Genomic DNA, 51,671 nt, shown 5'->3' with positions numbered 1-51,671 from the left:
TTTGGACATTCATACCCAACCGGGTTCACTCACCCTAGTGAACCCGGTATAAAAAACTACTTCTTCTAGATTGCGTTGTGCGTTGCTCCACCTGGAGAACGAACAGCGGTTACAAGTTATGCCTGATGACCATAGCGATTTGGTACCACCCCTTCCCATCCCGAACAGGACCGTGAAACGAATTTGCGCCGATGATAGTGCTGCAACCAGTGTGAAAGTAGGTCATCGTCAGGCTTTTATTAAAAAACCCTCTGAGCTTATCCTCAGAGGGTTTTTGCTTTGCGCGAGCGCTTTGTACAACACCTGAAAAGCCGCGAAATACGATGTCGATATACACATCCTCGTCGAGTGAATTCCGCATGGGCATTCGTGCCAACCCTACAAAGCTCTCCAAATAATCTCCATCAATGCGAATGCGGCCTGAGTCCTCCGGGAATATCGCGACTATCCAATCCGCCGGCCTCCAGCCAGCGACGGGTTTCCGCCGCCGCCCGGTCTATCAGCACGCCGCACTGGCTATAGTCGTACGGCGAGACGTCCAGCGGACATAGCGGAGCAACCACAGCTATCGCAGCATGCGATGCCCAACGTTCCAGATCAGATACCAATTGACGTGCCACCAGCAAATTGAGCGCACTCATGGCGTGCTCGAGCGCGCCTTTCGGTTGTCGTCGCTCGGCGCAGGTGAAACCGGTAGCGAGCACGATGACACGTGTTGCCCCAAGCCGTATTGCACTGGAGATAGGCGTATTGTTGGCGACACCACCGTCAATCAGCATATTCCCGTTTAGAGGAACCGGCGGAAAGACACCCGGAATAGCCGTGCTTGCCAGTACCGCATCGACAGCCGACCCGGACGAAATAACAATTTCATTGCCGGTTTTCATCTCGGTGGCAACCACATGAACCGGAAGATCGGCATCTTCCAATGTGCGATTACCGAAATGTTCATAAAGAAGGCTTCGCAACTTAGCCGGATTGACCAGATGCGTGCCACGGGCTGCTCCAAGAACCGAACGAATCGACCATGGCAAGATCTGTTGGCGGCGGACGCCGCGCCATAGGAATTCCAGGCGCATGGCGCCAGCGGTATGCGGTTGATAGGCAAAAAACACACTATTGATAGCACCGGCAGAGGCGCCGACCAGGAAATCGGGGCGCACACCTGACGCGATCAATTCTCGCAACATGCCGGCTTCAATTGCACCGAGACTTCCACCACCAGCGAATACAAACGCGGTCTTTCCCATAGTGGCAACCTGTGAACAGCCATAGGCGGTACATGGCGATGTGTATAGCGTACTCCAGCGAGCATCGGCGCGCCAGCTATCAAAGGAGAGACGATTCAGAGTTCCTGGATTCAGATAAAATTGCCGGATCAATCAAACGCACATTCTGAAGGCACACATGTCCGCATCGAACCAACCGCTCGTCACGCTGGTCCAGGCAGTTGAATCGGATTTCGAAGAGCTGGTTGCCTTGCGCATAGCCGCCATGCGCGAGAGCCTTGAACGCATCGGCCGTTTTGATCCGGTTCGGGCGAGAGAGCGGTTCCGCTCCAGTTTTTCAGCGCCACATACGCGACACGTGATAGTGAATGAGCTGAAAGTCGGCTTTGTCGTAGTCAAACCAGTTCCAGGTCAACTGCTGCTGGATCACCTCTATATGCGTCCCGGTAATCAAGGGCAGGGGATTGGGGCAGCGGTGCTCACGCAAATCTTCAAGGAAGCCGATGGCCAGTCGATGCCACTGCGCGTAGGCGCCCTGAGGGGAAGCGATTCCAATCGTTTCTACCAGCGCAATGGCTTTGAATTTCTCGCAGAAGAGGAATGGGACATTTATTACCTCCGCCCGGCACGCTAGACTTACTTCACTGTGGCGTCAGCGCAATGTCAATTTCAGCGCCGGCTTTTCGCCATAGTCCTCGTAGCGTTCATTGATCGCGGTAACGCAAAATTCCAATTCTTCGATGATTTCAGCGGCTTGCTGGCGCAGTTTTTCGCTGTGCAATACCTCAATTTCCAACACCTCGTTTTCCTTCAACCGGAACTTGCTCATGCCATCTTCATCGCGCAAATAGCTGAGACAATCGATCCAGGCATTCATGTTGCGTCCATAGAACTCGGGAAAACCGAATACCTCCGCGCATTCGGTATGAAAACTATCCCAACCGGTAATGATTTCGCCGTTCAGGCGGGCGCTTGGCATAATGTTTTCTCCTGCTTATAGTTAATATCGTTCAAGATCGTGAGCCGAATTTATCACATCTGCACTTATCGTATAGTTTTACAATATCCACATCTTCAGGATCAAGCCAGTTATCGCACATACCGCAATAACGTGAATCACATTCCTCTTGAAGCGGAACAGGGCGATAGCGGCGGCCAATGCGATCAATGCCGATATCCAGTCAAACGTGCCGCCCAAGCCCTGCGGCCAGAGCACGTGATAACCGAAGAACACTGCCAGATTCAAAATTACGCCCACCACGGCGGCAGTAATCGCAGTGAGCGGAGCGGTGAATTTCAGGTCACGGTGGGTAGCTTCGATCATAGGGCCGCCAGCGAGGATAAACAGGAACGATGGCAAGAAGGTGAACCAGGTCACCAGCGCAGCCGCAGTGGCGCCGGCAAGAAACAGACTGTCCGGCCCGAATATGGCTTTAACATAACCACCCACAAAGCCGACGAAGGCCACCACCATGATCAGCGGTCCGGGGGTGGTCTCACCAAGCGCCAGGCCGTCGATCATTTGCGTCGGCGTCAACCAGCCGTAGTGTTCGATAGCGCCTTGATACACATACGGAAGAACCGCATAAGCGCCGCCGAAAGTCAGCATGGCGGCCTTGGTGAAGAACCAGCCCATCTGCGTCAAGGTAGCATGCCAGCCATAGAACGCCGTCAGCATGCCCATCGGAATCAGCCACAACAGGCCGCCGATGGCGACTATGCGCAGCAGGCTGCGCCAGCGGAATTGCGCATGTTTCGGCGTCGGTGTGTCGTCGTCTATCAGCGCCGGGCCAAACGACTGATCAGCGTTGCCATGCGCGCCTCCCGTCTTGAAACGATCGGGCGCGATGCGGCCGCCGATGTAGCCGATCAGGGCCGCAGTGGCGATGATGGCGGGGAACGGCAGGTTCAAAGCGAAGATGGCGACGAACGATGCGGCGGCAATCGCCCATAGCGTATTGTTCTTGAGCGCACGCGAGCCGATCCGGTGTGCCGCTTGCAGCACGATGGCGGTAACTGCCGGTTTGATGCCATAGAACAGGCCGGCAACCAGCGGTAAATTGCCAAACGCGATATACATCCATGACAAGGCGACCAGAATCAGCAGCGACGGCAATACGAATAAGGCGCCGGCCGCGATGCCGCCCCGTGAACGGTGCATCAGCCAACCTATGTAAGTGGCGAGCTGTTGCGCTTCCGGGCCGGGCAGAACCATGCAGTAGTTGAGCGCATGCAGAAACCGCCGCTCCGAAATCCAGCGCCGATTCTCAACCAACTCCTGGTGCATGATGGAAATCTGTCCGGCAGGTCCGCCGAAACTGATAAAGCCCAGCTTCAGCCAAAACATGAATGCTTCGCGAAAGCTGACCGGAGACGGCGGGGATTCAGCATGTTCCGTCGATGACATCTCAGATTGATTCATTGCCTGGCTTTGTAAGTATCGGTAGAGGGTTGCGGCAGTCGTCGTGACGCCAACCGCACACGAGCTTGATGTGCCTGATATGCAAGCTTATGCCACAAAACCTGCAAAAGAAAAAGGGACTCCGATTGTGGAGTCCCTTTTCAAATCCTGTGCAACCCGGCCCAGCAGTCTTACTCGATAGCGCTATGCAATACGCTGTCGGGCAATGGCGCCTTGAACCAGCGCTGGGCATTGACATTGAGCATGCCGTTTTGCTTGATACGGCTCAGCATGGCGTTGATCTTAGCGAGCAACGCAGGTTCGTTTTTATTCACGCCGATAAAGCAGGGCGAGTCCTTCAGCACGATTTTCAGCTGGCTGGTTTCTACCTGCTCTTTGCTAAAGGCGGAAATCAGGACATTACCTGCGGCCAGCAATGTAGATTCACCCTGTAAGAAGGATTTGACTGCCTCCGGTTCGGTGGCGAAGCGTTTGATATTGGCCGATGCCGGCGCAATCTTGCTCAATTCGCCGTCTTCGATCGAGCCTTTAAGTACGGCGATGCTCTTGCCAGACAATCCCGCAGCATTTTTGACCTCGACATTCGGCGCGCCAAAGATACCCAGATAAAACGGCGCGTAAGCTTGCGAAAAATCGATCTGCTTCTGGCGCTCCGCATTTTTACCCAAGCTGGAAATGACCAAGTCGACATGATGGTTCAATAGTGCGGGGATGCGCTCGCCGCTGTCCAGAGGCACCATATCCAGCTTGACGCCCAGTTCCAGCGATATCATCCTGGCAATCGATACATCAAATCCTTCCAGTGCCTTGTATTGATTTGTGGAGCCGAACGGCGGCGTATCTTTAGGCACGGCGACGCGAATCGCGCGCCGGTTTTGCACATCATCCAGTGCATCGGCACGGCTTTCCCGGGCCGGCAACAGGGTGCCAGCCAAGGCAACGGAATAGACAAGAATGCATGCAAACACACCGGCGTAACGCTTCACAAGAAGACTCCCAGAATTAATTGAACGAACCTATATCTATTTTTAGCGACTGGCGACGCAACGGCAGCGCCCGCCAGGAAAAGGATTCTATGTCCGCGTGGAAAGTTTGTATACGGAATAATCGGAAATTGTGTCGTGCTGCAGTTTTGGTGTTTCTTTCTTGCGAATACCAAGGCGATCTATATACGTTACGATATCCGAATCGATATTGACGCCACCTCCCGTTTCGTTACACTTCATGAAACGGAAGCGATCCTTGCTGCACCTTGCCACGTCATCCATGCCTACCGACATCGCCTCTCTGCTTTTCGCCCTCACCGTCAGCATGCTGACGATGGCGATCGCATTACCTGCCGTGATGGGGAAGGTCAATGTGGCGGCACGCCGGGCGCAGCTCGGCATCTTTCTGCAGGCGACAGGGTGGGTGCTGTTGCTGCTGTCCGGGCTGGTCGAGGCCGGTTCATGGACGGACCGTTCACTGTCCACACTGTCGATGGCAGGCATCGCCGGCGGCCTGGCGCTCAACGCTACCGCATTCGACCTGTGGTGCGGCCGCAAGGGACATGCTCGTGCGCCGACCATCATTGCCATCGTACTGACCCTCGGTTACGGGATTGGATTCTCAAGTTATGCGTTCCGGGTGGGCTGGGCCAACGGCCTGCTCGCGCTCCAGATGGCTTTGGTGGCGGCGACGCTGTGGCGCGCACCGCTGGTGCCTGTGGGCAGATGGCGCTGGTTACTGATCGTCGCCCTGATTGCCCAGCTTGTGGTGACGGCGTGGCGCGGCGTGCTGGGCGCTTTTTATACCGAGCAGTTTCCGGCATTCCTCACTCCGCACCCGGTGAATATTGCGTTCGCTCTGGTCGCCAATGCCACTGCCGTGCTGTCCCTGACAGGGATCCTGCTGGCGCACCGCGACGAGGCGGCGCGTGCGCTTGAGCGTTTGGCGACAGTTGATGGCCTGACGGGCGTGCTCAACCGGCGCGCATGGCTGGTGCAATCCAACGTCGAACTGGAAAACAGCGTGCGATACGACCAGCCGCTTGCCGTGTTGATGCTGGACCTCGACCATTTTAAACAGATCAACGACAGCCGCGGACACGACGCCGGTGATCGCGCACTGCAGTTTTTCGCCCGGGCGCTCCAGGCGGCAGTGCGCATCGGCGATATCGTCGGCCGGTACGGCGGGGAAGAATTCGTCGTGCTGTTGAATTATGCCAATCACTCAGCCGCGAAGACATTCGACCAGCGTATGCGCGCTTACCTGGCTGAAGCGACGGTGCGTGAACTCGGCCATGAGCTGAGCTATAGCGCCGGCATCGCCATACGCAGATCCGACGACGATACGCTCGAAGCTATGCTGCGACGTGCCGACGTGGCGCTATACAGCGCTAAGGTCGAAGGCCGGTCACGGACATTCGATGCGCAGGATTTGCAGCTATTGCATGCCGAAACAGCCGGATAAATTTTTGAATCCCGCTGCAAAAAATTGCGGCAGGAGCATTCCTCTAAAAAAGTTCCCTTAAATCCGCAAATATTTACAACAATTTTCGCAATCTGCGGCATCCTTATGCCGGGATGGGATTTTGATAGATATTGGAAGCAAAATGACAACAACCAATCTGGTATCGGAAACAGCGGTGGAGGCGCGTCGACCTTCAGCGTTAGCGGCGTCGTAGGCCGCGCTTGAGGATTTTAGGATCTCGTATCCTAAGGAAATTGCGAACGTGTTGCGCAGGTTCGTGCGTCAGATGGAGTTCCTGAATGTCACGTTTGGGAGGCATGGCGAACGTATCGTCACACGGATCCCGGCGGTAGACGAACGCGCTGGAACCTTTCTTTACGATTACGGCGCCAGCGAAGCAGAAAACCTGCGGTTGCAGGAATCGGAAGAAAATCTGTTTTCAGGCATGCAATCGGGTGTGCATATCCAGTTCGTTTGCGGTCGGGCGCAGCCGCACATGCATGAAGGTTTGCCAGCGTTCAAATCACAGCTTCCCAAAAATCTGTACCGCATACAGCGACGCGAACATTTTCGTGTCGAAACTCCCATCGCTAATCCCTATATCTGCACCGCCACCTTGCCCGACAAGCGACGGATAAGTTTCGATATTGTCGATCTGTCGCTGACCGGTATCCGGTTACGCTCCACCGATGCCAGCACCGGCGAACTTGCTATCGGGATGACCTTGAGCGATGCGACGTTCGATTATCGTGATCTCGGCGTGATGCAATCAGAGCTGAGAATTACCTTCGTTCACAATAGCCAAACTTTCAACGATCCGATATATCACTTCGGTTGCCGTTTCTTGACGTTGCCGAAAGCGAAGGAAGCAAGCTTGCAGCGTCTGGTTACCTTTTTGGAGCTAAGTCGAAACCGGCGTTAATCCGTCAACATGCGTCCGTAAAACAGCCTGGCTGACGCCTGCCTGCAGTCCGGTCGGAGCCTCGGCCAGAATTTCGGTCGACCTTCCGGCAGATGGCGACAAAATTGGGGGGAGGGGATCATTCCATCTACCAGCTGGTTTCGCGTTCAGCGGTCGAAGATATTTTGTGGATCGAAAGATCGGCGCCTTCGAACTCTTGTTCAGCGTCGAGCCGGATGCCGATGAATTTTTTCAGCAAGCCGTAAACGATCCAGCCGCCGGCGCTGGCGATGGCTATACCCAGTAACGTGCCGCACAGCTGCGACATGAAAGACACCCCGCCCAGGCCGCCCATCGCCTTGAGCCCGAAAATGCCGGCCGCCAGTCCGCCCCAGACCCCGCATAAACCATGGAGCGGCCATACGCCGAGGACGTCATCGATTTTCCATTTGTTTTGTGTCAGCGTGAACATCCAGACAAAGATGGCGCCGGCTGCGCCACCGGTGAATAGCGCCCCCAGCGGGTGCATCAAATCGGACCCGGCGCAGATGGCCACCAGGCCCGCCAGTGGACCGTTGTAGATAAAACCTGGATCATTCTTGCCGAGAAGCAGAGCTACCAAGGTGCCGCCCGCCATGGCCATCAGCGAGTTGAGCGCCACCAGGCCATTCATCTTGTCCAGCGTTTGTGCGCTCATGACGTTGAAGCCGAACCAGCCGACCGTCAAGATCCAGGCGCCTAGCGCCAGGAACGGGATATTTGATGGCGGATGCGCGGCCACCGCACCATCCTTGGTGTAGCGGCCACGCCGCGCGCCTAGCAGCAGCACCGCGGGCAGCGCAATCCAGCCGCCCATGGCGTGCACCACGATCGAACCGGCGAAGTCGTGAAACTCGGCGCCGAAGGTGGATTGCAGCCAAGCCTGGAAGCCGAAATGATGGTTCCAGGCGATACCTTCGAACAGGGGATAAACCAGGCCGACCAACACCGCGGTGGCTAGCAGCTGCGGGTAAAATTTCGCACGTTCGGCAATGCCGCCCGAAATGATGGCTGGAATGGCGGCGGCAAAGGTGAGTAAAAAGAAAAATTTGACCAGTTCGAAACCGCTTCTGGCGGCAAGTTGTTCGGCGCCGCGAAAAAAATCGACGCCATAAGCGACGGTGTAACCGACGAAAAAATAAACGATAGTCGAAACCGCAAAGTCAGCCAGGATTTTCACCAGCGCATTGACCTGATTTTTCCTGCGCACCGTGCCTAATTCCAAAAAGGCAAAACCGGCATGCATTGCCAAAATCATGATAGCGCCTAGCAAGATGAACAAGGCATCGGCACCGTTTTTATGATCGTCCAAGAAAAATCTCCCAATAGTTGTGCAAAAAAATTCGCGTGCGCTGTGCGCAAGCAAAAATCATTCCATTTTGGTGAGATTTTTAAGTGATTGTATTTAAAGGGAAGTATCCGCTGAAAATTTGATTTGTCAGTGTATTGCACACTAATTGTGCGGCGCGCATGCAATTTCATGGTGCATGCGTGACTCTCGCCGCGCTGCTTCAAATCAATACCAATAACAAAGGCCACCCTATGGGCGACCTTTGTTATTGGTGGTGGAGGCGGCGGGAATCTCCCGGGTTTTCGCTTGCAAGCGAAAACCGCTCAGACAGCAGCAAGCATGCTTGCCGAAACCCTGTCTTCGCCCCGCGTCCGTACCGGACGCGGATTCGATCTCCGGAGCGTCAACACCAATAAAAAAGGCCACCCTATGGGTGACCTTTGTTATTGGTGGTGGAGGCGGCGGGAATCGAACCCGCGTCCGCAAGCCCTCTACAGACAGTTCTACATACTTAGTGCTGTCATTTGATTTAACCCAGCCGACGCGGACGCACACGCTTCGTTCAGGCGAGTCACCTAAATTTAACTTTTAACCAAGTAACCCGGCCAAAAGCGATTCCCTGTAAATGACTCTACTGCTGTTTTACCAGCCCACCCCAGGGACGAGATGGTGTAGAGCTAACCGGTTATTAAGCGGCTAGTGCGTACGAGTTATCGTTTGCAGTTAGATCTATTCCGATTGTATTTACGAGGTAGTCGGTCCTCGGTATGCCCTGCGCTGCTTTGTAACCCACGTCGAAACCAGGTCGCCCCCAAGCAGACTACTATTGTAGCGTACTTGGGGTCTTCGTGTCAGAACCTTGCCTGTACTGAAACTAAGGCCTGTTAACCTTATTTCAACGCAAAGTCGACCCGATTCGGCTGTCCCTTGTCTTTGATGTCGTCGGCAGTCAATTTGGGCGCTATCAGGAAGATCCGTTCGAGCGGGATCTGGCCCTTGGTTTCCAGATATTTACGGACTGCTTCGGCACGTCGGGTTGCCAGTGCACTCAAGGCGTCCTGGGTCACCGGAGTATTGGCGACGATCAGTTTTTCCATATCCGCGGTTGGCAGCGATTTTGCCAGGCCGATGACGTTGCGGGGTTTGTCGAATTTTGTGGAGCCATACACTTTGCCCATGTACTTTTCCTTGTCGGCATCGGTCAGGGTCACATCGTCTGAATCGGCATTGTCGCTTTGGTCGACCGAATCCTTGCGCTTCAGTGCATCCAGCTTGCGGTTAAGCATTTGCTGGCGGACGCCGTCGGTATCGGTTTTCGGATCGACCCGGCCGGTCAGGTCCAGCTTCAGCGCCGGACGGTCAATCAGCGCCTTGGCGATGGTGTCGAGCTTGGTTTGCGTGGCTGCGGTGAGAGTGGCTGAACCAGGGGCGAATTCAGCGTAACCGAGTTCGTCGCCGCCGCTGCCGCCGAAGGCTGAACTGATCAATGCGAATGGCGACGTGACGGCTTTGACGATCAGGTTGATGAAAATGCGGACGATGATGCCGCCGATCGAAAACTCCGGATCCGACAAGGTGCCGGAGATCGGCAGGTTGATGTTGATCTGGCCGTTACGGTCTTTCAGCAACGCTACCGCCAGCAATACCGGCAGCTTGGTCGCGGTCGGGCTGTCGATCTTGTTGCCGAAAGTCAGCTGGTCGATACGCACACTGTTTTGGGCGATCAGCTTGTCGTTTTCGATGTGATAGCTGACATCCATCGACAATTTACCCTTTTCGATGGCGTAGCCGGCGTACTTGGCGGCATACGGTGTCAGGCGTGGCAGTTCGACGCCGTTGGCGCTGGCCTTGATGTCGAGGAACATCGGCTTGAACAAGGGATTCAGCGAACCGGAAATGGCGACTGGCGCATCGTTATCGATCTTGCCGTTCAAGTCGATCGGCGCCGGCTGCGGCTTGTCGGAAGCGATCGCGCCGACGGTACCGTTCATGCCAGTCATGTTGGCGGTGTAGTTCGGCTTGACGAAGTTGTCGGTGTAGTTGATGTTACCGCCCTTGATGACGACCTGGCCGACTCTGATCACCGGTGCATTGGCCTTGGGCGCGGCAGGCGCGATCGGCGCCACCGTGGTGCTGCCTTCGGAAGTGGTTTTTGTGACCTTCTGCGGTGCCGGGCTGCCTGCCTCGGCCGATGTCAGCGAAGGCACAGGTGCGCCTTCCGGCGCGTTCTTCGACACCACGATATCTTGCAGGTTGAGTTTGGCTTTGTCGGACAAGATGATACGCGCGTAGAAATCGTTTAGCGCGACTTTTGCCAACGTCACGTGTTGTTGCCGGGCACCGCCGATATTGGCGTCGATGCCGCTGACGTCGAGCAGTTTCCATTTCAGGAAATCCACCGAATTGTCTTTATCCAGCACGCGGAAATTCGCCAGGCGCAGGTTGCCGTTATAACTGGTAACGAGTTCCTGGCGGCCGCTAGGCAGCGTCAGCGCCAACTTGCCCTTGCTGCTGGCCAGGCCCGATGTCAGGACTACATTCAGGTAATCGGTGAAATAGGGTTGCAGTGCAGCGACCGGCAGATTTTGCGCATCGATGTCGAGCGCGACGGATTTCATTTGCGCCGCGACGCTACCGTCAACCGATAATTTTCCGGTTTTATTGAGCTGCGTGCGCAGCGCAACCTTGATCGGTTTATCGAGCTTGCTGGAGATATTTTCGGCGCTCAGGTTGAGACCGTCGGCGCGCAACTTGACCGCTGGTTTTACCGAGTCGTCCTGATAAGCAAGGCTGCTGTCGCTGACGGCAAACTGGCTCAGGGTTGCGACCCAGTCCGACCCGGCTTTTTGGGGCGATGTTTTGGCGGCCGCCTTGTTTGCGCCACCGGTGTTGGCGACAAATTGCTGCAGATTGAGTTTGCCGCGTGCGTCCCTGCGCACGTCACCCTGTATGCCTGTCAGGCGTAATGCTTCGGCATTGAAGGTGTGCGCTTCGGTATCTACGCTGGCGTTTTCCAAACTGATCTTCTTGGCGCCGATGCTGCCGCCTGCGCTGGTTTTCGCCGCCACTTTGAGGTCGTCGACATCGATACCCAGCTGATGCAACCGGATGCGGCTACCATCTACCGAGAGCAGGGTATTGAGTGACAATTGACCGGACAGCACCGCTGCCAGGGAGCGATTGACGTAGGGTTGGTACTGCGCGAGGGACAAGGCATTGATGCTGGCCTTGCCGGCGACGATACCTTTGGCGGGAGTGATCTGGCCGATGAACTGGATGTGCTGTTCATTTTCGGTGCCACTGGACAGCGTCACGGTTGCAGGTTTTGCATCAGCTGCCAGCGATAGCCCGGTCGCATTCAACGCTACATTCTTGACCTGCAGGTTCAGCGCAGGCGAAGCATTGGCGGCATCCAGCCAATTGACCGTGCCATCATGAATAGCGAACTTGCCCAGGGTGATTTGCGGTGGCGGGCCTGCCTTCTTTACCGGCGCATCCTTGACGATTTCCTGTTTCGCCGCCGGCGTGCTCAGGGCGGCCCAGTTCAGGCTGCCATTGGCATTCAGGTTAACCCACACCTCCGGTTGCCGGATCTCGATCTGATCGAGTGCGGCGCTGCCGGTGAGGACATTGAGCTTATTCATCTGAATGTCGATCGCCTGCGCCTTGAGCAGCGGCGCTGCATTCTTGTCGGCCAATGCGACGTCGGCCAGTTTGATCGCTCCCGATAGCAATACTTCAGGCTTGTCTTTGCTGCGTGAGAACGACAGGTCGAGCTTGGTCGACAGCTTGGTGCTCTGGATGGCCAGCGGCAGCGCCACCGGAGAAAACGCTACGAAGCTGGCGACATCCAGCTGGTCGATATCGATCGCCAGCGCGGTTTCCAGGCTGCCGGCGAAGGGTTTGCTGCGTCCTTTCAAATCGAACGGCGTGCCATTGATTTTCGCAGAGACGTGCGGCTGCACGAAAGTGTCGACCTTGCTGGGGAAGTTCGACACATAAGGCAGGCCGATGTTGAGCGCTTCGATATCGACCAGTTTATTGGTCACCTTGTCGTCGAACTTGATGCTGCCATTTTCGAGCTGAATGTTGGATACTGAAAACAGGGTAGGCTTGTCGCTCTTCGGCATCGCCAGAATACGGTCGATGACGTCGGAGAAATTGTAGCGGCCGATGCCGTCGGCGCTGGTGCGCACGATATGCAGGTTGGGATTGACCAGCCTGGCTTCGTTCAGCACCGGCGCCAGTCGAAACAGCGAGGCTGACGAGGCGTTGATCAGCAGTGTTTTTGCGGAGAATGCCGCGGTGGTTTTGTCTGGTTCATAGAGCGTGAAATCGGATGCAGTCAGCGTCAGGGTGAACGGATTGAAGGCGATCTTGCCGACCGTTGCCTTGCGGCCGATCTGGGCTTCAATTTGCTGTTCGACCAGGTGTTTGGCGACAGGCGGCACTGCCAGCCAGCTGATCAGTGCCAATACCAGCAAGACGATAACAGTTATGCCGGTCCAGCGCATGGCGCGCGGCAGCCAGGAAGGACGGGGGAGATTTGCCATTTTTATTCCTTTGGGCAAGGATGTCCACAATATACCGCCAGACAGACTTGCCCGCTAATTTATTCAATTCTTTGAGTCGACTAGTGGCAGGAAGCCGTTCAATCGATCAATCGTCAATGTTCGATCATGCACAAGCGGGTGCGCTGATTCCGTACAGGGGAGTCAGTGCTGCGGTAGCAGGGCCAGTAATTGCAGTGGCGTATCGATCAGGGCGTCGGCTTCCCAGGTGTCCGGCGCGCTCTCTCCGCTATAGCCCCAGGCGACCGCCACGGTAGCCATGCCGGCCGCACGGCCGGCTTGGATATCGCGCAGATCGTCGCCGACATACCAGCATTCCTGCGGCTGTAAATTGAGGCGTCGCGCGGCCTCCAGCAGCGGCTCCGGATGGGGTTTGGAGTGGGCGGTGGTATCGCCGGAAATGACGCAATCGGCATCTGCCAGGCCGATCTGTGCAACCAGGGGATCTGTAAATTTGGCGGCCTTGTTGGTAACCACTCCCCAACCGAGATTGCGCTGGCGCAGATCGTCGAGCAGTGCCGGTATGCCGTCGAACAGGGTACTGTCGACCGCTAGCGCGGCGGCGTAATGATCCAGGAACCCGATCCGTAACTCTTCATAGTCGGGATCGCCCGGTTTCAGGCCAAAGGCGGCGCCTATCATGCCGCGTGCACCGGCGGAGGTGTGTGGCCGCAGTTGTTCGTAGGGCGTGCTGCTCAAACCGCGATCGTTGCGCAGCCGGTTAAGCGCTGCTGCCAGGTCCGGGGCGGTGTCGGCGAGCGTACCGTCAAGATCGAACAGAATGGCGCGCGGCATTGGCAAGGGCATGGTGATTCCTAAAGTACGAAAAATAGACTAACGAGCAGGCTAACAAGCAAGCAGGTGGGCAGGCAGTGCGACGCCTGCCAAGGCAAAACGGCTAGTCGGGCCGGGTGCAAGCCATCAGATAGTTGACGCTGGTATCCTGGTTGAGCGAATAGATCAGGGTGAGCGGGTTATAGCTCATGCCGCGCATCACATCGACCGTCAGCCCGGCGTTTCGAGCGAATTGCGCCAGTTCGGCCGGCGTGATGAACTTGTCGTAGTCATGCGTGCCTTTGGGCAGCATGCGCAACAGGTATTCGGCTGCCAGGACCGCCTGCAGATATGCCTTCAGGTTGCGGTTCAGGGTCGAGAAAAACACGTGGCCGCCAGGTTTCACCAATGTGGCGCAGGCGCGCACGATGGAAGCCGGATCCGGTACGTGCTCCAGCATTTCCATGCATGTCACGACATCGAACTGCCCGGCTTCACGGCTAGCCATTTCTTCGGCGGCGATTTTTTCATAACGGACTTCGATACCCGACTCCAGGCTATGCAGATCGGCAACCTTCAAGGCTTTGTCGGACAAGTCGATGCCGGTAACGACCGCGCCTTTCCTGGCCATCGATTCAGCCAGGATGCCGCCGCCGCAGCCGATATCGAGCACTTTCTTGCCGGCAAGCGGTGTGCGTGAGTTGATCCACTCCAGGCGCAAGGGATTGATTTCATGCAGAGGGCGAAATTCGGATTCAGGGTCCCACCACCGGTGAGCCAGGTCGCTGAATTTCTTGAGTTCTGACGGGTCTGCGTTCATAGGTTGAATCATAGCTGGAAAGTACGGTTTTGCGGTTTGTTGTCTGATTAAAAACCATCGCTAAAAGTTTCCACGTGAACTTTGCCACCTGACCTTCAGCTGATCTTTTATGCGAAAAAAAACCCCGCCAAGGCGGGGTTCTGATCGAGTCTGAATCGATTACTTGGTACTTGTACCAACAACTTCGATTTCAACGCGACGGTTTTTAGCGCGGCCAGCAGCGGTCTTGTTATCAGCGACCGGTTGCGACTTGCCTTTACCTTCAGTGTAGACGCGGTTAGCTTCGACACCCTTGTGTACCAGGTATGCCTTAACAGCTTCAGCGCGGCGAACCGACAATTTTTGGTTGTAAGCAACTGAACCGACGGAGTCAGTGTGACCAACAGCGATGATGACTTCCAGGTTGATTGCGCCCAGTTTCGATGTCAGATCATCCAGTTTTGCTTTGCCTTCTGGCTTCAGGACAGCTTTGTCGAAGTCAAAGAATGCGTCAGCAGCAAAAGTAACCTTTTGCGAAACTGGTGCTGGTGGTGGAACCACGACAGGAGCAGGAGCAGGTGCAGGAGGAGGAGCCGCTTGAGCGATTTCACCGTCGCAACCTGGAACCGAATCAGCTGGTGTCCAGTAGCCAGTGTGCCAGCACAGACCGTACGGGTCACGTGCGATTACACCGCGTGCATCTTGCACGTAAGCACTGTTAGGAGTGTTTGCCTGGATATCTTTGATTTCCTGCGCAGAGGCAGAGAGTGCGACGACTGCGGACGCAGCGAAGACGAGTTTTGCTAATTTATTCATGTTTCTCCTCTCGGTTGAGATATCCGCAGATTAACTGCGCAACTAATATACGACATCAAAAATTGGATAGTACCACGTGGTTCAGGCCGTTACGTGTGGGTTTGACCACACGCAATGAACTTGACCACCATTCTGCCACAGGCTTCAAGCGCTAGCGAAGGATGCCAAATGATCCAGCCTACGTTTCGCCTGCTTCGTTGTTTTCATACAACATAACAATATGAAAACAGTACCACGGGCAACATCTTACATCGGCGCAAGAAAACTATCTATTTTATTTTAATTCGGTTGTACTTTTATTACGACTCTGCGATTTGGGCTCAGGCAATTAATCAGTTTCTGCCCACTCAAATTATTGCTGCATTGCAATATTGGATCGGATGCGCCGGCGCCGACGATCTGCATCTTATTAGTGACACCTTTGCTTTTCAAATAAGTGGCGACATTGGTGGCGCGCTGCGCTGACAGTTTCTGGTTGTATTTGGCGGTGCCAAGGCGATCGGTATGGCCGGTAACTAATATCAGGCTCGCACTGCTGCAACTCGGCAATTTAGTAATCATCTCGTCAATGCGTTGCTTCGCAGCATTGGTCAATGTTGCTTTCCCAAAACGGAAGTTCTGGTCGCTCGCCAGCGTCACGCTGATATCGCATTGCGCGCTCACAGTTGCCGGGGCGACGTCCTTGTTGGCAATCATCGGGTCGGCAACCAGTGCCGGCGCGCTGGGTTTCATTACCGGCGATACCAGGGCGCCATCGCAGCCGGTGACCGCATCGTCCTGCTCCCAGTAACCGGAGCGCCAGCACAAGCCATCCTGGCTGCGAACGATCGGACCGCTTCCATCTTGCAAATAAGCACTTTTTGCAGGGGCGGCCTGAACCACGGTGGTTTGGGCTAAGCCAGGATTGGACACAGAGCCGAGGGCCGAGCCTAACAATAGGCAGAGCGCAATTGAAGAACGCATAAATTGTTTCCTGAGAGAAATAACAATGGCGAGATTGTTTTTAAGATCGCCGGATTGTCGGGCAAGGCGGCATTTAAACATATTTTTTCCGGTCGGCAGGTTTTCGGCCGGTACTGCCTTGCCTGAAAAGCCAGAATAGCCTCTCTCGCGTGCTAAAATCATGCGGTTATACCTTCGTTTCAAGCCGCGTTTCGCCACCAGTTGGCAGATCGGTTGCGAACGCTGGTTCTATCTCTGGTTCTACATTGATCAACCCAAGTAAAGATTGGCCGACTCGCTAAATGGATCAATTCGCTAAAGAAACAATCCCGATTTCCCTCGAAGAAGAAATGCGCAAGAGCTATCTCGATTACGCGATGAGCGTGATCGTTGGCCGTGCATTGCCGGACGTGCGTGACGGCCTCAAGCCGGTGCATCGCCGGGTCTTGTTCGCGATGCATGAAATGAACAACGTCTGGAATCGCCCGTTCGTGAAATGCGCGCGCGTGGTCGGTGAGACCATGGGTAAATATCACCCGCATGGCGACGCTTCGATTTATGACACGCTGGTGCGCATGGCGCAGCCGTTTTCGCTGCGCTACATGCTGGTCGACGGCCAGGGTAACTTCGGTTCGATCGACGGCGACGGCGCCGCGGCGATGCGTTACACCGAGTGCCGCCTGGACAAGATCGCCGGTGAATTGCTGGCCGACCTGGACAAGGAAACCGTCGATTTCGTGCCGAACTACGACGGCAAGGAAAAAGAGCCGTCGGTGCTGCCGACGCGTATTCCTAACCTGCTGATCAATGGTTCGTCCGGGATCGCGGTTGGTATGGCGACCAACATTCCGCCGCACAACCTGACCGAAGTGATCGACGGCGCATTGCACGTTTTGCGCAATGCCGATTGCACGATCGACGAGCTGATCGAAATCATCCCGGCGCCGGATTTCCCGACCGCCGGCATCATCTACGGTGTGTCCGGCGTGCGCGATGGTTATCGCACCGGCCGCGGCCGCGTGGTGATGCGGGCCAAGACCCACTTCGAAGAATTCGGCCGTGAAGGCCGCACCGCGATCATCATCGATGAGTTGCCGTACCAGGTAAACAAGAAGGCGTTGTTGGAGCGTATCGCCGAACTGGTGCGCGACAAGAAGCTGGAAGGCATTTCCGATCTGCGTGACGAGTCGGATAAATCCGGCATGCGCGTAGTAATCGAACTCAAGCGCGGCGAAGTAGCTGAAGTGGTGCTGAATAATCTGTACAAGCAAACGCAGCTGCAAGATACCTTCGGCATGAACATGGTGGCGTTGGTGGACGGTCAGCCGAAACTGCTGAACCTGAAGCAGATGCTGGAATGTTTCCTGTCGCACCGCCGCGAAGTGGTTACACGGCGTACCGTGTTCGAACTGCGCAAGGCGCGCGAACGCGGCCACGTGCTGGAAGGCCTGGCGGTAGCGCTGGCCAATATCGACGATTTCATCGCTCTCATCAAAGCCGCGCCGACCCCGCCGGTAGCGAAATCCGAGCTGATGGCGCGTGCTTGGGATTCTTCCATGGTACGTGAAATGCTGGCCCGTACCGGCGATGAAAACATCGGCGGCATCGAGTCTTTCCGTCCGGAAAATCTACCCAAGCATTACGGCATCCAAACTGACGGCATGTACCGTCTGTCGGACGACCAGGCGCAGGAAATCCTGCAAATGCGCTTGCAACGCCTGACCGGTCTGGAACAAGACAAGATCGTCAACGAATACAAAGACGTGATGGCGCAGATCGCCGACTTGCTGGATATCCTGGCCAAGCCGGAACGCGTCACCATCATCATCACTGATGAAATGACCGCGGCCAAAAACGAATACGGCATCGGCAACAAGGATGAGCGTCGTTCGCAGATCGAATTGAATCCTACCGATCTCGGCACTGAAGATCTGATCACGCCGCAAGACATGGTGGTGACGTTGTCGCATACCGGTTACATGAAATCGCAACCGGTCTCCGAATACCGCGCACAAAAACGCGGCGGCCGCGGCAAGCAAGCCATGGCCACCAAGGATGACGACTGGATCGACCAGCTGTTTGTCGGCAATACCCACGATTACATTTTGTGCTTCAGTAATCGCGGCCGTTTGTACTGGCTGAAAATATGGGAAGTGCCGCAAGGTTCGCGCAACTCGCGCGGCAAGCCAATCGTCAACATGTTCCCGTTGCAGGATGGCGAGAAGATTACCGTGGTGTTGCCATTGTCCGGCGATAACCGCACCTTCCCTGAAGACCGTTATGTCTTCATGTCGACCAGCCTTGGCACCGTCAAGAAGACGCCATTGTCGGACTTCAGCAATCCACGTAAGGCCGGCATTATCGCGGTCGATCTGGATGAAGGCGATTTCCTGATTGGCGCCGCGCTGACCGATGGCCAGCATGACGTGATGCTGTTCTCGGACTCCGGCAAGGCAGTGCGCTTTGACGAAAACGATGTGCGCCCGATGGGCCGTACCGCACGCGGTGTGCGCGGTATGAATCTGGAAGAAGGCCAACAAGTCATCGCTTTGCTGGTCGCGGAAAACGAACAGCAATCGGTATTGACTGCCACCGAAAACGGCTTCGGCAAACGTACCCCGATCACCGAGTACACCCGCCATGGCCGTGGCACCAAGGGCATGATTGCAATCCAGACCAGCGAACGTAACGGCAAGGTAGTTGCCGCTACCTTGGTTGAGCCTAGCGACGAAATCATCCTGATCACTACCGGCGGCATCTTGATTCGCACCCGCGTTGCAGAGATCCGTGAAATGGGTCGTGCGACCCAGGGCGTGACGCTGATCGCGGTGGAAGACGGTAACAAGCTGAGTGGTTTGCAGCGTGTGGTCGAGTCTGATGCCGAGGTTGAGGCTGCTGAGGCTGAAGCCGGTACCGATGCTGGCAGCGATGCCGAAGCAGGCGGCGCGGCGGATCCCGCGGCAGAGTAAAAAGAGTACCGCGACTCAGCCCGCAGGCTGAGTCGCGTAGGTTTTACGCAAGTAAGTTTGCGTCAGTAAGTTGTAGCAACACGGTAACGCCATCTGTTGGTTCGTAATCATTCTCGGTTCTGGTTCTTTATCTGACGACATTCATCATGCCTATCTATAATTTTTCTGCTGGTCCCGCCGTGTTACCGAAAGAGGTGTTGCAGCAAGCTGCCGCCGAAATGCTAGATTGGGAGGGCAGTGGCATGTCCGTGATGGAAATGAGTCATCGCGGCAAAGAATTCATGTCGATCCTGGCGGCAGCGCAGCACGATTTCCGCGAGTTGTTTGCGGTTCCGGCCAATTACAAACTGCTGTTCATGCAAGGCGGCGCGATTGCCGAAAACGCGATTATTCCGCTTAACCTGTTGGGTCGCGACGGGCGATCCCAGCCGGCCACCAGCGACTACATCAATACCGGTTCCTGGTCGACCAAGTCGCTGAAAGAGGCGCGGCGCTATGGCAACGTCAATGTTGCCGCATCTTCCGAGGACAGCCATTTCGCCCAGATTCCTGAGCGCGACAGCTGGCAGCTGTCCAAAGATCCGGCCTACGTCCATATCTGCACCAATGAAACCATTGACGGCGTTGAATATCAATTCACGCCCGACATCGCAGCAGAAACCAACAACGCGCCACTGGTTGCCGACATGTCTTCACATATCCTGTCGCGCGTGGTCGATGTCTCCAAATACGGCGTGATCTACGGTGGCGCGCAAAAGAATATCGGCCCGGCCGGATTGACCTTGGTGCTGGTGCGCGAAGATTTGCTTGGCCATGCGTTGCCGGCCTGTCCTTCCGCATTCAACTGGAAAACCGTGTCCGACAACGATTCCATGTACAACACGCCGCCAACCTATGCGATTTATATTGCCGGCCTGGTGTTCCAGTGGCTCAAGAAGCAGGGCGGCGTCGCCGCGATGGAGCAGCGCAATATCGCCAAGGCGGCGCTGTTGTACGACTATCTGGATTCCACCGATTTCTACCGGACCAAAATCGCCAGCAACAGCCGCTCGCGCATGAACGTACCTTTCTTCCTCGCAGATGAAACGCAGAATGAGGCTTTCCTGAGCGGCGCCAAAGAAAACGGCTTGCTGCAATTGAAGGGGCATAAGTCGGTCGGCGGCATGCGTGCATCGATCTACAACGCGATGCCGTTGGCCGGCGTGCAAGCCTTGGTGGCGTACATGAAAGAATTCGAAAAGCAGCGCGGCTAGCCAGGTCCGGCATTGGTCCGGACTGCTGCGGTTGGCGATGATCTGCTTAGCCAAGTATTAGAACCAGAGATAGAAATACAGTAACCATGAGCGAAGATAAACTCCTCCCCCTGCGTCAACAGATCGACGCGATTGACTCGGAAATCCTGGCCTTGCTGAATCGTCGTGCGCAAATTGCGCAAGAGGTTGGCCACGTCAAGGCTGAGACCAATGCACCGGTGTTCCGTCCTGAGCGCGAAGCGCAAGTTTTGCAAAAGGTGGCCGAGCGCAATCCCGGCCCGCTGCAAGGCAGCGACGTGCAAACTATTTTCCGCGAAGTGATGTCGGCTTGCCGCGCTCTCGAAAAGCGCGTCACGGTCGCTTATCTGGGCCCGGCCGGCACCTTTAGCGAGCAGGCGGTGTACCAGCAGTTCGGTCACGCGGTTGAGGGGTTGGCTTGCGTATCGATTGACGAGGTATTCCGCGCGGCGGAAGCGGGCACTGCGGATTTCGGCGTGGTGCCTATCGAAAATTCGTCCGAAGGCGTGATCAACCGCACCCTCGATTTGCTGCTGCAAACCACGCTCAGCATCAGCGGCGAAGTGTCGATCCCGGTGCATCACAGCTTGATGAGCAAAGATGGCGGCATGGCCGCCGTCAATCGTATTTGCGCGCACTCGCAGGCGCTGGCGCAATGCAATGCCTGGCTCAACCAGCATTACCCGAATATCGAACGGCAGGCGGTTGCTTCCAATGCCGAAGCGGCACGCATGGCTAGCGAAAATGCTACGGTGGCAGGGATTGCCGGTGAGATCGCTGCGCAAAAATACGGCTTGGAAATTGTCAGCGCCCATATCCAGGATGATCCGCACAATCGCACCCGCTTTGCTGTAGTCGGCCGCCTGAAAAACGGCGCCAGCGGCAAGGACCAGACATCGCTGGTGCTGTCGGTGGCGAACAAGGCTGGCGCTGTGTACAAGTTGCTGGCGCCGCTCGCCAAGCATGGTGTTTCCATGACGCGTTTCGAGTCGCGGCCGGCGCGCATGGGCGCATGGGAATACTATTTCTATGTCGACGTCGAAGGTCATGCAGAAGACGACAAGGTAGCCAAGGCGCTGGCGGAACTGCAGCAAAACGCCGCGTTCTACAAACTGCTGGGGTCGTACCCTCGGAGTTTCTGAATTCCTGAACGGCGCAGTTCCAGGTAAACATTTATTTAGCTCAATATTTTGTTTTGAAAGCAGACAATGTCAATTAAATTTGGTCCAGAGTATGTGCGTGCTATCGCCCCGTATCAAGGCGGCAAGCCGATTGCTGAAGTCGCGCGTGAGTTCGGCCTGGACGAAGCAAACATCATCAAGCTGGCGTCCAACGAAAATCCGTTGGGGATGCCGGAATCGGCACGGCTGGCAATGGAAAAGGCAGTCGCCGATATCGGCCGTTATCCGGACGCCAACGGCTTCGATTTGAAAGCTGCGATCACTGCCAAATACGATGTACCGGCAGAATGGATCACGCTGGGCAACGGCAGTAACGATATCCTTGAACTGGCTACCCACGCTTTCGTGCAAGCGGGGCAAGCGGCCATGTATGCGGAATATTCTTTTGTGGTGTATGCGCTGGCGACTCAAGCTGTCGGCGCGCGCGCCATCGTGGTCAAGGCCAAGGATTACGGCCATGACCTGGAAGCGATGGCGGCCGCGATCACCGACGACACCAAGCTGATCTTCATCGCCAATCCGAATAACCCGACCGGCAGCTTCATTCCAGCCGCCGAACTCGAGGCTTTCCTGGCGCGAGTACCAGCGAACATCGTGGTGGTGCTGGACGAGGCTTACAATGAATACCTGCTGCCGGAGCTGCAATACGATTCGATTGCATGGGTGCGTAAATATCCCAATTTGCTGGTTTCGCGCACCATGTCGAAGGCCTATGGCCTGGCCGGCTTGCGCATCGGCTTCGGCATCGCCCAGCCGGTGATCACCGATTTGCTGAACCGGATCCGTCAGCCGTTTAACGTCAACTCGCTGGCGCAGGCCGCAGCGGTGGCTGCCTTGAACGATACCGCTTTCTTGCAGCGTAGCGCCCAACTGAATCGCGATGGATATAAAGAACTGACGCGAACTTTCGATGAACTGGGTTTGGAATATGTCCCTTCGTTCGGTAATTTCGTCATGGTCAAAGTCGGCGAGGACGAGGCTGCCGGCGCGCGCGTAAATCTCGCGTTGCTGAAGCAGGGCATCATTGTGCGGCCGGTGGCCAACTATGGCTTGCCGCAATGGCTACGCGTCACCATCGGTTTGCCAAATGAAAATGCGGCTTTCATCGATGCATTGAAAAAGCTGCTGGGCTAGCATTGGCGCCAACTTTAGCTTCGTTTAGCTTCGATTAATTTTTATTAAAGCATCATTCGTGTTCAAGAAAATCGCAATATTTGGTGTGGGACTGATCGGCGGTTCTTTCGCACTGGCTTTGAAAAAAGCCGGCGCGGTGGAGCAACTGGTCGGCGTAGGTCGTCAGCTCACGACCTTGCAGCGCGCACAGGAATTGGGCGTAATCGACGTCATCGCCGCCTCGGTGGCCGAGGCCGTCACCGGCGCCGACCTGATCCTGATCGCGGCGCCGGTAGCACAGACCGGCGCTATCCTGACCAGCATCGCGCCGCATCTGCATACAGGCACTATCGTGACCGACGCCGGCAGCACCAAATCCGATGTGGTGTCTGCTGCGCGCGCAGCGCTGGGCGACAAGATTGCGCAATTTGTCCCAGGCCATCCGATTGCCGGTCGCGAGCAGAATGGTCCCGAGGCCGCGCTGGCCGAGCTGTATGTCGGCAAGAAAGTAGTGTTGGCGCCATTGCCGGAAAATGCCGAGCAGGATATCACCCGCGTCGCCGCTGCCTGGCAACAGTGCGGAGCGCTGATACATCGCTTATCGGCACAGCAGCATGACGCGATTTTTGCCGCAGTCAGCCATTTACCGCATGTGCTGGCGTATGCGCTGGTGGACGATATCGCCAACAAGCCGCACGCAGCTTCGTTGTTCCAATACGCCGCCAGCGGTTTTCGCGATTTCACGCGTATCGCCGGTTCATCGCCGGAAATGTGGCGTGATATTTCATTGGCAAACCAGAGCGCCTTGCTGAGCGAGCTGGATGCTTACCTGCTGCAGCTGACGCGCTTGCGCGGCTTGCTGGCGGCCGGTGACGGCCCCGCGCTGGAAGCCATCTACAGCAACGCACAACAGGCCCGGCACAGCTGGATCAGCGCCATCGAGGCGGCGGAACAACAGAACAAGGAAGGTGGAGATTAATGACTACGCAACGCAAACAACATTATCCCGAATACATTGATCTGCATCCGGTGGCCCGGGTGCAGGGCACCGTCCGGCTGCCCGGTTCCAAAAGTATTTCGAATCGTACTTTATTGCTGGCGGCGCTTGCCAATGGCACCACCCGGATTCTTGACCTGCTGGCATCCGACGATACGCTCGTCATGCTGATGGCGCTCAAACAATTGGGCGTGGCCTGGGAGCAGGCGGAAGGCACGCAGACTTATACCGTTCACGGTAGCAATGGCAGTTTTTCGGTGCACCAGGCCGACCTGTTCATGGGCAATGCCGGCACCGCGATTCGCCCTCTGACTGCAGCTCTGGCTGCGATGGGCGGCGACTACACCTTGCACGGTGTGGCACGCATGCACGAGCGGCCGATCGGGGATCTGGTCGACGCCTTGAATGCGGTCGGCACCCGCATCGCCTACACCGGCGTTGCCGGCTATCCGCCATTGCATATCCAGCGCGGCCAGTTGCATAGCCAGCGCATGCAGGTACGTGGCAACGTTTCCAGCCAGTTCCTGACTGCCTTGCTGATGGCGGCGCCATTGATGGCGAAGCATGAAGCAGTAACGATAGAAGTGATTGGCGAGCTGATTTCCAAGCCCTACATTGAAATCACGTTGAACCTGATGCAGCGTTTCGGTGTGACCGTAGAGCGCGATGGCTGGCAGTCGTTTACCATTTCGGCCGGCCAGCAATATCAAAGTCCGAAGGTCATCCACGTTGAAGGCGACGCCTCTTCCGCATCTTATTTCCTGGCAGCTGGTGCGATTGCCGGCGGACCGTTGCGGGTTGAAGGCGTCGGCAACAACAGCATCCAGGGCGATGTTCGTTTTGTCGAAGCCTTGCGGCAGATGGGCGCCACCATCACGATGGGCGACAACTGGATTGAAGCATCGTCGAGCGGCGTATTGAAAGCCATCGATGCCGACTTCAACCACATCCCTGACGCCGCGATGACGATTGCAGTGGCTGCGTTATACGCCGATGGCCCCAGCACCTTGCGCAATATCGCCAGCTGGCGCGTCAAGGAAACCGATCGCCTCAGCGCGATGGCGACCGAGTTGCGCAAACTCGGTGCGACGATTGAAGAGGGTAGTGACTACCTGCGGGTGACACCGTCCGCGCAACTGCAAGCGGCGACTATCGATACCTATGACGATCATCGCATGGCGATGTGCTTTTCGCTGGCCTCGCTGGACGGTGCAGCGGTGCGCGGCACCACCGTGCGCATCAACGATCCGCAATGCGTCGCCAAGACTTTCCCCGATTATTTCACCGTGTTCGCGCAAATCGCCGAGCAGATTTTATTGTAAGGTAGTGAGCCGCGCATGAATTTGACACTTGCTGATGTGCGCGACGTGTTGCACCAGAAAACCTACGACCGCGGGGAGGAGTACGTGCGCCAGCGCCGCGTCCTTGCGGTGGAGCAGGACGGCGACGTCCTCAACGCCACGGTGCAGGGCAGCGGCAGCAACGTCTATCAACAGGAAATCACGTTGTCCGTATTTCGCGATTCGCCGGACATCGACAGCGTCTGTTCCTGCCCTGTAGGATCCAATTGCAAGCACGTGGCAGCAGCCTTGATTGAATATCTGCAACGCTCGTCCGCAGATCAGTTGACGCTCCCTGCCGGCCAGCCGTCGCTACATCAACCGCAAACTCAACCGGCGATACCGGCGAGACCTGTCGTTGAGTCTAAAGCCAATGCCAAAGTCAACGCTCATGCACCGCTCGCGCGTCCGATGGAAGCCTGGCTGGCGCGGGTCGAAAATGAAATCGCCGCGGTCGGGGCGGCGCCGGTGCAGCCTTCCGGATTACGCCAGAAGGTCGCCACGCACCAAGTGGTATTTGTCTTGTCCGCCGCTTATAACGGCAAGAAAGCCGCGCTGCATTTATGCAAGGCGCAGCAGCGCCCGAACGGCCAGTTTTCAGCTGTGCAGCCAGTGACCGACGTACCGCGCCTGTTATCCGATCCAGCCGTATTCCTGGGGCCGGAAGATCGTGATTTGATCGGTTTGTTTGTCGCCCAGAATGACGGCAACCATGCGCAGCACGCAGCTTGCGAGCTGAGCGGCAAACTCGGTGCGCAATTGCTGCGTTCGTTGTTGCAGCAGGAGCGTTTGTTATGGGCCAATTCGCTGGCCGACCTGGCCAAAGGCACCGCATATCCTTTGCAGCTTGCCGCCACGCGTTGTGCCAGCCTGGCCTGGTATGAAGCGGTGGACGATAGCCGCGATGCCGCGCGCGACAAGTGGCAGCTTGGCTGGCAATTTGAAGCAGAGGCAGAGTCCGCGCCTGGGTCCGGGACCGCGTCCGGACAGTCACGGAAAAACGTCGATTACCTGCTGCCGACCGAGCCACCCTGGTATATCGATAATCTGTCATGCGGAGAACTGCGGCTCTCGCATCGCAACGCCAGGATCACCAGCAAGGCGCTTAACGATCTGGTGATACAAGCACCTTTGCTCGATCCGAAAGATCGCCTGGCCGTTGCTCAGCAATTGCTGACGCAAGGCTTGAACGACGTGATTCCGTTCCCGCCGCAAGTGCCGCAGACGATTCGCGAGAATATTGCGCCGCAGCCCTTGCTGGTCCTTGGTAGTTTGCCGAGCGTCAGCAATCCGCTGATGCAGGATTTTGCCGAACTGCATTTTCGTTATGACGGCGAAATTGTCTCCACCCGATTCACACCAACGCTGAGCCGTAATGCGCCCGCAGGCATCGAGCAGATCGTGCGCGACCAGGATGCCGAAGCCGGCTTCGGACAGACGTTGATCGCGCTTGGCATGCAGCCTCTCGAAGGCACGCAACATCCGCTGGCCATGATGCCAGGCATGTTCATGCAGCCGGACCAGTCGTCATGGATACGCTTTGCGAAAGAGAGTTTACCTGGCCTTGCAGCGCAGGGCTGGCTGATCGACAAGCGTGCCGAATACCGCTTTGATGTGGCTGCGGTAGAAGACTGGTATGCCGAAGTTGACGAAGCTGCTGACGCGGCCGGTAACCTGGCCGCCAATACCCCGTTCGAGCTTGAACTGGGCATCGTGGTCAACCACCAGCGCGTGCCGCTGCTGCCGTTGCTGGTCAATTTGATTCGCCAGGCGCCGCAGGATTTCGACCCGCGCACGCTGGCCCAGCGTGACGACCAGGATGAATTGCTGGTGCGCTTGCCGGATGGCGTCCATGTGGCAATGCCCTGGGGCCGGATCAAGCCGATCCTGAACACCTTGGGCGAGCTGTATTTCGCGGAAAAGCCGGACGCTCCGATACGTTTATCTGCACTCGATGCGGCGCGCCTGGCTGAACTGGATGCCGGCGCCAAATTGCGCTGGGTAGGCGGCGATCGCCTGCGCAGCATGGGACAGAAACTCAGTACCTTCGGCGGCATCCAGAAGATTACCGCGCCGCCCGGGCTGCAAGCGACATTGCGCGATTATCAGCTGGAAGGATTGGCGTGGATGCAGTTCTTGCGCGAATACGATCTGGCCGGCATCCTGGCCGATGACATGGGTTTGGGCAAAACGGTGCAGACCCTGGCCCATATCCTGATCGAAAAGCAAAGCGGCCGCCTGACCGCGCCGGCTCTCGTGATTGCGCCAACCAGCCTGATGGACAACTGGCAGCAGGAAGCCGCGCGCTTTACGCCGGATTTGCGGGTGCTGGTCCTGCAAGGAAAGCAGCGGCTGGAACAGTTCGACCAGATCGGTGAGTTCGATCTGGTCTTGACCACCTATGCCTTGCTGCCACGGGATGAAGAACGCTGGCGCGAACATGCCTTCCATTTGTTGATCCTGGACGAAGCGCACTACATCAAGAATCCGCGCTCCAAGGTGGCGCAAAGCGTGGCGTTGCTGAATACCCGGCATCGTCTTTGTCTTACCGGAACACCAGTGGAAAATCACCTGGGTGAGCTTTGGGCGCAATTTCATTTCCTGCTGCCGGGTTTGCTGGGCGATGAAAAATCCTTTAACCGGGATTTCCGGCAGCCGATCGAAAAGCAGGGCGATGCTGCCCGGCGCGCGTTGTTAAGTCGTCGTATCAAACCTTTCCTGCTGCGCCGTACCAAAGACAAGGTAGCCAAGGAGTTGCCGCCGAAAACCGAGATGCTGCGTTCAGTGACGCTGAGCGGGGCGCAACGCGATCTGTATGAAAACGTGCGTCTGGTGATGGATAAGAAGGTGCGCGAAGAAGTCGCCAAGAAAGGCGTAGCGCGCAGCCATATCGTTATCCTTGAGGCGTTGCTGAAATTGCGCCAGGCTTGCTGCGATCCGCGTTTGCTCAAAACCGAATCGCCTGAAGCCGAGGCGGCGCAAGCTGAAGTGCCTTCAGCCAAGCTGCTTGAATTGATGGAAATGCTGGATGAGCTGCGCCAGGAAGACCGGCGCATCCTGGTGTTTTCGCAATTTACCAGTATGCTCGCGCTGATAGCCGCCGAACTGCAAGAGCGCGATATCGGCTATACCTTACTGACTGGCGCCACCGTGGATCGGGCTGAAGCGGTGCGCCGCTTTCAAGATGGTGAGGTGCCGGTGTTCCTGATCAGCCTGAAGGCCGGCGGCGTTGGCCTTAACCTGACCGCGGCGGATACCGTGATTCACTACGATCCGTGGTGGAATCCTGCGGCAGAAAGCCAGGCGACCGACCGCGCATGGCGCATCGGCCAGGACAAGCCGGTATTTGTCTACAAGTTGATTGCCAAGGGTACGGTAGAGGAAAGTATCCAGCTGCTGCAGCAGAAAAAAGCCGATCTGGCACAGGCAATGCTTTCTCCGGAAGGTGAAACCCAGAATGTCGGATTGACGCAAGACGATCTACAGGCAATTTTTGCACCTTTGTCCGAGTGATCCCTGTATTTTATGCCGGCAATAATTTCATTAAATTAATAATAACCATCGAGTACCCCTATGCCTAATTCTTACATTCCTGTCATCACGATCGATGGCCCAACGGCATCCGGTAAAGGCACGGTGGCACAAAGGGTTGCGCAGCACCTGGGGTTTCATTACCTCGATTCCGGCGCCTTGTATCGCCTGACTGCCTTGTCCGTGATGCGGCGCGCTACACCGCTGGACGACGAACATGCCTTGGCCAAGGCCGCCGAGCATTTGCATTGCCATTTCAACGGCGCCCACATTTTCCTGGCGAATGAAGATGTGTCGAATGATATCCGTGCGGAAGAAGTCGGAAATCTGGCCTCGAAAATTGCTGCGATACCAACAGTCAGGCAAGCCTTGTTTGGTCTGCAATTAAGTTTTAGGCAACATCCCGGGCTGGTCGCCGATGGCCGCGACATGGGCACCGTGATTTTCCCGCATGCCGGTTTGAAGGTGTTTTTGACCGCCAGCGTTGAAGCCAGGGCCCAGCGACGCTATAAGCAATTGATTGACAAGGGTTTTTCTGCTAATATGGAAGACCTCTCAAAGGATTTGACGGAGCGTGATGCGCGCGATAGCAACCGCAGCTCGGCACCGTTGAAAGCCGCGGAAGGGGCGTATTTGCTGGATACTTCTGCAATGACTGTCGATCAGGCGGTTGAGCAAGTACTCAGCTGGTACGCCGCTGCGAAGGCACTGCATACGCAGTCTGAATGAGCAGTATGAGAGGGTGGTAAATGAGGTGTTTTATCTCAAACCATCAAGAAATACGTTGTTTTTTTGCAGCACCTTGGTGTTCGGCCTGACGCAAAGTTTGGCCGGACGTTGAAAAACCTAACCCAATATTGACCGCATCTTAGGAGTTGGTACGTTACGTACATTAGTACATTACGTAGATAAGACGGCAATACTGTCAAACTAGTCAAAACTATGTCAATCACCGTTCTGTCCCCTGCATCTGCCGGCGCAAATGAATTCGCCGCGCTGTTTGAAGAATCGCTGTCACGTCAAGACATGCGTTCTGGTGAAGTGATTTCTGCTGAAGTCGTTCGCCTTGACCATAACTTCGTTATCGTCAACGCTGGCCTCAAGTCGGAAGCCTTCATTCCAATTGAAGAATTTAAAAATGACAACGGCGAGCTCGAAGTAGCTGTCGGCGATTTCATCTCCGTCGCTATCGAATCGCTGGAAAACGGTTTCGGCGACACAATCCTGTCGCGCGACAAGGCCAAGCGTCTGGCATCGTGGCTCTCGCTGGAAAAAGCGATGGAGTCCGGCGAGATCGTTACCGGTACTGTCAATGGCAAGGTCAAGGGCGGCCTGACCGTTCTGACCAACGGCATCCGTGCCTTCCTGCCGGGTTCGCTGGTCGACACCCGTCCGGTCAAGGACACTACGCCGTTCGAAGGCAAGACCATGGAATTCAAGGTCATCAAGCTCGATCGCAAGCGTAACAACGTTGTGTTGTCGCGTCGTGCGGTTATCGAAGCTTCGATGGGCGAAGAGCGCCAAAAGCTGATGGAAACCCTGAAAGAAGGCACCATCGTTACCGGCGTCGTCAAGAACATCACCGACTATGGCGCATTCGTGGATCTGGGCGGCATCGACGGCCTGTTGCACATCACCGATCTGGCATGGCGTCGTGTGCGTCACCCATCGGAAGTGTTGACAGTCGGTCAAGAGATCACTGCCAAGGTTCTGAAGTACGATCAAGAAAAGAATCGCGTTTCCCTGGGCGTCAAGCAACTGGGCGACGATCCTTGGACCGGTCTGTCACGTCGTTACCCGCAAAGCACCCGTCTGTTCGGTAAAGTCACCAACCTCACCGACTACGGCGCATTTGTTGAAGTCGAACAAGGTATCGAAGGTTTGGTCCACGTTTCCGAAATGGATTGGACCAACAAGAACGTGGCGCCAAACAAAGTCGTTCAATTGGGCGATGAAGTTGAAGTCATGGTTCTGGAAATCGACGAAGACCGTCGCCGTATCAGCCTGGGCATGAAGCAATGCAAGGCTAATCCTTGGGACGATTTCGCTGTTACCCACAAAAAGGGCGACAAAGTTAAGGGCGCGATCAAATCGATCACCGACTTCGGCGTGTTCATCGGCCTGGCCGGTAACATCGACGGTCTGGTGCATCTGTCGGATCTGTCCTGGACTGAAACCGGCGAAGAAGCCGTTCGTCGCTTCAAGAAGGGTGACGAGCTGGAAGCCATCGTTCTGGCAATCGACGTTGAGCGTGAGCGCGTTTCCCTGGGCGTCAAGCAACTGGAAGGCGATCCATTCAACAACTTCGCTGCAATGAACGACAAGGGCGCACTGGTTTCCGGTACGGTCAAGTCGGTTGAGCCTAAGGGCGCAGTGATCCAGTTGTCGGAAGAAGTCGAAGGCTACCTGCGTGCATCCGAAATCTCCCGCGATCGCGTGGAAGATGCCGGTACCCACCTGAAGGTTGGCGACACTGTTGAAACCATGGTCATCAACATCGATCGCAAGGCTCGCAGCATCCAGCTGTCGATCAAGGCGAAAGACAATGTTGAAACCCAGGAAGCAATGCAAAAGCTGTCTTCGGACTCCAATGCTGCTTCCGGCACAACCAGCCTGGGTGCACTGTTGAAGGCAAAGCTCGATAACAGCAAGAACTAAGTAACAATTAACTGAGCGAGTCAAGCTAATGACAAAGTCGGAGCTGATTGCCCGCTTGGCCGAGCGTTATCCGCAACTGGTAGCTAAGGATGCGGATTACGCGGTGAAAACGATACTCGATGCAATGACGGACGCCTTGGCGACCGGCCAGCGTATCGAGATTCGCGGGTTCGGCAGTTTTGCGCTGAATCGGCGGCCACCGCGGATCGGACGTAATCCCAAGTCCGGCGACAAAGTGATGGTGCCCGAAAAACGGGTGCCGCATTTCAAGCCAGGCAAGGAATTGCGCGAACGGGTCGACGCGATGGTCGGGCAACCGATTCAAGAGGACTGAGTTGTGGTTGCTGAGTTAGTGCTTAGTTAGTGTTAACGCGCGAGCAAATCGAAACGGCATCTTCGGATGCCGTTTTTTTTCACGTACAATTTCGCATCATTTAAAGTTATATTGTTTGTGTATTAGTAGTGAATTTGTAAATATGGCAAGATTTTATCCGGCCAATTGCACATTCGAGCAGCGCGCTTACTACCCGCTACTACCGGCTATTACCCAATCAAACGGAAAGGCATCATGAAAATCATTTCCCGAATTCTTTCGATCTTGCTCTTCGTTGTATTTTTTGGATTCGCCTTGCAAAACAAAGGCAACGTCGATCTCCAGTTTTTCCCTGGCACGACGATGCAAGGGCCGCTGGTACTGTTCCTGCTGGGCTTCTTTGTCTTTGGTGCGATCCTTGGCGTACTGGCGATGGCGCCATCGGTATTCCGTCACCGCCGCAATGCCTCAAAAACAAAAAAAGCACTGACCTCCCTGCAAAAAGAACAAGAAGCACAACGGCTGGCAGAGTCGCAAGCACCGCAACCGGACAGCATCAAGAATATATAATGCCGCTAGGTATTTAATTTGCTGCATCGCTGCATTCAGCAGCGGCAGCTTGCCGGCAATCCACACCTGAAATTCAGGTCACGCATAAAGCACAGCCCGTATGGAATTTGAAATTTGGTGGTTACTCGGTATCCCGGTCTTTTTTGGATTAGGCTGGATCGCCGCACGGGTCGATATCAATCAACTGATATCCGAGTCGCGCAGTTTGCCCCGTGGGTATTTCAAGGGTCTGAATTTTCTGCTTAACGAACAGCCGGACAAGGCTATCGATGCATTCATCGAAATCGTCAAGCTCGATCCGGAAACCGCCGAGCTGCATTTCGCACTAGGCAACCTGTTCCGCCGCCGCGGCGAAACCGAGCGCGCAATCCGGGTGCACCAAAACTTGCTGGCACGCCCCGATCTGGCGCAAGAGCATCGCCTGCATGCGCAGTATGAACTGGGCCAGGATTACCTGAAAGCCGGGTTGCTGGATCGCGCTGAAGAGAGCTTTAACCTGCTCGCCGGCAGTCAATATGGAGCGCAAGCGGGCCGTGCTCTGCTCGAAATCTATCAGCGCGAAAAAGAATGGCTGCGCGCGATTGAGGCGGCACAGGCTCTGCAGCAATCCGGTGCTGGCGGACGGCAAAAGGAAATTGCGCAGTTTTATTGTGAACTGGCGCAGGATGAATTGGTGGACGGTCACCCCGAAGCCGCCATGTCTCTGCTGGAAAAAGCGCTGAAAAACGATCGCAACAGCGTGCGCGCCACCATGTTGCTGGGCGACGTCCATTTGGCTCAAGGCGACGTTGAAGCGGCATTGCACGCCTGGCGCCGGGTCGAGCAGCAAAGCGTGCCGCACGTGGCGCTGGTGGCCCAGCGCTTGATGGATGGCTATCGTGCTGTCGGACGGCCGCATGAAGGCGTCAGCTTGCTGCGCTCCTATCTTGCGGAAGCATCTTCCATCGATCTGCTGGAAGTGGTGTTCAAGGCGGTGCTGGAACTGGATGGCGTGGAGGCCACCAATCAGCTGGTGAGCGATGAACTGCGGCGTACGCCGACCTTGCTTGGCCTGGATAAGCTGCTGGAAGCACGCTTGATGAAAATCACGCCGGAAATGCATACCGAGCTGTCGATAGTCAAGAACCTGGTGCATGGCTATACCCAGAAGCTGGCGCGTTACCAATGCAGTCACTGTGGTTTCAAGGCACGTCAGTTCTACTGGCAATGCCCGGGGTGCAGCCGATGGGAAACCTATCCGCCGCGCCGTACTGAAGAATTGAACGTAATGAATTAATCCTGCTGGCCCGACACCTACAGCGGGCAGCGTAGCGCATTCACGGAATAACATGAAAATTACTATTATCGGTACCGGTTATGTCGGTTTGGTCACGGGTGCTTGCCTGGCCGAATTGGGCAACGATGTATTTTGCTTGGATCTGGATCAACGCAAGATTGACTTGCTCAATAGCGGCGGCATTCCGATCCATGAACCGGGCCTGGCTGAAATCGTCGGCCGTAATCGTGCTGCCGGACGTTTGCATTTCTCCACCGACATTGCGGCCAGCGTGGCGCATGGCCAGGTGCAGTTTATTGCGGTGGGCACGCCGCCCGATGAAGACGGTTCCGCCGACCTGCAATACGTGGTGGCCGCAGCCCGCAACATCGGCAAATACATGACCGGCTTCAAGGTTATTGTCGACAAGTCGACGGTGCCGGTAGGGACCGCAGACAAGGTGGGCGCAGCGATCCAGGCCGAACTGGACACACGCAAGCTGAGCGGCGAGGCGCTGCAGTTCTCAGTCGTTTCCAATCCGGAATTCCTGAAAGAAGGCGCCGCTGTCGAAGATTTCATGCGGCCTGACCGCATCGTCATCGGCTGCGACGAAAGCGCCGCAGGCCAGCAGGCGCAAGCGCTGATGAAGCAGCTGTACCTGCCGTTCAATCGCAATCACGAACGTACTTTCTGGATGGATGTACGCTCCGCCGAATTCACCAAATACGCAGCGAATGCGATGCTGGCGACCCGCATCTCATTCATGAATGAACTAGCCAACCTGGCCGATAAGGTCGGCGCCGACATCGAAGCCGTGCGCCATGGCATCGGTTCCGATCCACGCATCGGCTATAGCTTCCTGTATGCCGGTTGCGGCTATGGCGGTTCCTGTTTCCCCAAGGATGTGCAGGCACTGGAACGCACCGCGCGCGCGTATGGCCAGGAATTGCATATCCTGCGCGCGGTAGAACAAGTCAATAACAACCAGAAACACGTGCTGGGACAAAAGATCAGCGAGCGTTTTGGCGCGGACCTGAGCGGCAAGCATTTTGCTTTGTGGGGTTTGGCGTTCAAGCCGAATACCGACGACATGCGCGAAGCTTCATCGCGCGTGCTGTTGGGTGAACTGCTTGCGCGCGGCGCTACCGTGGCGGTACATGATCCGGTAGCTATGGCCGAGGCCAAGCGGGTATTGGCGCTGGATCTTGCCGCGACGCCTGGGGCCTTCGAGCGTATCCGCTTTTGCGACAACCAGACCGATGCTTTGCACAATGCCGACGCCCTGGTCATCGTGACGGAGTGGAAGACCTTCCGCAGCCCTGACTTCGAACAGGTAAAAACGCTGCTCAAGGCGCCGGTCGTGTTCGACGGCCGTAACTTGTATGAACCCGAGGTAATGGGCGAACTGGGCTTCGAGTATTACGGCATCGGCCGTTCGGTGCTGGCGCGAGGGTAAGAACATGAGCACATCTGCCTATAAAGTGCCCGCTTCCTTTGAAAGCGTACATATCCTGGTGGTTGGCGATGTCATGCTGGACCGTTACTGGTTCGGCGAAGTAAGCAGGATTTCGCCAGAGGCGCCGGTGCCGATCGTACGGGTCGAAAAACGTGAGGAACGCCTCGGCGGCGCAGCCAACGTCGCGCGCAATATCGCCACTTTGGGCGGCAGCTCCGGCTTGTTGGGGGTGGTAGGTCAAGACGAAGCTGGCGATACCGTCGACAGCATGCTGGCAGAAATGGGCGTCAGCAGTTTCCTGACTCGCGATCCGGCCATCTCGACCATCATCAAATTGCGCGTGATAGGCCGCCAGCAGCAATTGCTGCGCATCGACTTCGAGGAAGCGCCGACCGATGCCGTATTGCGCGACAAGCTGACCCGTTTCAATACTTTGCTGCCGCAATATCCGGTAGTGGTGCTTTCCGATTACGCCAAAGGCAGCCTGGTCAACGTCGCCGAAATGATCGCTGCCGCCAGGCAAGCCGGCAAGTGCATTCTGGTCGATCCCAAGGGCGACGATTTCTCGCGCTATGTGGGGGCAACTGTCCTGACGCCGAATAAATCGGAGATGAAGCACATTGTCGGCAACTGGAAGAGCGAGGAAGAGTTGACGCTCAAAGCGCAAAACTTGCGTGAATCGCTGCAACTCGAGGCGTTGCTGTTGACGCGCTCGGAAGAAGGAATGAGCTTATATACCGCGAAGGAAATTCGCCATTTTCCTGCCATGGCGCGCGAGGTATATGACGTCTCCGGCGCTGGCGATACCGTGATTGCCACCCTGGCAGTGATGCTGGGAGCAGGATTGCCGATTGCCGACGCCGTTGCGCTGGCGAACCGTGCCGGCGGCATCGTGGTCGGCAAACTCGGTACGGCAACCGTCAGCCGCGAAGAGTTGCTCGGGTAGCATTTCATTATTGGGACGTGCCGCTCTTGGCTAAGTCAAGTCTTGTTTGTGGTGTAAAAGTCAATTTTCCACGTGTCGGTGATTATAATTAATTGGACGTTTTCGCGTCTGATTGATCATTTGAATCACCAATACATTCATGGGAGAAAGACGAAATGCTGAAAAAATTATTGCTGATAGCCGGCCTGTTGATGGCCACCACCAGTTTTGCTCAGGTCGATGTCAACAAGGGCGATCTGAGCGCCCTGGACAGCGTAAAGGGCATCGGTTCCGCTACCGCTAAACGCATTGTCGACGAGCGCGGCAAAGGTGGTAACTTCAAGGACTGGGCCGATTTTGAAAGCCGCGTGCCAGGCATTGGCGACAAGAAGTCGGTCAAGTTATCACAGGCCGGCTTGCTGGTGAACGGTAAGCCGAAGGCGGGTGGAGAGGCCGCAACAGTACCTGCCACCGCATCTGCCACTACCCCCGCCACTGCACCTGCCAAGATTACGGCCAAGCCGGCAGCCAAGTAGGTGTCCCGGAAGCTACCGCTTCAAATCCAGGCAAATAAGCCATGAAGCGCCTGCTTGCCCCGTCCGTATTTCGGGGCCTTTTCTTTTCAAGACTGCTTGTGCGCTTGCCGGGCACTATTTTGCCCGGTTTGTCAGGCTTTCATACGCGTAACAAAGTCTCATATTAAAATGGGTTCTTTGCCCAAGACGCCTGCACACACTATGCCTTATCTGACTATCGAAGACACAATCGGCAACACGCCTCTGGTACAACTCAAACGTATCCCCGGCAGCGATGCCGAACAACGCAATAACGTTATCCTGGCCAAGATGGAAGGCAACAATCCAGCCGGATCGGTGAAAGACCGGCCGGCATTGTCGATGATCAAGCATGCCGAAGCGCGCGGCCAGATCAAACCGGGCGATACCCTGATTGAGGCAACCAGCGGCAACACCGGCATTGCCCTGGCGATGGTAGCTGCCATGCGCGGCTACAAGATGGTGTTGCTGATGCCGGAAAACCTGAGTGAGGAGCGGCGTCAAAGCATGGCTGCATATGGCGCCAAGATCATTCTCACCCCCAAGACCGGAGGCATGGAATATGCGCGCGACCTGGCAGAAAAAATGCAGAAAGACGGCGAAGGGCTGATCCTCGACCAGTTTGCGAATCCGGATAATCCGCTGGCGCATTATGAAACCACCGGTCCCGAGCTCTGGCGCGATACCGAAGGACGCATCACCCATTTTGTGAGCGCGATGGGGACCACCGGGACCATCATGGGTGTTTCCACCTATCTGAAGGAACAGAATCAGGCGATCCGCATTATCGGTGCACAGCCGGAAGAAGGTTCACAAATTCCAGGCATCAGAAAGTGGCCGGAAGCTTATCTGCCAAAGATATACGAGCATTCCAGAGTAGACCAGATTGAGTCGGTCAGTCAGGCCGCATCCGAACATATGGCGCGCAGACTGGCAAGTGAAGAGGGGATTTTCTGTGGGATATCGACAGGCGGTGCCTGCGAAGTGGCACTCAGGATTTCGCAGCAAGTAGAAAACGCGACGATTGTTTTTGTCGTGTGCGATCGCGGCGATCGTTATTTATCTACAGGCGTTTTCCCTGCCTGAAGCGAACTGCTTCAGGCAGGAGTTTCGGACGTTGCCGACATGCTGATTACTTCAGCTTTTCGGCTTCGATCTTGCTCTTTGGCTTGAATTGCTTGTCGCTGATACGGAATTTTTCGCGACGATCGCCCATCAAGGCACGCAACTCACGAATCGTCAGATCGCTGACTTCGTGCATACGGATCAGCAGCGATGCACCAACCGGCAAGCGGCGATGGCGAATTTTACTGATGACCGGTGGTGCTACTTCTAGCGAGCGTGAAAGTGCCGCATCATTTTTCAAATGCAACTTGTCGATCAATGAATCCAGCAGGTGATTTGGGTCATAGGTCACCTGCTCGTCGAGCTTGTTGCTGGTTGGTGCGTCTGGGGTAGTATTCATAGTCATAATCAATTGATTCCGTTATCCTAGTTGATATATGGGAAGTGTTTGTGCAATATGTACCGAACTATTACCAAGTGCACCTCCCAGTTTTATTGGCAGCCTTATAAGATTGCCGTATTTTATACTGATTTTGAGCACATATTTGTCATAAAGAAACTCCCTATCTTTTTCTTCATGGTACAGCTGATACCGCTAAGTACATTGCACAGCATGTTGTATATTATTTTGGTAACAAACAACCTACCTTTGTTTAGTGACCAAATATACAAATAAGTTGCACAAGCTCAATTTAAAATTTTCTTGTTACGATGTCTATTACTATTTAGTAACTTTCCGTAAAAAATGCAAGGAACATCGGTTTTACAACATTTTAACGTTATTAAAATACCAATAAAATTTGTTTTTGTCTATCCCTCCCTCAATACTTTCTGCCAGCCATCTAAACCCAATTGATGCAAGGTTTGCATATTCTTGCTGAATATCTCGGATGCATCCGGGAACGCATTGACTGCACGTTCGACGCTAATTTCGCGTAAAAGATGCAAAGTCGGATAGGGCGCGCGATTCGTATAGTTGCTGATGTCGTCCACGTCGGTGCCCGCGAATTGATAGTCGGGATGAAAACTGGCAACCTGGATTTCTCCATCCAGCTCAAGCTCGTCGACGGCCGCATCGGCGACATCAAGAAAATCGTTGTAGTCCAAAAAGTCGCGAAGTGCATCAGGGTGTATCAGCAAAGTGGTATCGACCACCTCCGGATCCGCCTGGTGCAGAAATTCCAGTTCCTTCATCAGGTCCGCCAACAATTCTTCCGGCGTCTGCGCTGCGCTGACGACGTAGCGAATCTGGTCCTTTATAAACACCGCCTTGGCGAAGGGACAAAGATTGAGTCCGATCACGGCGCGCTCCAGCCACAACTTGGTGTGAGCGATTACTTCGCTGGAGAATGGCGCTAGTGTTGTTGATGCAGCAGTATTCATTGGATGAGTATCAGTATTTACAAGGTGTTAAGACAAATATAGGGGCGAACCTGACGGCAACAAGCCTGCCGGCGCGCATATATGTACTCTATTCGTGCTCCATCCGGCGCAAATCGGGTTATTCTTCCGATCCCGTGATCGCTTCACACCGGGTTTGATTCAACTTATATATAACAATAGGCGTTATGGCCCTTAAAGCAACTATTTTCAAAGCCGATCTGCAAATTGCCGATATGGATCGTCATTATTATCAGGAACACGCGCTGACATTGGCGCGTCATCCTTCGGAAACTGACGAACGCATGATGGTGCGTTTGCTGGCTTTCGCCCGTCACGCATCGGCTGCTCTGGTATTTGGTAAAGGCTTGTCGGATGCCGATGAGCCCGATTTGTGGGCCAAGGATTTGACCGGTGCGATCGATCTCTGGATAGAAGTCGGCCAGCCCGATGAAAAGCGCATTCTCAAGGCTTGTGGACGGGCGGCGCAGGTGGTGGTGTACAGCTACAGCAGTACCAGCCATATCTGGTGGAATCAGATCAGCAGCAAAGTGGCACGCGCCCGCAACCTGACCGTCATCAATATTGCCGCGGCAAGCAGCGAGGCCTTGACCAGCTTCGCCCAACGCAACATGCAGCTGCAATGCACGATCCAGGATGCGCAGATCTGGCTGACCGCCGGCGACCAGACCGTGGAAGTGGAGCTTAGCGTCAGCAATCCCTGATGTTAATTGTTGTCACGCGCCACGCGTACCGCACGACCCAGATCCACCACCGACATCGCATAAAAGAAACTGCGGTTGTATTGTGTGATGGCGTAGAAATTATCGGTGCCTAGCCAGTATTCGGTCGGTCCCTGGCCATTTTGCAAGTCGACCAGGCCGAATCGCATGTCAGCCGGAGGCACTACGCCGGGCACTACGCCAGCGGCAGTTAATTCATCCAGCGAATATTTGGCTTCCAGGCCCTGGCCGATAAATACCTGCCAGCGGTTTTCGGAGCTGGTGTCGGTTGAAAGCGTCGCCGGAAAGACGATCGGCATGCCGGTTTTCCAGCCGTGCTCTGCCAGGTAGTGGGCCACGCTGCCGATCGCATCGATCGGCGAATTGCGCAAATCGATTTTTCCCTTGCCGTCAAAATCCACGCCGTACTGGCGTATGCTGCTCGGCATGAACTGCGGCCAGCCGATGGCGCCGGCGTATGAGCCTAACAAGGTAAATGGATCGATGCCCGTTTCCCTGGCGTACAGCAGGGTATTTTCCAGCTCGCCGCGGAAAAACCGCATCCGCGCCTCGCGCGTAGGCGTATTCGGATAGTCGAATGCCAGCGTGGTGATGGCATCCATCACCCTGAAACTCCCGACATTGCGGCCGTACACGGTTTCCACGCCGATGATGCCGACGATGATTTCCGCCGGAACGCCATATTGCGCTTCCGCGCGACTCAGGGCGTCGGCATAGGTATTCCAGAAATCGACGCCGGCCTGGATCCGCACCGGTTCGACGAAACGGGCGCGGTAGGCTGCCCAGTTTTTCGGTTTGCTCGCCGGCGCCGGTTTCATCAATTGGATAGCGCTGTCGATATAGCGCACCTTGTTAAACATGGTGACCAGTTCGGCGCGGTCGAAGCCATTTTTTTCGACCATCTGATCGATGAAAGCGGAGACCTCTTTCCAGTCGGCGAAATTGGCGAATTCGCCATCGTCGGCATTGCTGCTGGCTTTCCGTACCTGTACCTGTGCCTGTGCCTGGCTTTTTGCCGAAGCTGTCTTGCCGGCGGTGCTTTGCTGCGCCAGAAGATTGGGACTGGTTGAGATCGTCAGTGCGATAGCGCAAAGTTGGGCGACAGTGTGGAGACCTGGAGTTGATTTCATCGACATTGGGAGAGCAGTAATTTTAGTTGTGCCATTAAAGGCGCCGGTGGCTTATTGGCAGGGCCGTAGTCGGCGCCGTATTGCAGGGCCTCGTACAATGCCAGGAAGCGCTGGACCGCTATTTTGACAGGTGGCGTTAGTGGCGAGTTGCTTGCGCACAGCCGGCGACCGTAAGTGCCCGGCCCCTCATGCTTGTTGCGCGCCATGCCACGCCGCGCCATCTGTGCGCACAGCGAAGAGTATACAGTATCGAGCGGGTTGCTCTTGTTTCGCGCTAGCAGCAAAGGCAAGGTGACGCTGCCGACCGCCACCGTGCCGATGGCCAGCATCAGGATGATCAGGCTGCGCCAGTCGAACCCGTCAAATCCAAGCCAGCGCAGCAGGCCCATTTGCCGTGCCGGCGTGTAGTTCAAAACCCATTGGTTCCAGCCGTTGCCCAGCGCTTCCCAATTGGCGCGGAGCAGGGCGGTCGCGTCGTTCAAGCCGGACCACCAGTTGGCCTGGCCGGCAGCGCCACCTAGCAGGTTGCCAAAGAAAGAGCGCGGCAACACGTTGCTGAGCTGGGTTTCAATCCGGCTCGGCGCCACCGCTGCTGTCGGGTCGACCCTTACCCAGCCGCGTGGCGGCAACCAGACTTCAGCCCAGGCATGGGCGTCGGACTGACGCACAGTCATCATGCCATCGACCGGATTGGTTTCACCGCCCTGGTAACCGGTCACCACGCGCGCGGGGATCCCTGCAGCGCGCATCAACACCACAAAGGAGCTGGCATAATGCTCGCAAAAGCCGGCACGGCTGGAAAACAGAAAATCGTCGACGCTATCCCGGCCCAGCAGCGGCGGTTCCAGCGTGTAGCTGAATTTTTCATGTCGAAAGAAACTCAGCACTGCGCTCACAAGCGCAGCGTCGTCGGGCCATTTTTTACGCAAGTCAGCCGCAAATTCCTGAGTGCGCGGATTGAAGTCATTCGGCAATGCCAGCGCCTGTTGCAGGCTGCTGGCCGATATCTGATCTGATGGCGCGGGTTTGAGATTCGAGGTGACATCGTAGCGTACTCGTTCGTTGATCGCGCGTGCTGCGCGAATTTGATGGTCTGCCGTCAGCCTTACCGCAATGCCCTCCAGCGTAGGCGCCAGTTGCGGCGTTTCCAGTGCGAACAGCCAGCGCTGGCCATTCGCTTCCATTGTGATTTGCTGGCGCACTGCAGTTGCCGAGTTGGGATTGAGGTCGGAATCAAGGTTAGACGCGACCTGAATATGAGGCACTGTATCGACTGCAGGACGGCTTGCCTGTCCCTGAGTCCAGGTGCGGCCGTCGAAATTATTCAACACTGCGCCACGCCAGTACAACCTGGCAGGAGCGGGCGCCGCATCGATGAATTTGACGCGGAACGCAATCTCATCGGATAAAGCCAGTTGTGCGATATTCCCGGGCGCCATGCTATCCGACAAGCCTGTGCGGCCACCGTGGGCATCGCCCGGCATGCCCCACAATGGCCCCTGGATTCGCGGAAACAGCAAAAACAGAATCAGCGTCAGCGGCAACGCCATGGCCAATACCAAGGCACCCAGGCGCAGCCGCTGTTTGAGTGGCGGCACCAGGCCGGTATATTGAAACGACAGCTGTACCGTCAAGATCAGTACCAGGGTCGCCATCATCCACAGCAAGGACAGTATGGATTGCGAATAGAAAAAGCCGGTAAGCAGCAAAAAGAAACTCAACAGCAGCACTACGAACAGATCCCGCCGGGCACGCATTTCCAGTAATTTAAATGTCAGCAATAACGCCAGCATGGCTACTCCGGCATCGCGTCCGAGCAACGTGCGGAAGTCGATATAGATCCCGGCCATGGTGAGCGCCGCCAGCGGCAGCAACAGCCATAGCGGCGGCAGGCGCTGGCCGCGCACGGTGATCCAGGCGCGCCACAGCAGCAGTCCGCCGCAGATCAGCGAGGTCCACCAGGACAGATGCAAAAAATGCGGCAGCAGCACCATGGCGCAGGCGCCGAGCAGCAGCAAAGTGTCGCTCTTGTCGCGTGGCAGTGTATGCATATACGTGCTCGAGATGCGGAACAGCGGTTTGCTCTCAATCTCGGCCCTGAGCTGTTGGATCGGATGGTTGCTCATGGCGCACCTTGATACAGCGCCAGCGCGCGCAGGCAGGCGCGCTGATGGGCCGGCCCCAGCGCTGCGGCATGGACGTTGTCACCGAGGCGGAACGCATACGGCAGCTGGCGCGCTTCCGCTTCCAGTATCCACCGTGTCATGCGCGAGAGTTTGTCTTCGAGCGCCATGTCGTAAGGCAGTGCATCAAAATCAATCGATAAATCGCTGACTGCGCCGCCTTCAAACTGCTTGGTGATCAGCTTGGGATCGAGATCGGTATCCAGCCTGGCGATTTGGCGCCAGGCCAGGTGCTTGAGCGAGTCGCCGCTTTGATAGGTCCGGATCCCTGCAAAATCCTGATGCCCTGCGACGCCGTTGCCATCGCTTCTTTCGATTGGCGCCAGCGGCAGCGGCGAGGCGGATGTCGATGCTTCCGGCTGCGGGTAGACCAGGGCCCTGCTGTCCGGTTGCCAGTAACTCCAGGCGCGCAGCAAGCCAAGCGGAAAGCGCGTTTGCAAACGTATCCTGGGCGCCGGCTGCCAGCCGCGACGGGTGGTGGTGGTCGCCAGCGTCAGGTGGCTGGTGCTATGGGCGGGAACATCGGTCGCCCGTTCCATGGCAGGCAAGCCACGTCCGACGAAACCAAGCCAGATGGCATAACGGGTATGTTTGCGCCGGTTCGCCAGATGCAGCTCGAACAGCGCATCTTCGCCGGCAAATACCGCCGCTACCTTGCCGGCAGTCAGATGCAAATAGGCCAGGTTACGGAAAGTCAGGTGCATGTCGATGACAGCACAGGCAGCCAGCAGGAAGGTCAAGCCAAAGCCAAGACTCAGGTTGTAATTGATGGAACACAAGAACAGCAATACCAGCATGACGGCAAAAGCCAGCCCAGGCCGGCTCGGCACGATGAATACCCGTCGCTGGTTGAGAAAGACCTCCCCCGGTTCGGCATCGCGTAGCTGGAACAAGGACCGATCCAGCCAATCCCGGAATCGTTTGCGCAGAGAGGTCAGCATAGTGGTGATCGCAGACTGATAGCGAAGCAAGATGGTTTTAAACCGCAACCGACTTCATCAGCTGCAGCACCATGTCGCGCGCGCCGAGAGTACTGCCGGCGTGCGCTTTCAGCGGGCGCAGGCGATGCGCTGTCACCGGCACCAATACCGCCTGGACATCCTCGGGGACGACATGGTTGCGGCCTTCCATGGCAGCCCAGGCCCGGGCCGCCTGCAGCAGCGCGATTGCAGCGCGTGGGCTCATGCCTTCCGCAAACAGGCCATTTTGGCGCGAAGCGTGGGCCAACGCCTGTATGTAATCGATCAATGAGGTCGAGGTATGGATCTGCTTCAAGGCTTGCCTGGCTTCGATCAGTTCCGCGGCTTGCATCACCGGGGCGATGGATTTCAGCAAGGTGCGGCGATCTTCCCCCATCAATAACGCACGTTCGGCAGCGGCGTCCGGATAGCCCAGCGACAAGCACATCAGGAAACGATCCAGTTGCGACTCAGGCAAGGCGAAGGTGCCAACCTGATGGGCTGGGTTCTGGGTCGCGATAACGAAGAACGGCTCCGGCAGGTCGCGCGTGAAACCTTCCGCGGTGACCTGGCGTTCCTCCATCGCTTCCAGCAACGCCGATTGAGTCTTGGGCGTGGCCCGATTGATTTCATCGGCCAGCAGCACCTGGGTGAACACCGGCCCCGGGTGAAACACAAAACTGCTTTTCTCGCGGTCGAAAACCGAAATGCCCACCACGTCGGCAGGCAGCAGATCGCTGGTAAATTGCAGGCGATTGAAGCGCAGCCCCAAGGAAATGGCCAAGGCATGCGCCAAGGTGGTTTTGCCGACACCCGGCACATCCTCAATCAGGAGATGGCCGCCCGCCAGCAGGCACACCAACGCTTGACGGATCTGATGATCCTTGCCGACGACGATCTGACCGACTTGCTGTGCTACTGCGTGGATTTTTGCGAACATGGGTTTGTCTGGTAAGGGCAGCATGGTGGAGAGAGTCGGGAGAGAGAATCATACAAACTTCCCAGGAGTTAACCTAGTTCCTTTAAAGAATTATGGCGTTTTTCTTAAGGCCACCCTGATTTCCCGCCATGGATCAGGACGAAGTATGTGCATCAACTCATTTTTCTTCCGTTTCTTGGGTACACTAGGCATATTGCGGCATCATTTTCAGCATGACCTTTGGCGAGATCAATTGACTACTGCTTTCTATACTCACCCTGACTGCAAGCTGCACGACATGGGCCCAGGGCATCCGGAATCGCCGGCGCGGCTACAGGCGATCGAAGACCAGCTGATTGCCAGCCGTATCGACCAGTTGCTGGATCACCGCACCGCGCCTCTGGCGCTCGAGGATGACCTGGCGCGGGTACATAGTACCGCCATGATCGCCAGGGTACGGGAGCATAGCCTGGCTCTGGCCGGCACCGCAGGCATCTATCCGCTGGACCCCGACACGTCAGTCAATGCGCATAGCTGGCAAGCTGCATTGCGTGCCGCAGGCGCTGCATTGGCCGCGACTGACGCGGTCATCGCGGGCGACATCGACAACGCGTTTTGTGCGGTACGTCCGCCCGGGCATCACGCCACCGCACATACTCCCATGGGATTTTGCCTGTTCAATAACGTTGCACTGGCGGCTCGTCACGCGCTTGAGGTACACGGCTTGGAGCGGGTAGCGATTGTCGATTTCGATGTCCATCATGGCAATGGCACCGAACAGATTTTTGCGCACGATCCGCGCGTGTTGATGGTGAGTTTTTTCCAGCACCCGTTTTATCCGTTCAGCGGTACCGAGCCGGAGGGGAGTCATGCGCTCAATATCCCCGTGTCAGCGTATAGCGATGGCAGCGTGGTGCGGCAATTGGTGACGGAGCAATGGCTGCCGGCGCTGGAAGCGCACCGCCCGCAAATGATTTTTGTTTCTGCCGGCTTTGATGCGCACAGAGAAGACGATATGGCGCAGATGGGGCTGGTCGAGGCCGACTATACCTGGCTGACCCGGCAAATCATGCAAGTCGCCGCGCAGCATGCTCAGGGCCGTATCGTCAGTTGCCTGGAGGGCGGCTACAACCTGTCGGCGCTAGGGCGAAGTGTGGTTGCCCATATGAAAGTATTGGCCGACCTCGAATAAATGTATCGCCGCAGACCCGCCGGCGAGAGGCGAAAAGGGCTGGGCAAACCGCTGGCGGCCACCCTCTGCCATATAGCGAACGCCGTCAAGGATAAGGTAGAACCCGAGGTAGAACCGAAATAAGTCCGTACAATAGCGGTTTATTTTAGCCAGACAAGACAACGCATGTCCATACAATGGTTCCCAGGTCACATGAACGCCGCCCGCAAGAAGGCGGCGGAAGCTATGGAGAAGGTCGATCTTGTGATCGAAGTGCTCGACGGCCGTTTGCCGCAAGCCAGTTGCAATCCGATGATCGAACAGCTGCGCGTGTTTCGCCAGCGTCCTTGCCTGAAAATCCTCAATAAGAGCGATCTGGCCGATCCTGCTGTCACGCAGGCCTGGCTTGCCTATTACAACAGCCAGAAAAACGTTCATGCGGTGGCGCTGAGCTGCAAGAAACCTTCGGATGTCGCCAAGATCCCGGGTTTGTGCCTGAAGCTGGCGCCGCACCGCGGCACGCCGTTGAAGCCATTGCGCATGATGATCATGGGGATCCCCAACGTCGGCAAATCGACGCTGATGAACGCCTTGCTGAAGCGCCGCGTGGCGGCGGTAGGTGATGAGCCGGCTGTGACCAAGGTTCAGCAACGCCTGTACCTGGGTAACAACATGGTGTTGATCGACACTCCCGGCATGTTATGGCCGAAGATCGCCCACCCGAGCGACGGCCTGATGCTGGCTGCCAGCCACGCCATCGGCACCAACGCGCTGATCGAGGAAGAAGTCGCCACGTTCCTGGCCGACGAGTTGCTGATTCGCTATGCACCTTTGCTGGCTGCACGTTATGGCATCAAGACAGAAGGTATCGATGGCGTTAGCGTGATTGAAGGTGTGGCGCTGCGTCGTGGTTTTCGCCTCAAGGGCGGCGATCTTGATCTGGAGAAGGCCGCGCACACCTTGCTGCAAGACTATCGTACCGGCGCGCTTGGTCGCATTAGCCTGGAAACCCCACAGACCCGGGCCGCATTGCTGGCACGTCACCAGGAAGAAATAGCGCAGCGTCTGGCCGAGGCTAAGGCAGAGGCTAAGGCAGAGGCGGAAAGCGACGATCAAGATAATCAGGACAGTACGAGATAAGCTGCTTCAGCTCCGCAATCAACCCGCAACGACCATGTCGCTGCGGGTTTTTTATTGCGTGGGGGAATTTGGGGGCTATATCAGAGTGCCTATCGCATGGTTGCATTGACAATGAATTTTACATTTCTATCTACATCACTACATCCGGTAATGAAATAACCGGAACCACTCCTCAAGCCTCTCCATATGCTCAGGATTGCCGCGCATCCTTACCATCCATCGGCTGAAAAGGGCTATCGCACGCCATTTCATGTCTTGCAATTACGGCTATATAAAATGTTATTTATGCATTGAATTGGGTAATCGCGATTGTGATTGTCAATTTGTCGGCTGAAAATTTTATTGATTGTCGTGACATTAATTTCAAGAGACATATTTATCATTTCCATGCAGAAACACTCTGGATATTTATTTTGTTTTAGAGGGTTTTCACTATCGATATGTGAACAATTGTGACCTGTTATTTTTTTGGATTGAAAATTTTTTTCTTTTGATATAAATATTGTATATAACTAAGAATTGCTAATTTTTATAAGGGTTTTCGGCATATTTGTTATGAAAAATGGTGAGAAATCACAATTTATTTTAAGGAAGTAAGCCGTCATATATAAATTTTTTCGTTGTTTATTGGCGACTTCGGGGAACTTATTTTAATGACATAAATGCTAATTGAAATTAACATTTGCCTCGTTTTGTAAAATATGGATTTTGGACATTTATTGACGTTCAAATTGCAGCGATGGGCAATTAATTAAGCGCTCAGACGCAAAAGCATGTTGTGCAAAATGAAATGCCGCCATTCTTGCCTAAGCGTATGGCTGGTACCACCAGGTGCTGGCGATGGTCTGGTGACATTTGTGTAACAAAACGATCAGTAAGAAGAATTTAAGATGTCATTAAATGTTACTTAAAATTCAATATTGTGAACTTTAAAATATGACAAGAGCGGTACCAAAATCCGCCAGCAAGGCAATTTATCTGAGCTCCTAATTTTTCAGTCGAGATTTGAGGCAAGTGGCCAAATCACTTGAGCCTTCCATCTTTGATGCGATGAAGCTGAGTGCTCTTTGGTCAGGGAAGCGGCAAATTTTCGGGGGAAAAGATGGATAAGTTGCATCAGATGGTTTCATTCAAAGGGCTGGTCAAACTGATCTTGCTATTTGTCGTGAGCATGTCGCTTTCGGCAAGTGCGATGGCCCAATCCGCAGACGCTGCCATAAGCGTCGCGCGTCAATGGCTGACATTGGCCGATACCGATCAGGCAGGGCAGATGTGGGAGCAGAGCTCCACCTTGATGAAAAGCCAGTCAGACCGGAACACCTGGATCGGCTACATCGGCGACATGCATACGCAACTAGGCCGCTCTCTTGACGCGCGTGTCTGGCAGGCGATGGAACACCAGATCGATCACCCCGACTTGCCGCGCGGCGAGTTTGTCAGCGTCACTTTTGTGTCGGGTTACGCCAAAGCGCGTGCCTGGGAAAAGGTTGCGCTGGTCTGGCAGGACGAACGCTGGGTGCCGGTTGGCTACCAGTACGGTCCCATAGAGGCTGCCGCCAAATAGCGCCTTGCCGGCATAAGCCGCGCTGCCTTCAGATATCCCAAATTTTTGTATTTCATGTGGTCTCGCTTGCGCGATCAGTCTGATCCCGTGCCGTAAGCCGTACCACCTTTTGCATAGAGCCAGTCATGAATAAAATTTATCGCACCGTCTACAGTGAAGCACTTGGTACCTGGGTAGCTGTCTCTGAGAATACTGCCGCCCGTGGCAAGCGCAGCAGCTCGAAAGTGGGGGTAGCGGTGGCTGCGGCGATGCTGGGGGCTGCGGTATTGATGTCGCCGGCTGCGCACGCTGGATATACGGGCAATCAAACTGGTTATGGTGTTGCAAGTACTACCGGTATTGCCATTGGCGCCGGTAGTACGAACGGTACAGGCCGGGCCACAGCCAACGGCACTAACGCGGTCGCGATAGGCTACAACGCCAATGCCAATGGCGCCAACGCAATCGCGATGGGAAACTTAGCAATTGCCAGTGGCGCGAATGCGACCGCAATAGGTAACAATGCGAATGCCAGTGGTGCACAAGATAGCGCATTTGGTAACGGCGCAAGTGCAAGTGGCGGGAACGCAACCGCGATGGGTAACGTAGCTATTGCCAGTGGCTCGAATGCGACCGCGATAGGTAACAACGCGATTGCTAGTAACGCGAATACGACCGCGATAGGTACATACGCAAGTGCTAGCGGCGCACAAGATAGCGCATTTGGTAACGGCGCAAATGCAAGTGGGGGAAATTCAACCGCACTCGGAACCGGTGCCAAGGCTAGCGATACGTCCACCGTGGCGATCGGCAGCGGGGCGACTGCCTCAGTCGCCTATGCCATCGCTATCGGTAATAACTCGAGCGCATCCGCTAATAGCGCAACTGCTTTTGGTTCGGGGGCAAAAGCTAGTGCGGCAGGCGCATTTGCTCTGGGTAACGATGCCAATGCGAGTGGTGTATCGGCAGTTGCCATCGCTGGTGGGAATGGATCTACCAATGGTGGCTCAAATGCAGCCGGTGCCCAGGCGATCGCAGTCGGACAACGATCAAGCGCTGCTGGCGCTCAATCGATTGCCATTGGCGGCGGCAACGGTATCGGCACTGGCACTCTGCCTGGTGCAAGTGCCAGCGGCGCCCAGTCCATAGCTATAGGTTCAAATGCGAATGCGACTTTCGCTAACAGTGTGGCACTGGGTTATGGTTCCACCACAACGGTGGGGGCACAAACCGGTTATACCGCCTATGGTCTGACCGGAGCGCAGAACTCCTTAGGCGAAGTCAATGTCGGCAGCCGTACCGTTACTGGTGTGGCGGCTGGTATCAATTTGACGGACGCGGTCAATGTAGCTCAGCTGTCAACGGTTGCATCTTCGCTGTCGACTGGTCTGAGTTCCACCAATAGCAGCGTGACTTCGTTGTCGACTGGCTTGAGCTCGACGAACAGCAATGTGACATCGCTGTCCACTGGCCTGTCATCGACCAATAGCAACGTCACTTCACTGTCGACCGGCCTGAGCTCGACGAACAGTAACGTGACTTCGTTGTCGACTGGCCTGAGCTCGACCAACAGTAACGTGACTTCGTTGTCGACTGGCTTGAGCTCCACCAACAGCAATGTGACTTCGCTGTCGACTTCGACTTCGACGGGTCTCAGTACGTCAAGAGTGGTGGAAGCATCTTTGTCCACCGGCCTGAGCTCGACCAACAGCAATGTGACTTCGCTGTCGACTTCGACTTCGACGGGTCTCAGTACGTCAAGAGTGGTGGAAGCATCTTTGTCCACCGGCCTGAGCTCGACCAACAGCAATGTGACTTCGCTGTCGACTTCGACTTCGACGGGTCTCAGTTCCGCCAACAGCAACGTCACTTCGTTGTCGACAGGCCTGAGCTCGACCAACAGTAACGTGACTTCGCTGTCGACCGGTCTGTCGTCAACCAATAGCAATGTGACCTCGTTGTCGACCGGCCTAAGTTCGACCAATAGCAACGTGACTTCGCTGTCGACTGGCCTGAGCTCCACCAACAGCAATGTGACCTCGTTGTCGACCGGCCTGAGCTCGACCAATAGCAATGTGAGTTCGCTGTCAACCGGCTTGAGCTCGACCAATAGCAATGTGAGTTCGCTGTCAACCGGCTTGAGCTCCACCAACAGCAATGTGACTTCGCTGTCGACTTCAACTTCGACGGGTCTCAGTTCCACCAACAGCAATGTGACTTCGTTGTCGACTGGCCTGAGCTCGACCAACAGTAACGTCACTTCGTTGTCGACCGGCCTAAGCTCGACCAACAGCAATGTGACTTCATTGTCGACTTCGACTTCGACGGGTCTCAGTTCCACCAACAGCAACGTGACCTCGTTGTCGGCCGGACTGAGCTCGACCAACAGCAACGTGACCTCGTTGTCGGCCGGACTGAGCTCGACCAACAGTAACGTGACTTCGTTGTCGACAGGCCTAAGCTCGACCAACAGCAATGTGACTTCGTTGTCGACTGGACTGAGCTCGACCAACAGTAACGTGACTTCGCTGTCGACCGGCTTGAGCTCCACCAACAGCAACGTCACTTCGTTGTCGACTGGCCTGAGTTCCACGAATAGCAATGTGACTTCATTGTCAACTTCGATTTCGACGGGCCTGTCATCCACCAACAGTAACGTGACGTCGCTATCGACCGGTCTGTCGTCGACCAATAGCAACGTTGCTTCGCTGTCGACCGGAATCACGTCCCTGTCGACGGGATTGAGTTCCACAAATAGCAATGTCACTTCGCTGTCAACCGGCCTCAGCTCGGCGAACAGCAATGTGACATCGCTGTCCACTTCGACTTCGACGGGTCTCAGTTCCACCAATAGCAACGTCACTTCGTTGTCGACAGGCTTGAGCTCGACCAACAGCAACGTGACCTCGTTGTCGACTTCGACTTCGACGGGCCTCAGTTCCACCAACAGTAACGTGACTTCGTTGTCGACTGGCCTGAGCTCGACCAATAGCAATGTGACTTCGTTGTCGACTTCGACTTCGACGGGTCTTAGTTCCACCAATAGCAACGTGACTTCGCTGTCGACTGG

40 protein-coding genes, 1 rRNA gene and 1 other RNA gene are annotated in these 51,671 nt (G+C 55.7%); 25 read left to right on the top strand and 17 right to left on the bottom strand.

The window, feature by feature from the left end:
• Positions 1-121: 121 nt before the first annotated feature.
• Positions 122-234, top strand: a 5S ribosomal RNA gene (gene rrf / locus BM205_RS22680).
• A 170-nt stretch (positions 235-404) separates the two neighbouring features.
• Here rrf and BM205_RS22675 read toward each other — a convergent pair.
• Positions 405-1,250, bottom strand: coding sequence for a patatin-like phospholipase family protein (locus BM205_RS22675; RefSeq protein ID WP_092417130.1), 846 nt, complete (start codon positions 1,248-1,250; stop codon positions 405-407).
• A gap of 157 nt (positions 1,251-1,407) precedes the next feature.
• Between BM205_RS22675 and BM205_RS22670 the strand changes: the two genes are divergently transcribed.
• Positions 1,408-1,863, top strand: a complete 456-nt coding sequence (locus BM205_RS22670; RefSeq protein ID WP_092417129.1) for a GNAT family N-acetyltransferase — start codon at positions 1,408-1,410, stop codon at positions 1,861-1,863.
• A gap of 18 nt (positions 1,864-1,881) precedes the next feature.
• Here the strand turns inward: BM205_RS22670 and BM205_RS22665 are convergent, their stop codons facing one another.
• The 3 genes from BM205_RS22665 to BM205_RS22655 form a co-directional block, all read right to left on the bottom strand.
• Positions 1,882-2,208, bottom strand: coding sequence for a barstar family protein (locus BM205_RS22665; RefSeq protein ID WP_092417128.1), 327 nt, complete (start codon positions 2,206-2,208; stop codon positions 1,882-1,884).
• Positions 2,209-2,286: 78 nt separating this feature from the next.
• On the bottom strand, positions 2,287-3,651 hold the full coding sequence (chrA, locus tag BM205_RS22660; protein WP_092417127.1) for a chromate efflux transporter: 1,365 nt from the start codon (positions 3,649-3,651) through the stop codon (positions 2,287-2,289).
• Positions 3,652-3,821: 170 nt separating this feature from the next.
• Complete coding sequence (locus BM205_RS22655) at positions 3,822-4,637, bottom strand: transporter substrate-binding domain-containing protein (protein WP_092417126.1); 816 nt, start codon at positions 4,635-4,637, stop codon at positions 3,822-3,824.
• Between the two features lie 238 nt (positions 4,638-4,875).
• Between BM205_RS22655 and BM205_RS22645 the strand changes: the two genes are divergently transcribed.
• Positions 4,876-6,102, top strand: a complete 1,227-nt coding sequence (locus BM205_RS22645; RefSeq protein WP_254784015.1) for a GGDEF domain-containing protein — start codon at positions 4,876-4,878, stop codon at positions 6,100-6,102.
• Positions 6,103-6,337: 235 nt separating this feature from the next.
• A complete protein-coding gene (locus BM205_RS22640) occupies positions 6,338-7,024 on the top strand; it encodes a flagellar brake protein (RefSeq protein WP_256381771.1) in 687 nt (228 codons plus the stop codon).
• Between the two features lie 127 nt (positions 7,025-7,151).
• Here the strand turns inward: BM205_RS22640 and BM205_RS22635 are convergent, their stop codons facing one another.
• The 7 genes from BM205_RS22635 to BM205_RS22605 form a co-directional block, all read right to left on the bottom strand.
• Positions 7,152-8,354: an ammonium transporter gene (locus BM205_RS22635; RefSeq protein ID WP_092417122.1), complete on the bottom strand. Its 1,203-nt coding sequence runs from the start codon at positions 8,352-8,354 to the stop codon at positions 7,152-7,154.
• Positions 8,355-8,783: 429 nt separating this feature from the next.
• Positions 8,784-9,146, bottom strand: a transfer-messenger RNA (tmRNA) gene (gene ssrA, locus BM205_RS22630).
• 77 nt (positions 9,147-9,223) lie between these two features.
• A complete protein-coding gene (locus BM205_RS22625; RefSeq protein ID WP_092417121.1) occupies positions 9,224-12,886 on the bottom strand; it encodes a DUF748 domain-containing protein in 3,663 nt (1,220 codons plus the stop codon).
• Between the two features lie 162 nt (positions 12,887-13,048).
• The gene (locus BM205_RS22620; protein ID WP_092417120.1) at positions 13,049-13,711 is read right to left on the bottom strand and encodes an HAD family hydrolase; all 663 of its coding nucleotides are present in this window, start codon (positions 13,709-13,711) and stop codon (positions 13,049-13,051) included.
• 91 nt (positions 13,712-13,802) lie between these two features.
• Entirely contained in the window at positions 13,803-14,498 is a 696-nt protein-coding gene (gene ubiG, locus BM205_RS22615) for a bifunctional 2-polyprenyl-6-hydroxyphenol methylase/3-demethylubiquinol 3-O-methyltransferase UbiG (RefSeq protein ID WP_092417119.1), read from the bottom strand.
• Positions 14,499-14,657: 159 nt separating this feature from the next.
• Complete coding sequence (gene ompA / locus BM205_RS22610) at positions 14,658-15,293, bottom strand: outer membrane protein OmpA (RefSeq protein WP_092417118.1); 636 nt, start codon at positions 15,291-15,293, stop codon at positions 14,658-14,660.
• A 279-nt stretch (positions 15,294-15,572) separates the two neighbouring features.
• Positions 15,573-16,454 (bottom strand): OmpA family protein, encoded by an 882-nt coding sequence (locus BM205_RS22605; protein ID WP_139227367.1) that lies wholly within the window; start codon positions 16,452-16,454, stop codon positions 15,573-15,575.
• Between the two features lie 83 nt (positions 16,455-16,537).
• Between BM205_RS22605 and gyrA the strand changes: the two genes are divergently transcribed.
• The 16 genes from gyrA to cysM all read left to right on the top strand — a co-directional run bounded on the left by gyrA (position 16,538) and on the right by cysM (position 37,454).
• The gene (gene gyrA, locus BM205_RS22600; protein ID WP_092417116.1) at positions 16,538-19,204 is read left to right on the top strand and encodes a DNA gyrase subunit A; all 2,667 of its coding nucleotides are present in this window, start codon (positions 16,538-16,540) and stop codon (positions 19,202-19,204) included.
• 146 nt (positions 19,205-19,350) lie between these two features.
• Positions 19,351-20,457, top strand: a complete 1,107-nt coding sequence (gene serC / locus BM205_RS22595) for a 3-phosphoserine/phosphohydroxythreonine transaminase (protein ID WP_092417115.1) — start codon at positions 19,351-19,353, stop codon at positions 20,455-20,457.
• Positions 20,458-20,543: 86 nt separating this feature from the next.
• Positions 20,544-21,617, top strand: coding sequence for a prephenate dehydratase (gene pheA, locus BM205_RS22590; protein ID WP_092417114.1), 1,074 nt, complete (start codon positions 20,544-20,546; stop codon positions 21,615-21,617).
• A gap of 66 nt (positions 21,618-21,683) precedes the next feature.
• A complete protein-coding gene (hisC, locus tag BM205_RS22585; protein ID WP_092417113.1) occupies positions 21,684-22,790 on the top strand; it encodes a histidinol-phosphate transaminase in 1,107 nt (368 codons plus the stop codon).
• A 58-nt stretch (positions 22,791-22,848) separates the two neighbouring features.
• The gene (locus tag BM205_RS22580; protein ID WP_092417112.1) at positions 22,849-23,748 is read left to right on the top strand and encodes a prephenate dehydrogenase; all 900 of its coding nucleotides are present in this window, start codon (positions 22,849-22,851) and stop codon (positions 23,746-23,748) included.
• Positions 23,748-25,088, top strand: coding sequence for a 3-phosphoshikimate 1-carboxyvinyltransferase (gene aroA / locus BM205_RS22575; protein WP_092417111.1), 1,341 nt, complete (start codon positions 23,748-23,750; stop codon positions 25,086-25,088). Before BM205_RS22580 ends, aroA begins: the two co-directional genes overlap by 1 nt.
• 15 nt (positions 25,089-25,103) lie before the next feature.
• A complete protein-coding gene (locus tag BM205_RS22570) occupies positions 25,104-28,619 on the top strand; it encodes a DEAD/DEAH box helicase (RefSeq protein ID WP_092417110.1) in 3,516 nt (1,171 codons plus the stop codon).
• Positions 28,620-28,679: 60 nt separating this feature from the next.
• On the top strand, positions 28,680-29,366 hold the full coding sequence (gene cmk, locus BM205_RS22565; protein ID WP_092417109.1) for a (d)CMP kinase: 687 nt from the start codon (positions 28,680-28,682) through the stop codon (positions 29,364-29,366).
• Between the two features lie 213 nt (positions 29,367-29,579).
• Complete coding sequence (gene rpsA / locus BM205_RS22560) at positions 29,580-31,295, top strand: 30S ribosomal protein S1 (protein WP_092359918.1); 1,716 nt, start codon at positions 29,580-29,582, stop codon at positions 31,293-31,295.
• 28 nt (positions 31,296-31,323) lie between these two features.
• Complete coding sequence (locus BM205_RS22555) at positions 31,324-31,629, top strand: integration host factor subunit beta (protein ID WP_092359917.1); 306 nt, start codon at positions 31,324-31,326, stop codon at positions 31,627-31,629.
• A 234-nt stretch (positions 31,630-31,863) separates the two neighbouring features.
• The gene (locus BM205_RS22550) at positions 31,864-32,178 is read left to right on the top strand and encodes a LapA family protein (RefSeq protein WP_092359916.1); all 315 of its coding nucleotides are present in this window, start codon (positions 31,864-31,866) and stop codon (positions 32,176-32,178) included.
• 100 nt (positions 32,179-32,278) lie between these two features.
• The gene (gene lapB, locus BM205_RS22545) at positions 32,279-33,454 is read left to right on the top strand and encodes a lipopolysaccharide assembly protein LapB (protein ID WP_092417108.1); all 1,176 of its coding nucleotides are present in this window, start codon (positions 32,279-32,281) and stop codon (positions 33,452-33,454) included.
• Positions 33,455-33,506: 52 nt separating this feature from the next.
• Positions 33,507-34,889, top strand: coding sequence for a UDP-glucose dehydrogenase family protein (locus BM205_RS22540; protein WP_092417107.1), 1,383 nt, complete (start codon positions 33,507-33,509; stop codon positions 34,887-34,889).
• A gap of 4 nt (positions 34,890-34,893) precedes the next feature.
• Positions 34,894-35,835, top strand: a complete 942-nt coding sequence (rfaE1, locus tag BM205_RS22535; protein ID WP_092417106.1) for a D-glycero-beta-D-manno-heptose-7-phosphate kinase — start codon at positions 34,894-34,896, stop codon at positions 35,833-35,835.
• 155 nt (positions 35,836-35,990) lie between these two features.
• Positions 35,991-36,350, top strand: coding sequence for a ComEA family DNA-binding protein (locus BM205_RS22530; RefSeq protein WP_092417105.1), 360 nt, complete (start codon positions 35,991-35,993; stop codon positions 36,348-36,350).
• Positions 36,351-36,551: 201 nt separating this feature from the next.
• A complete protein-coding gene (gene cysM, locus BM205_RS22525) occupies positions 36,552-37,454 on the top strand; it encodes a cysteine synthase CysM (protein ID WP_092417104.1) in 903 nt (300 codons plus the stop codon).
• 46 nt (positions 37,455-37,500) lie between these two features.
• On the opposite strand, the gene BM205_RS22520 is transcribed toward cysM, so the two are convergent.
• Both BM205_RS22520 and BM205_RS22510 read right to left on the bottom strand, forming a co-directional pair.
• Entirely contained in the window at positions 37,501-37,833 is a 333-nt protein-coding gene (locus BM205_RS22520; RefSeq protein ID WP_092359910.1) for a hypothetical protein, read from the bottom strand.
• A gap of 410 nt (positions 37,834-38,243) precedes the next feature.
• Positions 38,244-38,816 (bottom strand): DUF1415 domain-containing protein, encoded by a 573-nt coding sequence (locus tag BM205_RS22510; protein WP_092417102.1) that lies wholly within the window; start codon positions 38,814-38,816, stop codon positions 38,244-38,246.
• A gap of 185 nt (positions 38,817-39,001) precedes the next feature.
• Between BM205_RS22510 and BM205_RS22505 the strand changes: the two genes are divergently transcribed.
• Complete coding sequence (locus tag BM205_RS22505) at positions 39,002-39,538, top strand: YaeQ family protein (protein ID WP_092417101.1); 537 nt, start codon at positions 39,002-39,004, stop codon at positions 39,536-39,538.
• A gap of 2 nt (positions 39,539-39,540) precedes the next feature.
• Here BM205_RS22505 and mltB read toward each other — a convergent pair whose 3' ends face one another.
• The 4 genes from mltB to BM205_RS22485 all read right to left on the bottom strand — a co-directional run bounded on the left by mltB (position 39,541) and on the right by BM205_RS22485 (position 44,768).
• Positions 39,541-40,692 carry a lytic murein transglycosylase B gene (gene mltB, locus BM205_RS22500; protein WP_092417100.1) on the bottom strand — a complete coding sequence of 384 codons (1,152 nt, stop codon included), beginning with the start codon at positions 40,690-40,692 and terminating at the stop codon, positions 39,541-39,543.
• The gene (locus BM205_RS22495; protein WP_254784014.1) at positions 40,683-42,737 is read right to left on the bottom strand and encodes a transglutaminase TgpA family protein; all 2,055 of its coding nucleotides are present in this window, start codon (positions 42,735-42,737) and stop codon (positions 40,683-40,685) included. The genes mltB and BM205_RS22495 overlap by 10 nt, the downstream gene beginning before the upstream one ends.
• A 71-nt stretch (positions 42,738-42,808) precedes the next feature.
• The gene (locus BM205_RS22490; protein WP_092417131.1) at positions 42,809-43,810 is read right to left on the bottom strand and encodes a DUF58 domain-containing protein; all 1,002 of its coding nucleotides are present in this window, start codon (positions 43,808-43,810) and stop codon (positions 42,809-42,811) included.
• A 37-nt stretch (positions 43,811-43,847) separates the two neighbouring features.
• Complete coding sequence (locus BM205_RS22485) at positions 43,848-44,768, bottom strand: AAA family ATPase (RefSeq protein WP_092417098.1); 921 nt, start codon at positions 44,766-44,768, stop codon at positions 43,848-43,850.
• A 232-nt stretch (positions 44,769-45,000) separates the two neighbouring features.
• On the opposite strand from BM205_RS22485, the gene BM205_RS22480 reads away from it, so the two are divergent.
• The 4 genes from BM205_RS22480 to BM205_RS22465 all read left to right on the top strand — a co-directional run.
• The gene (locus tag BM205_RS22480) at positions 45,001-45,939 is read left to right on the top strand and encodes a histone deacetylase family protein (protein WP_092417097.1); all 939 of its coding nucleotides are present in this window, start codon (positions 45,001-45,003) and stop codon (positions 45,937-45,939) included.
• A gap of 165 nt (positions 45,940-46,104) precedes the next feature.
• Complete coding sequence (ylqF, locus tag BM205_RS22475; RefSeq protein ID WP_092417096.1) at positions 46,105-47,058, top strand: ribosome biogenesis GTPase YlqF; 954 nt, start codon at positions 46,105-46,107, stop codon at positions 47,056-47,058.
• A 1,102-nt stretch (positions 47,059-48,160) separates the two neighbouring features.
• Entirely contained in the window at positions 48,161-48,622 is a 462-nt protein-coding gene (locus BM205_RS22470) for a DUF4019 domain-containing protein (RefSeq protein ID WP_092417095.1), read from the top strand.
• Positions 48,623-48,747: 125 nt separating this feature from the next.
• Positions 48,748-51,671 (top strand): ESPR-type extended signal peptide-containing protein (locus tag BM205_RS22465; RefSeq protein WP_256381770.1); only part of this gene is annotated, 2,924 nt, incomplete at its 3' end.

It is taken from the genome of Collimonas sp. OK307 (assembly GCF_900113705.1).
Lineage (GTDB): Bacteria > Pseudomonadota > Gammaproteobacteria > Burkholderiales > Burkholderiaceae_D > Collimonas.
The sequence above is the reverse complement of the archived record's forward strand: the minus strand, read 5'-3'. Positions and strand labels throughout refer to the sequence as shown.

Coding starts and splice junctions, on each gene's coding strand:
- BM205_RS22490 (WP_092417131.1), bottom strand. CDS start 43,810: ATGCTGACCTCTCTGCGCAAACGATTCCGGGATTGGCTGGATCGGTCC.
- gyrA (WP_092417116.1), top strand. CDS start 16,538: ATGGATCAATTCGCTAAAGAAACAATCCCGATTTCCCTCGAAGAAGAA.
- BM205_RS22665 (WP_092417128.1), bottom strand. CDS start 2,208: ATGCCAAGCGCCCGCCTGAACGGCGAAATCATTACCGGTTGGGATAGT.
- BM205_RS22470 (WP_092417095.1), top strand. CDS start 48,161: ATGGATAAGTTGCATCAGATGGTTTCATTCAAAGGGCTGGTCAAACTG.
- BM205_RS22485 (WP_092417098.1), bottom strand. CDS start 44,768: ATGTTCGCAAAAATCCACGCAGTAGCACAGCAAGTCGGTCAGATCGTC.
- pheA (WP_092417114.1), top strand. CDS start 20,544: ATGAGCGAAGATAAACTCCTCCCCCTGCGTCAACAGATCGACGCGATT.
- BM205_RS22675 (WP_092417130.1), bottom strand. CDS start 1,250: ATGGGAAAGACCGCGTTTGTATTCGCTGGTGGTGGAAGTCTCGGTGCA.
- BM205_RS22530 (WP_092417105.1), top strand. CDS start 35,991: ATGCTGAAAAAATTATTGCTGATAGCCGGCCTGTTGATGGCCACCACC.
- ubiG (WP_092417119.1), bottom strand. CDS start 14,498: ATGAACGCAGACCCGTCAGAACTCAAGAAATTCAGCGACCTGGCTCAC.
- ompA (WP_092417118.1), bottom strand. CDS start 15,293: ATGAATAAATTAGCAAAACTCGTCTTCGCTGCGTCCGCAGTCGTCGCA.
- cysM (WP_092417104.1), top strand. CDS start 36,552: ATGCCTTATCTGACTATCGAAGACACAATCGGCAACACGCCTCTGGTA.
- BM205_RS22505 (WP_092417101.1), top strand. CDS start 39,002: ATGGCCCTTAAAGCAACTATTTTCAAAGCCGATCTGCAAATTGCCGAT.
- BM205_RS22670 (WP_092417129.1), top strand. CDS start 1,408: ATGTCCGCATCGAACCAACCGCTCGTCACGCTGGTCCAGGCAGTTGAA.
- serC (WP_092417115.1), top strand. CDS start 19,351: ATGCCTATCTATAATTTTTCTGCTGGTCCCGCCGTGTTACCGAAAGAG.
- cmk (WP_092417109.1), top strand. CDS start 28,680: ATGCCTAATTCTTACATTCCTGTCATCACGATCGATGGCCCAACGGCA.
- ylqF (WP_092417096.1), top strand. CDS start 46,105: ATGTCCATACAATGGTTCCCAGGTCACATGAACGCCGCCCGCAAGAAG.
- chrA (WP_092417127.1), bottom strand. CDS start 3,651: ATGAATCAATCTGAGATGTCATCGACGGAACATGCTGAATCCCCGCCG.
- BM205_RS22550 (WP_092359916.1), top strand. CDS start 31,864: ATGAAAATCATTTCCCGAATTCTTTCGATCTTGCTCTTCGTTGTATTT.
- aroA (WP_092417111.1), top strand. CDS start 23,748: ATGACTACGCAACGCAAACAACATTATCCCGAATACATTGATCTGCAT.
- BM205_RS22625 (WP_092417121.1), bottom strand. CDS start 12,886: ATGGCAAATCTCCCCCGTCCTTCCTGGCTGCCGCGCGCCATGCGCTGG.
- BM205_RS22620 (WP_092417120.1), bottom strand. CDS start 13,711: ATGCCCTTGCCAATGCCGCGCGCCATTCTGTTCGATCTTGACGGTACG.
- BM205_RS22510 (WP_092417102.1), bottom strand. CDS start 38,816: ATGAATACTGCTGCATCAACAACACTAGCGCCATTCTCCAGCGAAGTA.
- BM205_RS22520 (WP_092359910.1), bottom strand. CDS start 37,833: ATGAATACTACCCCAGACGCACCAACCAGCAACAAGCTCGACGAGCAG.
- BM205_RS22555 (WP_092359917.1), top strand. CDS start 31,324: ATGACAAAGTCGGAGCTGATTGCCCGCTTGGCCGAGCGTTATCCGCAA.
- BM205_RS22645 (WP_254784015.1), top strand. CDS start 4,876: ATGAAACGGAAGCGATCCTTGCTGCACCTTGCCACGTCATCCATGCCT.
- BM205_RS22495 (WP_254784014.1), bottom strand. CDS start 42,737: ATGCATACACTGCCACGCGACAAGAGCGACACTTTGCTGCTGCTCGGC.
- BM205_RS22540 (WP_092417107.1), top strand. CDS start 33,507: ATGAAAATTACTATTATCGGTACCGGTTATGTCGGTTTGGTCACGGGT.
- mltB (WP_092417100.1), bottom strand. CDS start 40,692: ATGTCGATGAAATCAACTCCAGGTCTCCACACTGTCGCCCAACTTTGC.
- hisC (WP_092417113.1), top strand. CDS start 21,684: ATGTCAATTAAATTTGGTCCAGAGTATGTGCGTGCTATCGCCCCGTAT.
- lapB (WP_092417108.1), top strand. CDS start 32,279: ATGGAATTTGAAATTTGGTGGTTACTCGGTATCCCGGTCTTTTTTGGA.
- rfaE1 (WP_092417106.1), top strand. CDS start 34,894: ATGAGCACATCTGCCTATAAAGTGCCCGCTTCCTTTGAAAGCGTACAT.
- BM205_RS22570 (WP_092417110.1), top strand. CDS start 25,104: ATGAATTTGACACTTGCTGATGTGCGCGACGTGTTGCACCAGAAAACC.
- rpsA (WP_092359918.1), top strand. CDS start 29,580: ATGTCAATCACCGTTCTGTCCCCTGCATCTGCCGGCGCAAATGAATTC.